The sequence below is a fragment of the Corynebacterium sp. 13CS0277 genome (assembly GCF_002994655.1).
In the GTDB taxonomy this organism is placed as follows: Bacteria; Actinomycetota; Actinomycetes; order Mycobacteriales; family Mycobacteriaceae; genus Corynebacterium.
The window spans coordinates 115,344-173,014 of sequence record NZ_PPDL01000002.1 but is presented as its reverse complement, the minus strand read 5'-3'; the positions used below and the strand labels follow the sequence as shown (position 1 = coordinate 173,014).

46 protein-coding genes (2 of these 46 cut by a window edge) are annotated in these 57,671 nt (G+C 67.7%); 24 read left to right on the top strand and 22 right to left on the bottom strand.

Features of this window, described 5'->3' with window-relative positions:
* The 15 genes from C1Y63_RS01380 to C1Y63_RS01310 all read left to right on the top strand — a co-directional run.
* On the top strand, positions 1-1,274 hold the final stretch of the coding sequence (locus C1Y63_RS01380; protein ID WP_146128826.1) for a hypothetical protein. Its footprint begins 1,399 nt before the window's first position; 1,274 of the gene's 2,673 nt are visible here — the last part of the coding sequence; its start codon lies beyond the left edge, outside the window; it ends in the stop codon at positions 1,272-1,274.
* Positions 1,275-1,397: 123 nt separating this feature from the next.
* On the top strand, positions 1,398-3,233 hold the full coding sequence (gene metG, locus C1Y63_RS01375; protein WP_106014675.1) for a methionine--tRNA ligase: 1,836 nt from the start codon (positions 1,398-1,400) through the stop codon (positions 3,231-3,233).
* Between the two features lie 60 nt (positions 3,234-3,293).
* Positions 3,294-4,130, top strand: a complete 837-nt coding sequence (locus tag C1Y63_RS01370; protein ID WP_106014674.1) for a TatD family hydrolase — start codon at positions 3,294-3,296, stop codon at positions 4,128-4,130.
* Between the two features lie 209 nt (positions 4,131-4,339).
* Positions 4,340-5,476: a resuscitation-promoting factor gene (locus C1Y63_RS01365; protein WP_106014673.1), complete on the top strand. Its 1,137-nt coding sequence runs from the start codon at positions 4,340-4,342 to the stop codon at positions 5,474-5,476.
* 61 nt (positions 5,477-5,537) lie between these two features.
* Entirely contained in the window at positions 5,538-6,416 is an 879-nt protein-coding gene (gene rsmA, locus C1Y63_RS01360) for a 16S rRNA (adenine(1518)-N(6)/adenine(1519)-N(6))-dimethyltransferase RsmA (protein WP_106014672.1), read from the top strand.
* A complete protein-coding gene (locus C1Y63_RS01355) occupies positions 6,406-7,377 on the top strand; it encodes a 4-(cytidine 5'-diphospho)-2-C-methyl-D-erythritol kinase (protein ID WP_106014671.1) in 972 nt (323 codons plus the stop codon). Before rsmA ends, C1Y63_RS01355 begins: the two co-directional genes overlap by 11 nt.
* Before the next feature lie 19 nt (positions 7,378-7,396).
* Positions 7,397-9,199, top strand: a complete 1,803-nt coding sequence (locus C1Y63_RS01350) for an ABC-F family ATP-binding cassette domain-containing protein (protein ID WP_106014670.1) — start codon at positions 7,397-7,399, stop codon at positions 9,197-9,199.
* 21 nt (positions 9,200-9,220) lie between these two features.
* Positions 9,221-10,630, top strand: coding sequence for an L-serine ammonia-lyase (locus C1Y63_RS01345; RefSeq protein ID WP_106014669.1), 1,410 nt, complete (start codon positions 9,221-9,223; stop codon positions 10,628-10,630).
* Positions 10,631-11,043: 413 nt separating this feature from the next.
* On the top strand, positions 11,044-11,478 hold the full coding sequence (locus C1Y63_RS01340) for a hypothetical protein (RefSeq protein WP_106014668.1): 435 nt from the start codon (positions 11,044-11,046) through the stop codon (positions 11,476-11,478).
* An 18-nt stretch (positions 11,479-11,496) separates the two neighbouring features.
* On the top strand, positions 11,497-12,591 hold the full coding sequence (locus C1Y63_RS01335; RefSeq protein ID WP_146128825.1) for a hypothetical protein: 1,095 nt from the start codon (positions 11,497-11,499) through the stop codon (positions 12,589-12,591).
* 52 nt (positions 12,592-12,643) lie between these two features.
* The gene (locus C1Y63_RS01330) at positions 12,644-12,967 is read left to right on the top strand and encodes a putative quinol monooxygenase (RefSeq protein WP_106014666.1); all 324 of its coding nucleotides are present in this window, start codon (positions 12,644-12,646) and stop codon (positions 12,965-12,967) included.
* Positions 12,968-13,091: 124 nt separating this feature from the next.
* Positions 13,092-13,982, top strand: coding sequence for a polyphosphate kinase 2 (gene ppk2, locus C1Y63_RS01325; protein ID WP_106014665.1), 891 nt, complete (start codon positions 13,092-13,094; stop codon positions 13,980-13,982).
* A 71-nt stretch (positions 13,983-14,053) separates the two neighbouring features.
* The gene (locus C1Y63_RS01320; RefSeq protein WP_146128824.1) at positions 14,054-15,424 is read left to right on the top strand and encodes a chloride channel protein; all 1,371 of its coding nucleotides are present in this window, start codon (positions 14,054-14,056) and stop codon (positions 15,422-15,424) included.
* A gap of 347 nt (positions 15,425-15,771) precedes the next feature.
* Positions 15,772-16,809: an enoyl-CoA hydratase/isomerase family protein gene (locus C1Y63_RS01315; RefSeq protein WP_106014663.1), complete on the top strand. Its 1,038-nt coding sequence runs from the start codon at positions 15,772-15,774 to the stop codon at positions 16,807-16,809.
* A 20-nt stretch (positions 16,810-16,829) separates the two neighbouring features.
* Positions 16,830-17,021, top strand: coding sequence for a DUF6767 domain-containing protein (locus C1Y63_RS01310; protein WP_106014662.1), 192 nt, complete (start codon positions 16,830-16,832; stop codon positions 17,019-17,021).
* 23 nt (positions 17,022-17,044) lie between these two features.
* Here the strand turns inward: C1Y63_RS01310 and pnuC are convergent, their stop codons facing one another.
* From pnuC to C1Y63_RS01295, 3 genes are read right to left on the bottom strand one after another with little or no spacing between them, the layout of a single operon-like run.
* Positions 17,045-17,728 (bottom strand): nicotinamide riboside transporter PnuC, encoded by a 684-nt coding sequence (gene pnuC / locus C1Y63_RS01305; protein WP_106014661.1) that lies wholly within the window; start codon positions 17,726-17,728, stop codon positions 17,045-17,047.
* Positions 17,725-19,344 (bottom strand): DUF6882 domain-containing protein, encoded by a 1,620-nt coding sequence (locus tag C1Y63_RS01300; protein WP_106014660.1) that lies wholly within the window; start codon positions 19,342-19,344, stop codon positions 17,725-17,727. The genes pnuC and C1Y63_RS01300 overlap by 4 nt, the downstream gene beginning before the upstream one ends.
* A gap of 12 nt (positions 19,345-19,356) precedes the next feature.
* Positions 19,357-21,015 carry a peptide chain release factor 3 gene (locus C1Y63_RS01295; protein WP_233195512.1) on the bottom strand — a complete coding sequence of 553 codons (1,659 nt, stop codon included), beginning with the start codon at positions 21,013-21,015 and terminating at the stop codon, positions 19,357-19,359.
* Positions 21,016-21,551: 536 nt separating this feature from the next.
* Between C1Y63_RS01295 and C1Y63_RS01290 the strand changes: the two genes are divergently transcribed.
* Positions 21,552-21,914, top strand: a complete 363-nt coding sequence (locus tag C1Y63_RS01290) for a hypothetical protein (protein ID WP_106014659.1) — start codon at positions 21,552-21,554, stop codon at positions 21,912-21,914.
* 77 nt (positions 21,915-21,991) lie between these two features.
* Here the strand turns inward: C1Y63_RS01290 and pth are convergent, their stop codons facing one another.
* The 4 genes from pth to C1Y63_RS01270 are packed head-to-tail and all read right to left on the bottom strand — an operon-like array spanning position 21,992 to position 24,935.
* Positions 21,992-22,633 (bottom strand): aminoacyl-tRNA hydrolase, encoded by a 642-nt coding sequence (pth, locus tag C1Y63_RS01285; protein ID WP_106014658.1) that lies wholly within the window; start codon positions 22,631-22,633, stop codon positions 21,992-21,994.
* 32 nt (positions 22,634-22,665) lie between these two features.
* On the bottom strand, positions 22,666-23,346 hold the full coding sequence (locus C1Y63_RS01280) for a hypothetical protein (RefSeq protein WP_106014657.1): 681 nt from the start codon (positions 23,344-23,346) through the stop codon (positions 22,666-22,668).
* Between the two features lie 38 nt (positions 23,347-23,384).
* Positions 23,385-24,272, bottom strand: coding sequence for a hypothetical protein (locus tag C1Y63_RS01275; protein WP_106014656.1), 888 nt, complete (start codon positions 24,270-24,272; stop codon positions 23,385-23,387).
* Positions 24,273-24,278: 6 nt separating this feature from the next.
* Positions 24,279-24,935 (bottom strand): hypothetical protein, encoded by a 657-nt coding sequence (locus tag C1Y63_RS01270; protein WP_106014655.1) that lies wholly within the window; start codon positions 24,933-24,935, stop codon positions 24,279-24,281.
* 396 nt (positions 24,936-25,331) lie between these two features.
* On the opposite strand from C1Y63_RS01270, the gene C1Y63_RS01265 reads away from it, so the two are divergent.
* From C1Y63_RS01265 to C1Y63_RS01245, 5 genes are all read left to right on the top strand, one after another.
* The gene (locus C1Y63_RS01265; RefSeq protein WP_106014654.1) at positions 25,332-26,765 is read left to right on the top strand and encodes a glyceraldehyde-3-phosphate dehydrogenase; all 1,434 of its coding nucleotides are present in this window, start codon (positions 25,332-25,334) and stop codon (positions 26,763-26,765) included.
* Between the two features lie 11 nt (positions 26,766-26,776).
* Entirely contained in the window at positions 26,777-27,316 is a 540-nt protein-coding gene (locus C1Y63_RS01260) for a hypothetical protein (RefSeq protein ID WP_106014653.1), read from the top strand.
* A gap of 330 nt (positions 27,317-27,646) precedes the next feature.
* On the top strand, positions 27,647-27,982 hold the full coding sequence (locus C1Y63_RS01255; protein ID WP_106014652.1) for a FeoA family protein: 336 nt from the start codon (positions 27,647-27,649) through the stop codon (positions 27,980-27,982).
* A 6-nt stretch (positions 27,983-27,988) separates the two neighbouring features.
* The gene (gene feoB, locus C1Y63_RS01250) at positions 27,989-29,950 is read left to right on the top strand and encodes a ferrous iron transport protein B (protein ID WP_106014651.1); all 1,962 of its coding nucleotides are present in this window, start codon (positions 27,989-27,991) and stop codon (positions 29,948-29,950) included.
* Between the two features lie 15 nt (positions 29,951-29,965).
* A complete protein-coding gene (locus C1Y63_RS01245; protein ID WP_146128823.1) occupies positions 29,966-30,259 on the top strand; it encodes a hypothetical protein in 294 nt (97 codons plus the stop codon).
* On the opposite strand, the gene C1Y63_RS01240 is transcribed toward C1Y63_RS01245, so the two are convergent.
* The 6 genes from C1Y63_RS01240 to C1Y63_RS01210 form a co-directional block, all read right to left on the bottom strand.
* A complete protein-coding gene (locus C1Y63_RS01240; RefSeq protein ID WP_106014649.1) occupies positions 30,240-30,542 on the bottom strand; it encodes a hypothetical protein in 303 nt (100 codons plus the stop codon). The two genes, C1Y63_RS01245 and C1Y63_RS01240, sit on opposite strands and share 20 nt — an antisense overlap.
* A gap of 136 nt (positions 30,543-30,678) precedes the next feature.
* Positions 30,679-31,761 (bottom strand): hypothetical protein, encoded by a 1,083-nt coding sequence (locus tag C1Y63_RS01235; RefSeq protein ID WP_106014648.1) that lies wholly within the window; start codon positions 31,759-31,761, stop codon positions 30,679-30,681.
* Positions 31,762-32,213: 452 nt separating this feature from the next.
* Positions 32,214-33,398, bottom strand: a complete 1,185-nt coding sequence (locus C1Y63_RS01225; RefSeq protein ID WP_106014646.1) for a DUF3322 and DUF2220 domain-containing protein — start codon at positions 33,396-33,398, stop codon at positions 32,214-32,216.
* Complete coding sequence (locus tag C1Y63_RS01220; RefSeq protein ID WP_106014645.1) at positions 33,395-36,829, bottom strand: ATP-binding protein; 3,435 nt, start codon at positions 36,827-36,829, stop codon at positions 33,395-33,397. The genes C1Y63_RS01225 and C1Y63_RS01220 overlap by 4 nt, the downstream gene beginning before the upstream one ends.
* Positions 36,826-37,602: a DUF4194 domain-containing protein gene (locus tag C1Y63_RS01215; RefSeq protein ID WP_106014644.1), complete on the bottom strand. Its 777-nt coding sequence runs from the start codon at positions 37,600-37,602 to the stop codon at positions 36,826-36,828. Before C1Y63_RS01215 ends, C1Y63_RS01220 begins: the two co-directional genes overlap by 4 nt.
* Before the next feature lie 10 nt (positions 37,603-37,612).
* Positions 37,613-39,340 carry a DUF3375 domain-containing protein gene (locus C1Y63_RS01210; protein ID WP_158256052.1) on the bottom strand — a complete coding sequence of 576 codons (1,728 nt, stop codon included), beginning with the start codon at positions 39,338-39,340 and terminating at the stop codon, positions 37,613-37,615.
* A gap of 385 nt (positions 39,341-39,725) precedes the next feature.
* Between C1Y63_RS01210 and C1Y63_RS01205 the strand changes: the two genes are divergently transcribed.
* Positions 39,726-40,937: an ATP-binding protein gene (locus C1Y63_RS01205; protein ID WP_233195516.1), complete on the top strand. Its 1,212-nt coding sequence runs from the start codon at positions 39,726-39,728 to the stop codon at positions 40,935-40,937.
* Between the two features lie 133 nt (positions 40,938-41,070).
* On the opposite strand, the gene C1Y63_RS01200 is transcribed toward C1Y63_RS01205, so the two are convergent.
* The 8 genes from C1Y63_RS01200 to C1Y63_RS01165 form a co-directional block, all read right to left on the bottom strand.
* Positions 41,071-41,715, bottom strand: a complete 645-nt coding sequence (locus C1Y63_RS01200; RefSeq protein ID WP_106014641.1) for a 50S ribosomal protein L25/general stress protein Ctc — start codon at positions 41,713-41,715, stop codon at positions 41,071-41,073.
* A 467-nt stretch (positions 41,716-42,182) separates the two neighbouring features.
* Positions 42,183-43,253: an LLM class flavin-dependent oxidoreductase gene (locus C1Y63_RS01195; protein WP_106014640.1), complete on the bottom strand. Its 1,071-nt coding sequence runs from the start codon at positions 43,251-43,253 to the stop codon at positions 42,183-42,185.
* Between the two features lie 340 nt (positions 43,254-43,593).
* Positions 43,594-45,567, bottom strand: a complete 1,974-nt coding sequence (locus C1Y63_RS01190) for a hypothetical protein (protein ID WP_106014639.1) — start codon at positions 45,565-45,567, stop codon at positions 43,594-43,596.
* A 60-nt stretch (positions 45,568-45,627) separates the two neighbouring features.
* Complete coding sequence (locus C1Y63_RS01185; RefSeq protein WP_106014638.1) at positions 45,628-47,610, bottom strand: hypothetical protein; 1,983 nt, start codon at positions 47,608-47,610, stop codon at positions 45,628-45,630.
* A gap of 56 nt (positions 47,611-47,666) precedes the next feature.
* Positions 47,667-48,263 (bottom strand): hypothetical protein, encoded by a 597-nt coding sequence (locus tag C1Y63_RS01180; RefSeq protein ID WP_146128821.1) that lies wholly within the window; start codon positions 48,261-48,263, stop codon positions 47,667-47,669.
* 428 nt (positions 48,264-48,691) lie between these two features.
* Entirely contained in the window at positions 48,692-51,436 is a 2,745-nt protein-coding gene (locus C1Y63_RS01175; RefSeq protein WP_106014636.1) for a hypothetical protein, read from the bottom strand.
* 431 nt (positions 51,437-51,867) lie between these two features.
* On the bottom strand, positions 51,868-53,643 hold the full coding sequence (locus C1Y63_RS01170) for a hypothetical protein (RefSeq protein WP_106014635.1): 1,776 nt from the start codon (positions 53,641-53,643) through the stop codon (positions 51,868-51,870).
* A 495-nt stretch (positions 53,644-54,138) separates the two neighbouring features.
* Positions 54,139-54,546, bottom strand: coding sequence for a Panacea domain-containing protein (locus C1Y63_RS01165; RefSeq protein WP_106014634.1), 408 nt, complete (start codon positions 54,544-54,546; stop codon positions 54,139-54,141).
* Between the two features lie 460 nt (positions 54,547-55,006).
* Between C1Y63_RS01165 and C1Y63_RS01160 the strand changes: the two genes are divergently transcribed.
* Positions 55,007-55,507: a transposase gene (locus C1Y63_RS01160; RefSeq protein ID WP_106014633.1), complete on the top strand. Its 501-nt coding sequence runs from the start codon at positions 55,007-55,009 to the stop codon at positions 55,505-55,507.
* Positions 55,508-55,636: 129 nt separating this feature from the next.
* Positions 55,637-56,125, top strand: coding sequence for a transposase (locus C1Y63_RS01155; protein WP_106014632.1), 489 nt, complete (start codon positions 55,637-55,639; stop codon positions 56,123-56,125).
* 127 nt (positions 56,126-56,252) lie between these two features.
* Here the strand turns inward: C1Y63_RS01155 and C1Y63_RS01150 are convergent, their stop codons facing one another.
* Positions 56,253-57,671, bottom strand: the 3' portion of a protein-coding gene (locus C1Y63_RS01150) for a 3'-5' exonuclease (protein ID WP_106014631.1). It continues 936 nt past the right edge of the window; 1,419 of the gene's 2,355 nt are visible here — the last part of the coding sequence; its start codon lies off the right edge, out of view; the stop codon is at positions 56,253-56,255.

The window sequence follows — 57,671 nt, the reverse complement described above, 5'->3', positions numbered from 1 at the left end:
CCGTTCGCAGCGTGCTGCTGACCAACCTCTACGGCAACTACACCTACGTGCCCTTCACGGTGCACAAGACCGTTCAGGGCCTCGCAGCCGTCGACACCCCCGCCACCTTCCAGGTCACCGGGACCTGCGACCGCGATTCCCGTGACAAGACCATCGCGGCGAACGTCCCCTTCACTGTCGCTGTCCCCGCCGACGGTGACGCGCTCGTCGGGGAATTCCCCACCGGCACCGTCTGCGCCATCACCGCAGAAGACGGCGCGGATGTCACCGACTACACGGTGACCAAGGATTTGGGTGCGCCGGTCACTGTGGCGGCGGCCGCCACGGCGACCGTGACGAACTCGTATGCGCCCACCACCGAGACAACGCCGCCGATGCCGTTCCGCTTCCCGACGCCGGACCCCTCCGAGGAGAACCCCACCCCGGATCCCTCTACCGAGAAGCCTGCGCCCAAGCCTTCGACGGAAAAGCCGGAGCCGACCCCGTCTACGGAGAAGCCGGAGCCGAAGCCCTCGACTGAGAAGCCAGAGCCGACCCCGTCGACTGAGAAGCCGGAGCCGAAGCCCTCGACTGAGAAGCCAGAGCCGACCCCGTCCACGGAGAAGCCGGCACCGAAACCTGAGCCTTCGACGGAGAAGCCGGAGCCGACCCCGTCCACGGAGAAGCCGGCACCGAAACCTGAGCCTTCGACGGAGAAGCCTGCGCCGAAGCCTGAGCCTTCGACGGAGAAGCCGAAGCCGACCCCGTCCAGCGAGAAGCCTGCGCCGAAGCCGTCGACTGAGAAGCCGAAGCCGACCCCGTCTACGGAGAAGCCTGCGCCGAAGCCCTCGACTGAGAAGCCCACGCCGACCTCGTCGACGGAGAAGCCGACGCCGGTGGTGCCCACCGATCCGAAGGACCCGTCGTCGTCGGAGGTGCCGTGGTGGCCGTTCCTCATTCCACTGGTGCCGTTGCTGGTGGGTGGGTCGTCGAGCCCGGCTCCGGCCGCACCTCCTGCACCTGCTGCGCCGACCCAGGTCGCAGCGGAGCCCGCGCCGACTCCGGCACCTGTGAAGGGTGTTGCGAAGCCGACTGCGGCTCAGCCCGTTGCGGCTCAGCCTGCTGCCGCGAAGTCTGCTGCGTCCCAGCCTGCAGCTGCGAAGCCCGCTGCTGAGTCCCGGGGCTTGGCGAACACGGGTGCCACCGTGTTTGGTGTCCTCTACGCCGCGTTCGCGGCCCTGGTGCTCGGCGGCGCGTGCCTGCTGGCGGCGCGCCGGGTGAAGAGCCAGAACTAGCGCCCCTTGTGAGAAGGCCGGCGCATGGTGAGTGATGAGTGCTCGCCGTGTGCCGGCCTTCGGCATGCCTGGGGGTGGGGGTGTGTTCACGGGGCGGGTGACTGTCGGATACAGTAAGTCACCATGACAAAGTCTGTGCTCACCGCTGTCGCTTGGCCGTACGCGAACGGCCCCCGCCACATCGGCCACGTGGCCGGTTTTGGTGTTCCCTCCGATGTGTTCGCCCGCTACCAGCGCATGGCTGGTGCGGACGTGCTGATGATTTCGGGCACCGATGAGCATGGAACTCCGCTGCTGGTGCAGGCGGAGAAGGAGGGCGTGAGCGTGCAGGAGCTCGCGGACCGCTACAACCGGCAGATCGTGCAGGATTTGGCGGGCCTGGGGTTGAGCTATGACCTGTTTACGCGCACGACGACTCGTAATCACTATGCGGTGGTGCAGGAGCTGTTTAAGGGCCTGTACGACAACGGCTACATGTTGAAGCAGACGACGATGGGTGCGATCAGCCCGTCGACGGGGCGCACCCTGCCGGACCGCTACATTGAGGGCACCTGCCCGATTTGTGGTGCGGAGGGCGCGCGCGGGGACCAGTGCGATAACTGTGGTAATCAGCTGGATCCGGCGGATCTCATTGATCCGGTGTCGAAGATCAACGGGGAGACCCCGAAGTTTGTGGAGACCGAGCATTTCTTGCTCGATTTGCCGAGCCTCGCGGAGGCGCTGCGCACGTGGCTGCAGGGCCGGGAGGATTGGCGCCCGAACGTGCTCAAGTTCTCCCTGAACTTGCTGGATGATTTGCGGCCGCGGGCGATGACCCGTGACATTGACTGGGGTGTGCCGGTGCCGATTGAGGGCTGGCAGGACAACAACGCGAAGAAGTTGTATGTGTGGTTCGATGCGGTGGTGGGCTACCTGTCTGCCTCCATCGAGTGGGCGTACCGCAGTGGGGACCCGGAGGCGTGGAAGCGTTTCTGGACGGCGGAGACCGCCCAGTCCTTCTACTTCATGGGGAAGGACAACATCACGTTCCACTCCCAGATTTGGCCCGCGGAGCTGCTGGGCTACCGGGGCATGGGCGCTTCCGGTGGCCAGTGCGGCGAGCTCGGTGAGCTGCAGCTGCCGACGGAGGTGGTGTCCTCGGAGTACCTGACGATGTCGGGTAGCAAGTTCAGCTCCTCCAAGGGTGTGGTCATCTACGTCAAGGATTTCCTGGCGGACTTTGGTGCGGACCCGTTGCGCTACTTCATTGCGACCGCAGGCCCCGAGAACACCGATACGGACTTCACGTGGGATGAGTTTGTGCGCCGCGTGAACAACGAGTTGGCGAACGGCTGGGGCAACTTGGTGAGCCGCACGGTGGCGATGGCGGCGAAGAACTTTGGTTCCATCCCGGCGCCCGCGCAGCTGACGGACGCCGATCAGGCACTGTTGGACCTGGCGGAGAACGCCTTCGCGGTGGTCGGTGAGCACCTGGAGCACTCCCGTTTCAAGGCGGGCATTACTCACGCGATGCACGTGGTGGGGGAGTGCAACGCCTACTTGGGTGAGCAGGAGCCGTGGCACTTGGCGAAGGACCCTGAGGCGCGGGAGCGTTTGGCGACCGTGCTGTGGGTGGCGCTGCAGGTGATCAGTGACGCGAATACGCTGCTGACGCCGTACTTGCCGGCAACTGCCCAGAAGGTGCATGAGACCTTGGGTCGCGAAGGTGTGTGGGCGGCGATGCCGCAGATCGTGGAGGTCACCGACGACATGCCGGTGGATCCGGTGGGTGTGGGCCTGCCGGAGAAGGGCCGCACCTACCCGGTGATCATGGGTGATTATGCGGCGGCGCAGGCGACGTGGGCGCGCACCCCGCTGGTGGCGGGCACGCCGCTGGCGAAGCCGAAGCCGCTCATTCAGAAGCTGGATGTGGAGCTCGGCGAGACCGGCCCGGAGTGGGCGCCGGTGGTGCGCGGCTAAACCACGCGGGGGCGTGTTGTTTCCGGCTGCGGGTGGGTGCCTCGACTAGCGTCGGGGGCCGTGTCGAAGAAGAAGCCCCGCCCGCAGCCTGTGCCCGCCGACCCGATTGCTGGGTTGGTGGATGCGCATACTCATCTCGCGTCCTGTGGGGTGCGTACCCCGGAGGAGGTGCGCGGCTTCGTGGACGAGTGCGGGGCTGCAGGGGTGGAGTTGATCTGTACCGTCGGCGACGGTCTCGAGGAAGCCGAGGCGGCGTTGGCTGCGGCGCAGGCGGATGAGCGGGTGTTTGCTGCCTGTGCGGTGCACCCCACGCGGGCCGCCGAGCTGGATGCCGCGGCGCGGACCCGTCTGCAGCAGATGGCGGCCGATCCGCGATGCGTGGCGATTGGGGAGACGGGGCTGGATACCTATTGGATCCGCCACTCCGAGACCTGCGCCGATCTGGCCACCCAGGAGGAGGCGCTGCGCTGGCACATTGATCTGGCGGTGGCCAGCGGCAAGGCGTTGATGATTCACAACCGGGAAGCCGACGAGGACTTGTTGCGGGTGTTGGCGGATGCGCCGGCGCCGCGGGCGACGATTTTGCACTGTTTTTCCTCGCCGCTCAGTGTGGCGGAGGAGGCGTTGGCGCGGGGCTACGTGTTGAGCTTCGCGGGCAATGTCACCTTCAAGCGCAATGAGGACCTGCGGGCGGCGGCGCGTATCGCGCCGGCGGGGCAGTATCTCATTGAGACGGATGCGCCGTATATGACCCCGGAGCCGTATCGCGGGGCGAAGAACTCTCCGGCGCTCATTGGGCACACGGCGCTGTGTGTGGCGGCGGCGCGCGGCCAAGAGGTGGAGGAGACTGTGTCGGAGATCAACGCCACCTTCCGGCGTGTGTACGGTCTCACCTAGCATCACTTTTTTCGTGACGCAAGCACACGCCTGAGCATTCCTGAGACTGATGTGACGTTCTCTCAGGTTTCTCCCACCGCGGTTGCAGGAAAAGCCCTCGACAAAGCCGCTTTGTTACCGTATTGTGACAATCGTTGCGTCTACCCCCAATCGTGGGGGTTGCCGGCTCGTGCCGGCCGACCGTGTTCCCCACTTCTTTGGAGAGTAACGTGCCTGAGCACAAGAAGTCCCGCATTACGCGCATTAACTCCACCCACAGCGTTCCGCTGCGGCTGGCCACCGGTGGCATGCTCGCCACCCTGCTGGTCGGTGGTGGGGTGGCGCTGACCACCAAGAAGGACGTTGTCCTCGACGTCAACGGTGAGCAGCGCACCATTGCGACGATGTCGGGCACCGTCGACGGCGCGCTGCGCCAGGCGCACGTCGACCTCGGCGCGGGCGACATGGTCACCCCCGCCCCGGAGACGAGCCTCGCCGACGGCCAGGTCATCACCATCCGCGCGGTGCGCCCCGTGGCGCTCATCATCGATGGCAAGGAGCAGACCGTGGACACCACGGCGCTTACCGTCGATGAGCTCCTCGCCCAGCTGGGCACCGTGGGCTCCTCCGACAAGATTTCCGCTGAGCGCACCACCCGCATCCCCCGCGAGGGACTCACCCTGGATGTGACCACCCCGAAGACTGTCGGCATCAACGACGGTGGGGTGCTGCGGCAGGCATCCGTGGCGGCGAAGACCGTCGGTGACGTGCTCGCCGCCGAGGGGATTGAGCTCGGCGCGGACGATGTGGTGGAGCCCGCCGCCGGTACGCCCGCGGCGACGGGGCAGAACATCACCATCACCCGCATCCGCACCGACGTCATTTCTGAAACCTCCCCCTTCACCGCGGAGGCCGTGACGGTGGAGGACCCGGAGCTCGACGAGGGCACCCAGGTCGTCGAGGTCGAGGGCACCCCTGGCACCCGCAAGACGGTGCGGGAAGTCCGCTACGAAAACGGTGCGGTTGTCTCCGACACTGTCATCGCCACCGAGGAGCTCGTGCCCGCGACCCCCGCCACCATCAAGGTCGGCACCAAGCCGCAGGCGCCCGCCGTGCCGATGGGCACCATCTGGGACACCATCGCCCAGTGTGAATCCACCGGCAACTGGTCGATCAACACCGGCAACGGGTTCTCCGGCGGCCTGCAGTTCACCCCGTCGACGTGGCTGGCGTTCGGCGGCGGCGAATACGCCCCCATGGCGTACATGGCGACCCGCGAACAGCAGATCGCGGTGGCGACCAAGGTGCAGGCCGTGCAGGGCTGGGGCGCCTGGCCCGCCTGCACTGCGAAGCTTGGTATCCGCTAAGCCCACTGAGCCCACGGTCGCCGTGGGCTTTTTTCATCCCCGCGCGGTAGGTTGATATGCGATGTCTGCGCACCATGAACTTACTCCCGCCACCCTGCTGGGGCCGGCCCAGATCCGCGAGCTCGCGGAGGCCGTTGCCATCACCCCGACGAAGAAGTTGGGGCAGAACTTTGTGCACGATCCGAATACGGTGCGCATGATTGTCGACCAGGCGGGCATCACCGACCGCGACCACGTCCTCGAGATCGGCCCCGGCCTGGGGTCGCTGACTTTGGCGCTGCTGGATACCGCAGCCTCGACGACGGTGTGCGAGATCGACCCCCGCCTGGCGGCCCAGTTGCCGGACACGGTGGCCCGTTTCGCCGGCGACCACGCCGAGAAACTCACCGTGATCCAGGCGGACGGGATGACCCTGAGTCGGGAACACTGGCCGGCCGACCACCTCCCGACGGCGCTTGTGGCGAACCTGCCGTACAACGTCAGCGTGCCGCTGCTGCTGCACGTCCTCGAGGAGTTTCCCTCCCTGCGCACGGTGCTCGTCATGGTGCAGCTCGAGGTCGCGGAGCGTCTCGCCGCCACCCCGGGCACCAAAATCTATGGGGTGCCGAGCGTCAAGGCCGCGTTCTACGGTGAGGTGCGCTTGGCGCACACCATCGGCAAGAACGTGTTCTGGCCGGCACCGAACGTGAACTCGGGGCTCGTGCGCATCGACATCACGGACACCTGGCCGCGCGCCCTGCGCGGGGAGGTGTTCCCCCTGGTGGATGCGGCGTTCGCGCAGCGCCGCAAGACGCTGCGGGCAGCCCTGTCCGGCCACTTTGGGTCCGGGGCGCGTGCAGAGGAGGTGCTCCGGGCGGCGGGCATCGACCCCACCCTGCGGGGCGAGAAGCTTGAGGTGGCGGACTTTGTGCGCCTCGCGGAGGTGGCCCGTGAGCACTAGGCCCACCCCGGGCGATCAGGCCCGCCTCCACCCGCGCCCCTTCCACATGGTCGGCCGCGCCCGCGGTGGGGTGACGGAGATTGCCCGCTCCAAGGTCAACCTGCACCTCGGCGTCGGCGATGCCCGCCCGGACGGCTATCACGAACTCGTCACCGTCTTTCAGTCCCTCTCGCTGCACGACCAGGTGACCATCACGCCCACACCCGAGGCGGATGGGCCTGTGTCCGCGCTGTCGGTGCAGGGCCCCTCGAGTCACGTCATCCCGGTGGATGGGAGCAACCTTGCCTGGCAGGCGGTCGAGGTCTTCGCTGGGGCTGCGGGCGTGCCGGTGCCGCCGGTGGCGGTGCATATCACCAAAGGCATCCCGGTCGCCGGCGGCATGGCGGGAGGCTCGGCGGATGCGGCGGCGGTGCTGCGGAGCATGAATACTCTCTGCGGGGCCCCGCTGACCCGCGCCCAGTTGCTGGACTTGGCAGCCCAGTTGGGCTCCGACGTGCCCTTCTGCCTGCTGGAGGGCCACGCCCTGGCGCGGGGCCGGGGCGAGCTGCTCCAGCCGCTGCCCACCCGCCCGCGCCTGCATTTCGCGTTGGCGTTCCACCGGCGGGGCCTGTCGACGCCGAAGGTGTTCGCCCAACTCGATGACATGCGCGCCGCGGGTACCGCCCCGGCCGCCGGCCCCCCGGATGCGCTGCTGGCGGCAGGAAGCCCCGAAGAGGTCGCGCCGCTGATCGCCAACGATCTGCAGGCGCCGGCGCTGGCGCTGGCACCGCACCTCGCCGCCACCCTCGCCGTGGGGGAGGAGGCGGGCGCACTGCGGGGCTTCGTGTCCGGCTCGGGGCCGACGTGCGCGTTCCTCTGCGCCGACGAGGCCGCCGCCCGCCGCGTCGCCCACCGGCTGCACCTGGAGAAGGTCGCCGACGATACGGCCTGCGCCCACACTGTGGGCGCGGCCGAGTTCTAACCCAAAGGAGAACACTGCTGTGGCACAGCCGACGAACCTCATCAACCTGGAGAACGTCTCCAAAACCTACGGGCTGACAACCCTGCTCGATGGTGTGAGCTTGGGCGTGCAGGCCGGCGACCGGATTGGTGTCGTGGGCCTCAACGGCGGCGGCAAGTCCACGCTGCTCAAAGTCCTGTCCGGGGCCGATACCCCGGATGCGGGGCGGGTGTCCCACACCAGTGGCCTGCGGCTGGCGGTGGTCACCCAGGACGCGAACCTCAACCCCGCGGACACGGTGGCGGACGTGGTGCTCGCGCCGCTGGGGGTGGCCACCTACGAGTGGGCGGGAAACGCCCGCATCCGCGATGTGCTGCAGGGCCTCGGCATCGTCGAGTTGGGGCTGGACACCCCCGTGGGGTCGCTGTCCGGTGGGGAGCGGCGCCGCACGAACTTGGCGGCGGCGCTGGTGCGTGAGCTGGACGTGCTCATCCTGGACGAGCCCACCAACCACCTCGATGTGGAAGGCGTGCAATGGTTGGCGACCTACCTGTTGGCGATGAAGTGCGCCCTCGTCGTCGTCACCCACGACCGCTGGTTCCTCGACACGGTGGCCACCACCACCTGGGAAGTCCACGACGGGCACGTCGACGTCTACGAGGGCGGCTACAACGATTGGACGTTCGCCCGCGCGGAACGCGTCCGCCAGGCCGATGCCGCGGAACAGCGCCGCCAAAACCTGGCCCGCAAGGAACTCGCCTGGCTGCGGCGGGGCGCCCCCGCCCGCACCTCGAAGCCGCGCTACCGCATCGAGGCCGCCGAGGCGCTCATTAAGAATGTGCCGCCGCCGCGCGACCAGGTGGAGCTCATGGCGTTCGCGAAGCAGCGCCAGGGCAAAGTCGTCGTCGAGCTGGAGGACGCCACCATCGCCACCCCGGATGGCCGGGTCCTCGTCGAGGACCTCACCTGGCGGCTGGGGCCCGGGGAACGCATCGGCCTCGTCGGCGTCAACGGCTCCGGGAAAACCACCCTGCTGCGGGCACTCGCCGGCGAAAGAGAGCTCAGCCGCGGGCGGCGGAAAGAGGGCAAGACCGTGCGGCTGGGGTGGCTGCGGCAGGAACTCGACGACCTTGACCCCGAGCGGCGGCTGCTCGACGCGGTGGAGGACGTCGCCAGCTACGTCGACTTCGGCAAGAAACAACTGTCCGCCTCCCAGCTGTGCGAGCGGCTCGGCTTCAGCCCCGCCCGGCAGCGCACCCCCATCCGGGACCTCTCCGGCGGGGAACGCCGCCGCCTGCAGCTGACCCGGGTGCTCATGGCGGAACCGAACCTGCTGCTCCTCGACGAGCCGACCAACGACCTCGACATCGACACACTGCAGGAACTGGAATCCCTCCTCGACGGCTGGGCCGGCACCCTCGTCGTCATCTCCCACGACCGTTACCTCATTGAGCGGGTGTGCGACAGCACCTGGGCGCTGTTCGGCGACGGCACGCTGACGAACCTGCCGGGCGGCATCGAGGAGTACCTTTCCCGCCGGCAGGCCACCGCGGCGGCACGCACCGGGGTCGTCAACCTCGGAACCTCCGAACCCGCCCCCGCGCGGGAGGGGATCAGCGCCGCGGAACACCGGCGGGTGACGAAAGAACTCGCCGCCATTGAGCGCAAAACCGCCAAGCTGGAGCAATCCCAGGCGGAGATCGAGGCCACCATGGCTGAGCTCGCCAGCGACCCGCAGGCAACCGGCCGGCTCGCGGAGCTCGGCACCCAGCTCGGCGAGCTGGTGGCCGCCCGGGAAGAACTCGAAATGGAGTGGATGGAGCTCGCCACCCAATTGGAGTAGGGGCCGCTAGGATGAGTGCCCATGACTGTTTCCGCCTTCGACCTGTTCACCATCGGCCTCGGCCCCTCCTCCTCCCACACGGTGGGGCCGATGCGCGCCGGGTTGGAGTTCGCCCGTCTGCTGCACTCCCAGTGGGAGGAGGTGTCGCAGGCGGCGGGCGGCACGGTGGCCGGCGGGGCGGTGACTGCGGGGCCGGGGATCACGGTGATTCTCTACGGTTCCCTCGCGGCGACGGGGGCGGGGCACGGCACCCTGGGGGCGTGCCTGCTCGGCCTCGATGGCGCTGACCCGGAGACCGCCGACCCGGATGCGGTGGCCCGCCGCCTGGCGGAGATCCGCAGCCAGCGCACCATCCACCTGGCGGGTGATCCGGCGCGGGCGGTCGTGTGCGGATTCGAAGACATTATTCTCCGGCCGGCGGTGGTGCGCACCGTGCACACGAACGCGGTGACGTTCGTGTGCGGTCCCCTGCGCCGCACCTACTATTCGATTGGTGGTGGGTTCATCCGCACCCGGGACGACACCCCCGCCCGGGAAGTGCTCAGTGGTGAATTGTGCTATTCCTCCGGGGCGCAGCTCATCACCTTCGCGGAGAATGCTGGCCTGTCGATCAGCGCGGTGCAGCGCGCCTGCGAACGCAGCGTGCGCAGCGACGCGGAGATCGACGCCGGCTTGGATCGGCTGCACGCCGCGATGGAGGGCTGCGCGCGGCGGGGCATTGCCTCCCAGGGGGTGCTTCCCGGCGGGCTGGGGGTGCGCCGCCGCGCCCACGGCTGGTACGAGCAGCTTCTCGCCGACGACCCGCAGCGCACCGCCGAATTCAGCGAAGACTGGGTCAACCTCGTCGCTCTTGCCGTCAATGAGGAAAACGCCGCGGGCGGGCGGGTGGTCACCGCGCCGACCAACGGGGCGGCAGGCATCATTCCTGCGGTGCTGTTCTACGCCCAGCACTTCACCCCCGCCGGCCGGGCGGACCCGGTGGGCACCCACCGCCGTTTCCTTCTCGCGGCCGCAGCCATCGGCTCACTGCTCAAAGAGCGGGCGAGTATCTCCGGGGCGGAAGTCGGCTGCCAAGGGGAGGTGGGGTCCGCTGCCGCGATGGCTGCCGCGGGGCTGGCAGAGATCCTCGGCGGTTCACCCCGCCAGGTGTGCAACGCCGCAGAGATCGCCATGGAGCACTCCCTGGGGCTGACCTGCGACCCCATTGGTGGGCTGGTGCAGATCCCCTGCATTGAACGCAACGCGATCTCTGCTGGGAAAGCGATCAATGCGGCGAAGATGGCGCTCCGCGGCGACGGGACCCACCGGGTCAGCCTCGACGACGTCATTGAGACGATGCGCCAGACGGGGCGCGACATGTCCGAACGCTACAAGGAGACCGCGGGCGGCGGTCTCGCACTGACCGTCGCCGTGAATGTGCCGGAGTGCTAGGTGGTGTAAGTGCCGGGGTGGGGGAGGAAGCGAAAACGAGCGCATCTTCGCACCCCAAGCCCAGGGCGCTCTGCCGGTTTGAGCACCCACATCCACCCCCATATGAGGGTAGCCAAGCATAGGAATTTTTTCCCTACATTGGCGCCCTGAGCTGCGCTTATGTGTTTGCGGTGTCGAACTGGCCCCTCAAAAGTTGGACAAAGTACTGGCGCTGAGGTTGTTCGCGTTGTATCTTTCATAACTAGGCAAGGCGAACCTCGATAAGGGGTGTCGGTGAAGAAGATAGCTTCCAGACTTTGTCGGGGAGCTCTTCGCTACTCCTTGCCTCTGCGGAAATTTCTCGGCGGGATTACTTCTTTGCCGACATGGTGAGTTCCGCAGCTTCTAATGGTTTCCTATTTGAAGGAGTTTTAATGAAGAAGCTTTTTGCTGCTTCCGCTGCCGTGGCGTGCGCCGTCGCGCTTGCCCCGGCCGCTCAGGCCCTCCCGCCTTTCGGCGCTTCTGAGAACACCCCCGGCACCAAGGTGACGATCACGTCTCCCCTGGAGATCCGTGCGGGCGAGAACGTGTCCGTCAAGGTTTCGGGCTTTGCCCCGAACTCTGTCGTGTCCATCAAGGTTGACGACGGTAAGGGCTACAGCAACACTGGCGTTCAGTTCACCGGTGTCGTGGGTAAGGTCACCACCAACTCCCGCGGCGAGGGCACCACCACCTTCGAGATGCCCTGTGAAATCGGCCAGCGTACGAACCACTGGCTGCGTCTGCTGAACAAGACCGACGGCAAGATGTACTCGCACCGCACTGGTGCGGACCTGTACGTCCGCGGTTACGCGTCGCACTGCAGCTAGTGTTCTCACTCTGCCGACATGATGTTCAGAACAAATGGACATCATGTCGGCAGCTCATTTTTGACTGAAAGGTTATCGATGCGTAAGTGGTATTCATCGATCCTCGCGGCTGCACTCGTGATGACCAGCGCTGGGGTGGCTGCGGCGGCGATGCCGGAAGACGACAAGATTGCCGTCGGTAAGGATGACTCGCTCTTTGCTGACAACGGTTTGCCGAAGTATCCGAACCCCGACTCCAAAGATCTACTCTCCGTTGCCTTTGTGAAGAACGATGACGGCCAAGATGTCGTTCGCTTTACTGCGCCGGAGATTGCCCCGGGCACGTGGGTGTCTGTTCGTAATTTCGTCGGTTTTTACGATGTTAAGTACAAGAAGTGCTTTTCTGGCGGATTCGATGGCACGTCTCGTCTGACTGGAGGGGGGAGTTCGTGGGCTCAGTTCCGGCAGATCGGCGACGATCACACGGTTGACTTTTCCCTTTCTCAGGTGGCCTTCGGGCTCGGCCCGATGATTGTGGCGCTGGACGTAATGCCTGAGGACCAGGTGAATAAGGTTCGAAATTCCCCTGGATTTGGTGTGTCGTTCTTTGACACGGTCGCGTGGACTTGGGTGACTTCTAAGCCGGGGCCCGATGCCAAGAAGCCCTGGATCGGCGCTACCGTTGACAACGGGTACGATCCTGCGGCGTTTGCCGAGCCGGCCGATCCTGACAATTCTCGTTTGCCTGACTGTCTTCTTCCCGAGAGCTATGACTTCTCTGATGATGTTCCGCTGAGCCCGCCGCGGAAGAAGCCGGCTGCGGAGCCGAGTGTTCCGGCTGCTCCGAGTACTTCGGCAACCCCGAGTACTCCGGCTGCTCCGTCGGTGGTGCCGAGTACTGCGGAGTCGTCGAGCTCTGCGGCTCCGACGACTCCGCCTGCTGTGGTGCCGTCGACTCAGGTGGAGGTTCCGAAGGAGCCGGTGAAGAAGGATCCTGCGAAGGGGTCGTCGGATGCGTCTGCGCTGAACATTACGTCGGTGGGCGGTGCGGTGATTGCTTTGTTGTTGGCTTTGTCTGGTTTGGGTGCGTTGGTGTCCATGCTGGCGGCTGCGGGCCTGATCCCCAAGCTCTAGGCTGTGCCGTGGATGTTGGCGCTTCGGGCGCGGGTTGGTTAGCGTGGTGAGCATGATTCTGATCAACGTGAAATTCACCCCGCTGCCCGAGAACGTCGACTCCTTCCCGGAGATCGTCGCCGACTTCACCAACGCCACCCGTGCGGAAGACGGCTGCTTGTTCTTCGAGTGGTACCGCTCCGTGGAGCGCCCCGAGGAGTACATTCTCGTCGAGGGCTTCCAGGACGATGCCGCGGAGGCACACGTCAACTCCGATCACTTCCGTGCGGCCTGTGAGCTGTTCCCGACCGTGCTGACGAAGACGCCGGAGATCATCAACACGCTCATTCCGGGCAAGACCCACTGGGATGAGATGGCTGAGTTCAAGGTCGTCTAAGTCTCTGCGTGCACCTGCCCCGCCGATACGTCGGCGGGGCAGGTGTTTTTTGGCGCGTCAGGGGGATTGTGGGGGTGGCGGGCTGCTGGGGTGCGGGGCTGTGGGGGCGATACAGTGGGGAACTATGGCTAAGAAGAACGATGCTGTGCAGGATAAGCGACCGCCGAAGCTGTCGAAGGAGGCCTACGAGGCGGAGCTCAAGCGCCTGCAGGCCGAGCTGGTCGACATGCAGCAGTGGGTGGTGGAAACTGGTGCCCGTGTGGTGGTCATCATGGAGGGGCGTGATGCTGCTGGTAAGGGGTCGGCGATTAAGCGCATCACCCAGTACCTCAACCCTCGCACGTGCCGTATTGAGGCGCTGCCGGCGCCGAGTTCCCGGGAGCAGGGGCAGTGGTATTTCCAGCGCTATGTGGAGAAGCTGCCCACCGCGGGTGAGATCGTCATCTTTGACCGCTCGTGGTACAACCGCGCCGGTGTCGAGCGCGTCATGGGTTTTTGTACCTCCCAGGAGTACCGCCGGTTCCTGCACCAGGCGCCCATTTTTGAGCGTCTCCTCGTGGAGGACGGCATCATGCTGCGCAAGTACTGGTTCTCCGTGTCCGATGAGGAGCAGGTGAAGCGTTTCAAGTCGCGCCGGAATGATCCGCTGCGCCGCTGGAAGTTGTCGCCGATGGACCTGCAGTCCATTACCCGCTGGGAGGATTACTCGCGGGCGAAGGATGAGATGTTCGTGCACACGGATATTCCCTCCGCGCCGTGGTACACGGTGGAGAGTGAAGATAAGAAGCGGTCCCGCATCAACGTGATCTCTCACCTGTTGTCGACGATCCCGTACGAGAAGATTGATCGCCCGCTGCCGGAGATTCCGGAGCGCCCCGAGTCGACCAACGACTATGAGCGTCCCCCGCGGGAGGATTTTCGCTACGTGCCGGATGTGGCCGCCAACCTGGAGCGCGGCCGCGTCGACGCCGAGGAGAAGAAGGCGAAGAAGAAGGCGAAGAAGAAAGGCCGGTAGCCCACGCCCGTCGGGGGTGTAGGTTGGGTGTCTGTGTGGAGACCCCAACGCGTGGGAGGCGAAAAAAGATAGTGTCACGGTGGTCCGTCGCCGAGGTTGTCCGTTTCCGGCGGGGTGGGCTGTATCTCATGGCTGCGGCCGTGGGTGTGCTCGCCGGGGTGGGGGCGGTCGCTTTCCGCTGGGCGATCGGCGGGTGGCAGCAGCTGCTCACCGGGCATGCCGATCTCACGGAGGACCCCGGCCTGCCGCTCGGGGGCCTTGTGGGCGCTCTCGGCGGCGGCAACCATGCGGCGCTGATCCTCGCGCCGGTGCTCTCCGCCTGCCTGTACGCGCCGCTCATGGCCCGGTTCGGGGCGTGGGAGTGCGGCCGGGGAGTTGCGGGCGTCATGCTGGCCGCCCGCGCCCATGGTGGGGCGGTGCCGTTGCGGCCCGCAGTGGCGACGACGGCGTCGTCCGCACTGACGATTGGCGGTGGCGGCAACGCCGGCCCGGAGGGGCCGATCTGTGAACTCGGTGGTGCGCTGGGGCATCTCATTGCCCGGCGGTGCCGGGTGCCTAGGGCAACGGGCCGGCTGCTCACGGCGGCAGGTGTGGCCGCCGGGGTGTCGGCGGCGTTCAACGCCCCGCTCGCGGGCGCCTTTTTTGCCATGGAGGTCATCCTGCTGGACTTCACCTCCGACACCTTCGTGTGCGTCGTCATCGCCTGTGTGGCGGCCACCGTGACCAATAAGCAATTCGTGGGCGATGGGTTGTCGTTTACGCTGCACCAGGATTTGTCGCTCGCGCACGACACCGACTTAGGCCTCGTGCTGGTGCTCGGGCTTGTCGGTGGGGTGGTGGGCGTGGTGTTCACGAAACTGCGCTACCGCCTCGACGACGCTGTCAGCCGCGTGTGGCGGGGGCCGGTGTGGCTGCGGCCCATCGTCGGCGGGGTGGTTCTCGGCGGGTTGCTGTGGGCGCTGCCCAGCGCCTACGGGGAGGGCGACGGGGTCCTCAACAACGCGCTGCGCGGGGAGGTGGCGGTGGGCCTGGTGCTGCTGTTGTGCGGGGCGAAGATCGTGGGCTGCGCCCTGACGATGGCCATCGGCGGGGTGGGCGGCACGTTCGCCCCGAGCTTGTTCATCGGCGGCATGCTGGGCGCGGCTTTTGGTGCCGTGGTGGAACCCAGCAACGCCTACGCCATGGCGATTTTCGGGATGCTGGGCATGGGCGCGGTGTTCACCGGTGCCGCCCGCGCCCCGATGACGGGGGTGCTGCTCATCATGGAGCTCACCGGGCAGTTTCGGCTGCTGGTGCCCCTCATGCTGGTTGTGGTGGTGGCGACCGGCATGAGCCGGGTGCTGTCGCGCACCACCATCTACACGGAGGCGCTTGCCCGGATGGGGCAGGATCCCACCCCGCCACCACCGGTGGCGTACCGGGCGCACACAGAGCCGCGCTAGCCGCGCTGGATGACCAGCGGCCCGCCGTCGGGGTGGCCTGCGGCGACGAGGCGAGAACGAGCGCTCATGGGGTAGCAAGCCGCAAGGGGCGCACATCGCCCCCAGGCAGGCAGCGCAGGTTGGGGCTTGCCGGCCTCCTGGCTTGGGCCCCAGGCGCGCAGGGTGCGCGCGGCGGCTGAGGCTGACAGTGGCGAGCTCCGCTTTCGGATGTGCACCGGAATTCCCGTGCACAAGCGTTCGCTGTGCTGCAGGAATTATCCTCATGGCACCCGACTGACGTCCATCAGCGGAAAATGATGGGAGGATCCGCCTGCGCAGATGCTTGTGATGTGGAACACTAGGTGGGTATGAGTACTACGCACCCTGTCCTTGTGTCCGTCCGCAACTCCACCGGAGTCCTCGAACTCAACCGGCCGAAGGCCCTGAACTCCCTCAACCACGAGATGATCACCCTCATCTCTGACGCGCTCGACGCCTGGGAGAACGACGACTCCATCCACCGGGTGGTGCTGCTGTCCACCACGGAGCGCGCTTTCTGCGCCGGCGGCGACGTGCGCGCCGTCCGCGACGCCGGAGTCGCCGGCGACTACGCCTCCGGGGATCGCTTCTTCGTCGACGAGTACGACATGAACGACCATCTCGCGCGCTTCCCGAAGCCCATCGTCGCCGTCATCAACGGTGTCGCCATGGGCGGCGGCCTGGGGGTCAGCTGCCACGGCTCCCACCGGGTGGTGACGGAGCGGGCGTTTGCCGCGATGCCGGAGATGGCCATCGGCTTCATCCCGGATGTGGGCATGACGCACATGATGATGCACATGGTGGGCACCCGGGGTGCCCCCTCGGCAGCGTTGGCGAAGTTCCTCGGGGTCACCGGCTGGCGGCTCAACCCCGCGGAGATGATCGCCTCCGGCATGGCCACGCACTTCGTGCCCGCGGCCGACGTGGAGGATTTCACCCAGATGCTGGTGGAAGAGTCCATCGACTCCGCCCTCGAGCGCTACGCCACCGAACCTGCGGGGGAGGATCGGCTCGCGCCGCTCATGGGGCAGATCGAGGAGGTGTTCTCTGGTGGCACCTGGCAGGAGATTGCGGCCGCCCTCGCTGAGCGCGCCACGCCCGACTTCGCGCAGCTCGTCGAGGAGCACCTCGCCGGCGCCTGCCCCACCTCCGTGGTGGCCGCCATTGAGCTGTTCACCGCGAACGCGACGGTGTCGCTGCGGCACGCCCTCGACAACGAGCTCAGCCTCGGCAGCCTCATGCGCCGCCGCGACGACTTCGCAGAAGGAGTACGTGCCGTCCTCATCGACAAGGACCGCAACCCCCACTTCCAGCCCGCGGACATCGAGGCGGTGGATCCCGCGCCCCTGCGTGCAGTCCTGCACTGAGCAGGCGTAGCCTCACACATGTGACCCGCCACCGCAGCCCGAAGTGCCCCATCCGTTACGGCGAACCCTGCACCGCCTGCCAGCCGGGCACCTCAGGCCCGAATGACTGCCAACTCGTCGTCCTGGTCCGCGAGGACCCGGAGCTCAAAGCGATGATGCGGGAGATGATTGCCCGCCACCGTGCGGAGGATACACACAACCCCCAGGCCTGACGCATGCCCGGGGGTTGTGGTTTCTAAGGGGTGCTGCGCTGGGTGCGCACCCAGGTGACGAAGCCCCACAGCACGAAACCGGCGTAGAAAATGTACAGCGCCGCCGAGGGGTAGTAGCCGGCCGCCAATAGCAGCGGCACGCCGACGATGTCGACGCCGATCCAGATGAGCCAAAACTCCGTCCAGCCGCGCGCCATCCCAAAGGTTGCCAGCATGGAGCCGACGAAGATCCACGCGTCCGCCCACGGGCCCCAGGAGCCCAGGGCCTGGAAAATGAGGGCGCACACCACGGTGCCGACCACCGCGGTGGCGAGCATGCCGAGCCGCTCTGCGCGGGTCGCCCAGCGGGGCTGCACGGCAGCAGGCTCGGAGACAATGGACCGCGAGGGGTCAAGGTCCTCACATTCGCGGATGCCGGCGCGCTTGGCCTGCGCCCACTGGTACCAGCCGTAGATACTGACCAGGAGGAACATGACCTGCCGGCCGGCCTGCCCGTAGAGATCCAAGTCCTGCGGGGTGTGGAACACCCCGCCGAGAAACACGGTGAACAGCAGCACGTTGCCGACGATGCCGACCGGCCACGCCCACACCACCCGCTTCATGCCCCCGTACGCGGAGGCCAGGCCGAAGAGGTTGCCGACGATTTCCCTCACGAGGATCGGCACCCCACCAATCGTCAGCGTGGCGCCGAGGAGAGTGTCGATCACAGGTCGTCCATCCGCAGCCGCGCCGGCGTGCCGTCGGCCTGCAGGGCCACCCGGTGGGGGCCCAGCACCAATTCGAGGGCGTCGCCGGTGTCCGTGAAGGGCACGTGGTGGCGGGTCAAGAACACCCGCATGGCTTCTTTCGCGGCCAGCCCCGCGGGCGCGGGGTGGGCGGTGTGGATGACATCCCACAGGGTGGCGGCATCGATGGGGCCGGGGGCGAGATCCGGGTGGGTGATGAGCGCGATGGCCTCCACCTGGGGTGCCACCGGCACCCGGATGCTGGCCGGGCGGCCGAGCAGCGCCTTCGCTGCCGTCACCGCCGCGTACACGTCCGCCTCCTCAGCGGGGGCGCCCAGCAGTCGGGGCTCCTGGTGCTCCTCACCGAAGGCGCGGATAGGGGCAGCGGCCTGCTGTGCCGGGGCCGGCAGGTTCGGGTCCTGCCACGCCCACAGCCAGCCCGCCGGGCCAATGGTGGCGATGGGCAGAGCACCAACGATGACGGTGCCCTGGGGGGTGGTGATGTGTGCCTGCCCGCGCCCCAGGTCGAGGGTGACGGTGCCGGCCGGCCAGCGGCGGCTGAGCAGCACCTGCCCGAGGCTGGCGTCGTAGAGGTTGTCGAGCACCAACTGATCGAACGCCGTCACCTCCTCGCCGCTGGCGGGGGTGGTGTCGACTGCGGGCGCCGGTGTCTCCTCGGGGGTGGACTCGACTGCGGGCGCCGGTGTCTCCTCGGGCGCGGCAGGAGCGGTCTCGGCTGCGGGCGAAGGTGTCTCCTCGGGCGCGGCAGGAGCGGTCTCGACTGCGGGCGCCGGTGTCTCCTCGGGTACAGCCACTGCGGCGGCCGGGGCGGTCAGGGGGGTTTCGATGGAGACCGTCAGCGCGATCGGGGGAATCTCCCGCGGGGCTGCGGGCTGCGTTGCGGTGGCCGGCTGCGCTGCGGTGGTCGGCTGGGCGACGTCGTGGGCTGCGGCGAGTGCGGTCGTGAAGGCCACTTCGCTGCCGTCAGTGAAGGCGAGGCCGCCGGGGATGTCTTTGACGCCGAGGGAGTGGAAGGCGGCGTAGCCGAGCAGCGCGCGACGCTCATCAAGTCCGCCGAGTTCCGCGGCTGCGAAGGCCTCGGCGGCGCTCACCCCCTCGATGGCGGGCAGGTCAACGTAGACGGCGTCGGCGGTGGCGACCATGGGCTCCGGCAGGCGCAGCGGGTCCTCGTGGGCGGCGAACAGCAGCAGGCCGTTGCCGTAGAGGGTGCGGACGGCACCCGTGAAGGCCGTGGTGAGTTCGGTGCTGCCGGCCAGGGCCTGGCGGGCATCCTCGTCGAGGTTGAGGGCGGCGGGAACCTCCGGGGTGACCGCCCAGGTGAAGGTGTCGCCGACGACGGTGCCGATGACCTCCCCCCGCAGCGTGAGGGTCTCGTCGTGGCCGGACAGCCGCACGTCGAGGCGGCGCACCAGCGGCGCGGCGAGCGGGTCGGCCGCCTCCCCGGTGGGTTCGCCGTAGTCGATGTGGGGGTCGATGCCGCGGTCGACGCCGAGGCGGCGGTAGAGGTCCGCTGCGCGGAGCGCCTGGTCGAGGGCGCCGTCGGCGGCGATGTCGCTGAGGCTCACAGTGGTGCTCATGGGGGTGCTTTCTTAGTCGGCGACGAGGGGGTAGAGCTCGAACTCGGGGTGTTCTTTCTCAATGAACTGCAGGCGCCACTTGTCGCCGAACAGGGCGACGAGTTCCCCGTCGGTGCGGGTGAACACTTCGCAGCCGCGCTGCTTGGCCAACTCGGCGGCGGTGGCGGGGGTGGTGCGCCGCGCCACCTGGTAGGGGATCGGTTCGGCGACGGTCTCCACGTTGTACTCGTTGTCCATGCGGGCCATCATCACTTCGAACTGCATGGGGCCGACGGCCGCCATGACGGGGGCGGCGTCGCCGCGGGCGTCGTTTTTGAGGATCTGCACCACGCCTTCGGCGGCGAGCTGGTCGAGGGCCTTGCGGAACTGCTTGTACTTGCCCAGGCTCTTGGCGCGCAGGGTGCGGAAGTGCTCCGGGGCGAATTGCGGCATCGGCGGGTACTGGACTTTCCGGCCGGCGTAGATGGTGTCGCCGGGGGCCAGGGAGCCGGCGTTGACGAGGCCGACGATGTCGCCCGGGTAGGCGGCGTCGACGGTATTCCGGTTGCGCCCGAACACGGTCAGCGCATACTTCGTGGAGAAGCTGCGGCCCGACTGGGCGTGGGTGACCTGCATGCCGCGGGTGAATTCGCCGGACACGATCCGCATGAACGCCAGCGAGTCGCGGTGGTTTTTATCCATGCCGGCCTGCACCTTGAACACCACACCGGAGAAACTGTCGGCAATGTTGCGGGTGCTGTCAATCGCACTCGTCGCCGCGGCGACGGCGTCCTCCCCGGAATCCCGGGAGGCGGGCGCGGGTGCCAGCGCGCAGAGCGTGTCGAGGATCTGGTGCACACCAAAGTTGAGCATCGCGGAGGCGAAAATCACCGGCGAGGTCGTGCAGTCGAGGAACAGGTCCTGGTCGTGCACCGCCCCGTCCATCGTCATCAGCTCGACTTCCTCGGCGGCGGTCTCCCAGGCCGCGCCTTCTCGCCCTGCCGCATCGGCGGGGGAGTAGTGCTCCTCCGGGGCGATGGTGGAGCCACCGGCGGTGCGGATGAAGTGGATGTACTCCACCGGCTCCCCGTCGTCGGACACGCGCGCCAGGCCGCGGAAATCACCGGCCTCACCGACCGGCCAGAACAGCGGGGTGGGCTGCAGGCCGATCTCGGTGACGATGTCATCCATGAGCTCCAGGGGCGCCATGCCGGGGCGGTCCCACTTGTTAATCACCGTCACGATCGGCAACCCGCGGGCCTTGCACACCTTGAACAGCTTCAACGTCTGCGGCTCCAGGCCCTTGGCACCGTCGATGAGCATGACCGCCGCATCCACCGCGGTGAGCACCCGGTAGGTGTCCTCGGAGAAATCCGCGTGGCCGGGCGTATCCACCAGGTTGATCATGTACGGCTCCCCCTCGTGACCTTCCGGGGCGTACTCGAACTGCAGGGCGGAGGACGCGATCGAAATACCGCGATCCTTCTCCATCTCCATCCAGTCCGACACCGTCGACTTACGGCCGGCTTTGCCGTGCACGGCACCGGCCTCGGAAATCACGTGCGCGTGCAACGCCAGCGCCTCCGTCAACGTCGACTTACCGGCGTCGGGGTGGGCGATGACGGCGAAGGTGCGGCGGCGGGCCGCCTGCTGGGTGATGTGGGCGGGGGTGGAAGCGGTGGTTTCAGACACGCCCCGTTACTCTACCGCCAGCGCCCAGGCCCGCGCCCAGCGACAGGGCAGCCACCGGAAAAACCCGCCCACGCCACACCGCAAATAAGCCCAACTGCAGACGGCTGCACATCTGCCATGTAACAGTTCGGCTGTCACCGGCGACCATAATGAATGTGCAAGGGCACAGCCCACCGACAACCACCGCCACCACCTGCACGTGCCGATGATCGTGCCGCGGCCGAAATCTGTGGCGACGGGCGTGATGAAGAGTCACTGTCGCCACTGTTTCGGATGCGAGCGCGGCGCGACCCGCGCACGGAAGAGAAAAGGTGCTGTTGCATGTGGGCCGTGGCTGGCATCTAGGATGTCCCCTTGAACTACCCGCCCCGCCACTGTCCGGTGGCCAGGTGCGTATCCTTACCTGCGAACCGGGCCCGTTGTTTGCAACAGCACCGCATCCGGGCCCGAAGGATGCCACCCCACTGGATCTTGCAGTGGCGGGGCGGGTCCACCGAAAAAACTCAGCACGCTCGTCCTTGAAGGAGACACCCCTTATGCGCCGCATTGCCGCCGCCGTGACCATTGCCCTTGCGATGGGTTGTATGCCCGTTGCTCACGCCGAAGAGCCTGCCCCGGACACCACCATCACCACCCCGGGCGAGCGCACCGACGACGCCGCCACCGGCGGCGAGAACACCACCACCGGTGGCGAGAACACCGAGCAGCAGGGTGATCGGAAGCCGACCACCGGCGAGCTGTCCTCCTGGGCGACCGGTTCCGTGCAGACCCCCGCCGGCCTGCTGTTCTTCACCGGCGCTGCGGTGCTGATCGTCGTCGCTGAGCTGTACCTCATCGCCGCCGAGCTGCTGCACCTGCCGACCCCCTTCGAGATCAAGCCGCCGGCTATCCAGCGCTAAGCCTGCGTGCACGCGGATAAAAACCACCAGCGATGACGCTGGTGGTTTTTTCTCTGCCTACCCCGAGGCCGGGGCGGTTATTTTTCGGCGTGGATGGTGTTCTGCGCCTGCGGCAGGCCGGACGTGACGAGGAGGCGGGCGGCGCGGGCGGCGCGCTCGCAGGCGGCGGCCGCATCGAAGTCGATGGCACCCAGCACATGGTCGGTGACGGTGGCGCCTGCCGCCGGGCGGCCGATGCCGATCCGCACCCGCAGGTAGTCGCGGGTGCCCAGCTGCTCGGAGAGGGACTTGAGACCGTTGTGGCCGTTTTCGCTGCCGCCCAGTTTGAGCCGGACGGTGCCGCGCGGCAGATCGAGTTCGTCGTGGAGGGCGATGACGTGGTCGGGGGCGATACCCCAGCGGGCAGCCAGCGGGGCGACGGCCTCCCCGGAGAGGTTCATATACGTCGTGGAGCGCACCAGGGCGACGGGGGTGCCGTCGACGTCGAGGTGCTGCACGAGGGCTTGGTTTCCGCGCTGCGGGGAGTAGCCGGTGGCGGGGGCGAGTTCATCGGCCGCCATGTAGCCAATGTTGTGGGCGGTCACGGCGTATTCGGCACCCGGGTTCCCCAGGCCGATGATGAGCCACTGCGGCACCGCCCCCTCCTCCACATCCGGGGCGGAGGTTTCCGGGTGGTCAGCGCGGCGGAGAAAGCGGGTGAGGCGGGCGAGAAGTGACATAGGGCTTCATCCTAGGCGGCAGCAGCCCGGGGTTAGTACATGAGGGTCACGTGGGCGCCAGTGCCGCCCGTGCAGTCCAGTCGGCCGGTGCCCTGGGGCACGCAGTCGAGGGAGTAGTCCTGACCGGTCACAGGGGAGTGGACGGTGATGGTGCCGCCCGTGGTCTTCATCGCGGCGGCCCTCTTCGCCGTGTTGATGGCGAAGGGGCAACTGGTGGCCTCCGTGGTGGCGTAGGCGGTGGCCCCGCCGCCCGTCCCGCAGCGCGTGGCACCAGCAGGTGCCGCGGCCCGGGGCTGCGTGCTCGGCGTCGGCTTCGTAGAGGACGTCGTGGCCGGCGTGCTCGTCGGCTTCGCGCTGGGTGTCGTGCTCGTGGGCTTCGCCGACGTGGGCTGCGACGTCGTGGGCGCAGTGCTGCTCGTGGGCCGCGGCCCGGCGCTACTCGTCGGGCGGGTAGAGCTCGCCGTCGGCGCGGCCGAGGTCGTCGTCCGCGGCGCGGGGGCGATGGTGGGCGTGGTGGTGGCCGGCGCGCTTATGCCCGCGGGCGGCGGCGGGTCGCCGCCGTCGATGAGTCCCGTGAACCAGGCAATGCCGCCCAGGGAGATCAGGATCGTCGCCAGCAGCACGCCCACGAGGACGACAGTGCCGCCGCGGGACGAGTGCGGGGACTCGGTGACCACGGGGATGATCTGGGTGTCGTCGTCGGGGGCGTGCATCGCGGACTCCTTCTCGCGGGCTCTAGGGGCCACCCACCCTACGCGGGTGCGTGGCAGTCCCGTGCCGCCGGCACCGGCGTGGCCGCGAGTGCCTGCTGCAGGGCGCTCGCCGTGGTGCTCAGCGTCTGGGTGCCCTCAGCGAAGCTGCCGCGGGTGGCGATCGCTACCCCCAGCACCCCGCCCGCGGTGGGCAGCGTGCCGAACTGGCGCACGAGATAGGTGCCGTCCGGGTCGGGGCCCCAGCCGCCTTTGAAATGCGCGCCGGGAATCAGCCCCAGCCCCCAGGACTGGGAGGGGTCAATCTGCCCCATGAGGTCGTAGACCACCCCGCCCCGGCAGGGCAGGGTGGTGGCGAAATCGGCTTGCTGTTCCAGCGGCCACTGGGTTTGCCCGAAGGGGGAGAACTCGGGTCGGAGGCGCTCAGCGGGGACGCCCACCTCGGCGATAGCGCCCACGGCGCTGGCGGCAACAGGGCCCGCCCCGAGGGCCTCCCACAGCTGCATCGCGGCATCGTTGTCGGACAGGGTGATGGCCTGCCGGAGGGCGGCATTGTCCGCGCCGATGACGCCCGCGTCGAGGGCCGCCATCGCGAGCGGCACCTTGATCGTCGACCAGGCGGGGCCTTGCTGGGTGGTGGGGGTGCTGGCGTGGTGCACCCCGTCGGAGAGTACAACCTGCACGCCGGCGGGCACCTCGAGGGCGGCGAGGAGGTCCTCGAGGCTGGTCTCCGCGGCGGGGGCCGGGTCGGGCGCCGGAGTCGGGGCGGGCTGCCCGCGGGTTACCGTCACCACCGTCGTCGAGGGTGCGGGGCGCTCCCAGCCGGCACCGCAGCCGGCGAGGCTGCCTGCCAGGGCCGCGGCCCCCAGCAGCGCGCCGCCGGCGCGCAGCACCCGGTGCGTGCGGGCAACGCTGGCACACGTTGTCACGGCGGTTTACTCCGGGATGATCTGCACGACGGCGTTGTTGCCGCCGGTGCAGGTGTACCAGCCGCCATTGTTCACGCAGCGCATGGCGTAGTTCTGGCCGGTCACCGGGGAGTAGACGGTGACGGTGCGGGTGCCGAAGCTGCCGCCCAGCGAGTTGTATACGTTGAGCGCAAACGGGCAGGACGTCACCGAAGAGCCGGCGTACACGGCCCAGCCGGCGCTGCCCCCGCAGCGCGACCAGCCGGCCTGCGGCTGGATGGCGGCGGGTGCCTGCACGGCGGGCGCCTGATTGTTCGGCAGGGCGTCGTCGACGACGACGGTGGAGGTCACCACATCGGAGGAGCCGGTGAGTTTCGTGCGCAGGCCGAAGGCGTCACCGAAGTAGACGATCGCGCCCACGAGCGCCAGCACCGCCACGGTGACGAGGACCCCGATGAGCGCGCCGTTGCTCTTCTTCGGCGGCTGCGGCGGCATCATGCCGGGCATCATCTGCGGGTAGCCCTGGGCGGGGTACCCCTGGGTGGGGTAGCCGCCCTGCATGGGGGCCTGGGGTGGCATCGCGCCCTGGGGTGCTGCGGCACCCTGGGCGTAGTCCGGGTAGGAGTCGACGGTGGGGAAGACCGTGGTGTCGGCGTTCGGGTGGGTGGGGTCGTTGTCGGCCATGGGTACCTCGAAAAAACTGCTGGGAAGACGCTGTGAATAGGCGTAAAACAAGAGTATGCCAGGGCCTTGGTTTGGGCACCTAATCTGTCCGGCGGGGTGCCGCCAGTGCGGACCCACGTCTGGGAGTGTGTGGCCTGTGGGGTGCCGTGGGCGGGTGTGCGTGGCGGCTGTGCGGCACACGAGCTGATGCCGCCCGCCGGGCGGGGCGTGGCCCGCGTTACGCGGGCGGGTGCCCTGTGGGCACCGACACCCCCACCTGGGGGAGGAAACTGGGCCCGAAACACAGATTTCTTCGTTAGGGTTGTTGTGCACCCCGCCCGCGCGCCCGGCCCACCCCGTCTTGAGGCGTGGAGGCGGGTCCCCTGTTGACACACTCCACCGTGGAAGGCTCACCCCATGCCCACTTATGATTTCACGAAGCGCCTCGAACTCGCGGAGCAGATGATCCCCCTGCTGGGTCGGCTGCGTCGCAACAACAACGTTGTGACCTCCATTTATGGCTCCCTGCTGGATAACGCCACCGCGATCGACATTGTGAAGTCGCACCGTTTCGCCCGCCGCGTGGCCGGCCAGGAATTGGATGTGGCCAAGACGCTGCCCATCGTGGAGATCCTCACCGAGCTCAACCTCGGGACTTCCTCCATTGACCTGGGCGAGCTGGCCGCCCGTTTCGATGCCAGCGGCAGCGAGGACCTGCGGGCCTTCCTGGAGGAGGAACTCGCCGAGGTCATTGGTGCGGAGACGGCTGCCGAGCCGGTGGACGTGGTGCTCTACGGCTTCGGCCGTATCGGCCGCCTGCTGGCCCGCATCCTGCTGGCGAAGCAGTCCTACCGGGGTGTGCGCCTGCGCGCCATCGTGGTGCGCAAGAACGGCGAGGGTGATCTGCTCAAGCGCGCCTCGCTGCTGCGCCGCGACTCCGTCCACGGCGCCTTCGATGGCACCATCACCGTCGACGAGGACGCCAATGTCATCTGGGCGAACGGCACCCCGATCCAGGTCATCTACTCCAATGACCCGGCGAGCGTGGACTACACCGCCTACGGCATCGACAACGCCATCGTGGTGGACAACACCGGCCGCTGGCGCGATCGGGAGGGCCTGTCCCAGCACCTCGCGGCGAAGGGTGTGGCCAAGGTGCTGCTCACCGCCCCGGGCAAGGGCGACCTGAAGAACATCGTCTACGGCATCAACCACGACGACATTGTCGAGGGTGACCAGATCCTGTCGGCCGCCTCCTGCACCACCAACGCCATTACCCCGGTGCTCAAGGCCGTCAACGAGCGCTTCGGTGTGGAGTTCGGCCACGTGGAGACCGTGCACTCCTTCACCAACGACCAGAACCTCATCGACAACTTCCACAAGGGGGAGCGCCGCGGTCGCGCCGCCACCTTGAACATGGTGCTCACCGAGACTGGTGCCGCCAAGGCCGTGTCGAAGGCCCTGCCCGAGTTCGAGGGCAAGCTCACCGGTAACGCGATCCGCGTGCCCACCCCGGACGTGTCCATGGCGGTCCTCAACCTCACCATGTCCCAGGACGTGGATCGGGACACCGTCAACGAGTACCTCAAGCAGGTGTCGCTGAAGTCGCAGCTGCGCCAGCAGGTGGGCTACATCCACTCCCCGGAGGTGGTCAGCACCGACTTCGTCGGCACCACCCAGGCCGGCATCGTCGACGGCCTGGCGACGATCGCCTCCGGCAAGCACTTGGTGCTCTACGTCTGGTACGACAACGAGTTCGGCTACTCCAACCAGGTGATCCGCATCGTGGAGGACATGGCCGGCTCCCGGCCGAACGTGTTCCCGCGCCGCAAGGGCCTGGACGACATCTAAACTGATCGTTCATGCCAGCACTCGGGCCCGCCCTCAGCAAACTCCTCCTCGGCATCGCGGTCGTGGTGGCGGTGCTGTGGGGCGGGCTCGCGCTGTTAGCCTCCGGCAAGCAGGCGCCGCAGGATCCGCCGGCGCCGCGCTGCCTCGTGGAGCCGGCCGCCACAGCGCCCGCAGCCTCACTGCCCGCGGATCCGCTCTTCCTCTATGGGCTGGTGGCGACGAACCTGCCGGCCCAGGTGCCGGGCCTTAAGCCTGAGGGGCCGGTGCGGCCCCACCTCGCGCAGCGCTGCAGTTGCGCCCGCGGCGGGGAGAACCGCACCGCCTCTCACAGCTACGTCATTGATCCTGCGGCGGGTTCGGATGCTGCGCCCGGGCAGTGGGTGGCCTGGCTGGATGAGGCGATGGCCTTGGAGAGCGGCTGGGAGCTGCTGCCGGGGAGTGCTGCTGGGGTGCGCGAGTATGCGCGCCCGGCGACGGGTGGGTCGCTGCGCGTGGAGGTCACGCCCACGTCCGCCCGCGTCGAGGGGGTCAGTGGCTGCGTCCTCCGCTAGGTGGATGTCCGCGCGAGGTCGTTGCTCAGGGGGTGTGTGCGCCGGGGTGGGGCGCGGGTGTTTCGGAGTGGGGCCCGTGCCGTCGTAGGCACGCGGGTAGCAGATATGCAGCACGTGTGCTGGGTGCGGGGGATTCCGCGCGGATTGGGGGTGCGATGGGGACTCCAGTGCTTGGGCTGGCAACCCAGTGCAAGGTGTGGGTGATAACAGTGATAATGGCCACTGACCTGCGGGAAACCTGGGCGGGCTCGGCGTTGTGAGCCTATGATGAGCGTGTCCGAATGACTGCGGCTACGCTGTCCTACCGTTTTCTCAAGGAGCGTGTTCTCCATGGCTCAGCAGACCCCCGATGCGGTGGTCGACCCCCGCCACCCAGAGACGTCCGCGCACCCCGTCGCGTGCGAACAACCCCACGGCTGGGAGGAGGAATTCTCACTCGCGACCGTGCCGCTGGGCAGGCGCTGCGAAATCCTCGGCGTCAGTGTCCTGGAAGATGCGCTGCGCCGCCGGCTCGCCGAGTTGGGCATCCGGCCCGGCATGGCGGTGAGCGTCACCCAACGCACCTCCGGGGGTGGGCGAGTCATCAAGGTGGGCGATACCCGCTACGCGCTCGACAAGCTGACCGCGCGGGCGCTGCGCGTCCGGCCGGCACGGGAGGGGCGGTAGGGAACCATGGCACGCAAAACACTGCCGGCGGCCAGCTGCCACTGCGAATCCCACGGGGCGCGCATCGCCCCCGACCACGCGCCGATCATCGCACTGGTGGGCACCCCGAACGCGGGCAAGTCGACCCTGTTTAACGGGCTCACGGGCGCGAAGGCCCGCATGGGCAACTGGCCCGGCACCACGGTGGAAGTCTCCCGCGGCGCCTGGCACGCGGGCGAGAACGTGTACGACGTCATTGATTTCCCCGGCGCGTATTCGCTGGATCCGATGAGCCCGGATGAGGAACTCACCCGCGACCTCATCATCGACTGCGCCGCTTCGGAGCGCCCCGACCTCGTCATGGTCGCCGTCGACGCGGCCAGCCTGGGCCGCTCGTTGTACATGGTGGCCCAGCTGGCGGAGGAAGAATTCCGCCTCGTCGTGGTCGTCACCAAGGCGGATGTGGCCGCCGCCCACGGCATGCACGTCGACGGGGAACAGCTGAGTCGGGCGCTCGGGGTGCCTGTCGTGGTGGTGGATCCCCGCCGCAGGAGTGGTTTGAGCCTCGTCGCCGACACCGTGGCCGCCCAGATGCAGCAGCCGCCCACCGTGCGCCGGGAACGAGCCGCCGGCGACGAGTTCGCCGTCGCCAACGACCGCTTCGCCTGGGTGGAACGCGCACTCGCGGCCGCCACCACCCGTGAGGATACGGAGACCGCCACCTGGACGGAACGCATCGATAAAGTCGCCCTGCACCCGGTGGCGGGCCCGCTGCTGTTCCTCGCCACCATGTGGGTGGTCTTCCAGATCACCACCACCGTCGCCGCACCCCTGCAGGACGGGCTGGAGTCCCTGTTCTCCGGGCCGGTGAGTGACTGGGTGACCAGTGCCTTGGGTGTCCTGCACCTTGACCACCCACTGGTCACGGGCCTCGTCGTCGACGGGCTCATCGGCGGCGTGGGCATGGTGCTCACCTTCGCCCCGCTCATGGCGCTGATGTTCCTGTGCCTGGCGGTGCTGGAGGACTCCGGCTACATGGCGCGCGCCGCGGTCGTCACCGACCGGCTCATGAAGCGCATCGGCCTGCCCGGTAAGGCCTTCATCCCGCTCATCGTTGGCTTTGGGTGCAACGTGCCCGCCATCAGCGCGACCCGCGTGCTGGCGAAGCCCTCGCAGCGGCTGCTCACCGCGCTGCTCATCCCGTTCACGTCCTGCTCCGCGCGGCTGACGGTGTACGTCATGCTCGCCGCCACCTTCTTCCCGCACAGCGCCGGCACGGTCGTGTTCCTCATGTACGTCATCTCCATCGCCCTGGTGGTGCTGGCCGGCCTGCTCATGCGCCACACCCTGTGGCGCCGCGTCGGCGACGAACCGCTCGTCATCGACCTGCCGGTCTACCAGCTGCCCGGGGCACGGCTCGCACTGAGTGTCATGTGGCTGCGCCTCAAAGGCTTCCTGCAGACCGCCGGCGGCATCATCGTCGCCACCGTCGCCGTCGTCTTCCTGTTGCAATCCACCCCCGCCGTCGGCGGCTACAGCTTCGGCGACGAGGACCTGCCCCCGCAGGACTCCGTCTACGGCACCGTCGCCAGCACCGTGGCCCCTGTGTTCACCCCGGCCGGCTTCGGCTCCTGGTCCATCACCGGCACCCTGCTCACCGGCTTCGTCGCGAAGGAAGCCGTCATCGCCTCCTGGGCGCAAACCTACGCCCTCGAGGACGTCACCGACGACACCCCCGACGAGCAGGCCTCCAGCCCCCTGGCGACCGCCATCCGCGCCGACTTCGATGAGGCCTCCGGCGGACACCCGCTCGCCGCCGTGTGGGCGTTCATGATCTTCCTGCTCAGCTACACCCCGTGTGTGGCCACACTGGCGGCACAGCGCCGCGAAATCGGGCTCAAGTGGACACTCGCCGGCGTCGGCATCCAGCTGGTGCTCGCGTGGGTGCTCGCCGTCGCCTGCTTCCACCTGCTCAGCATCTGGCTCTAGGACGTGGCGCAGCCGATGAATCCCACCCCACAGCACCCACGCGATACTGCGACACCACCGCTTGATGCGGTGCTCGGCGCCGTGCGCGCCGGGCACAGCACCCGCGCCGACATTGTGGCCGTGACGGGCCTGGCCCCCAGCACCGTCGACGCGATCCTGTTTCACCTGCAGCGCACCGGCCACATGGTGGCCCACACCGAGGCCATCTGCGGCGGCCGCTGCAGTGCCTGCGCCACCGGCTGCAGTACGGGCTGCGGGCCGGCCAGTGGGCTGCGCACCCTGACGCTGTCTAGGCCTGCGCGCCGCTAAGCATCGCCCGCAGCAGGGTGCGGGTCTGGCCGTCGAGCTGATCCCGCCCCCAGGCGTCGAGGAACGCCCGCTGAAACAGCCGGGTCACCAACTCCTCCGAGATGGGGTAGCGGCGCTGCTTGGTGTAGAACACCCCGATGAGCATCGCCAGGGACACGTTGCCGACGCAGCCCATGACGTGTGCCATGAGATCCCCAAGCATGGGGTCGATGCGGGTGACGAAGTCGACGAAGTCGCACTCGTCGGGGTAGACCTCCCGCAGGTCCGGGTGGATGTGATCCATGGGGCAACCGCCTCCTTGCGTGGGGCGGCATGGTCCCGCGCCCCCGCGCGGGATCCCCCGACCGCCAAGAAAAAATGTTTCCTGCCACGCTAGCAGCCCCCACCCCAGGCCACTAGATGATGTGCATCACACCGCGCTAGGGGAGGAGTCCGGGCGGCAGCATCCCCGGGGGAAGGGTGCGCAGCACGCTGATGACGGTGCTGATGAGCACCCCCACCACGAGCATGAGGCCGAGGACATCCCGGGACGCCTGCTCAGCGGAGGCCTCGCCCGCATAATCGGGCTTGTCCGAGGGAGTCTGCACGCGCGAGGGCTGCGCCGGAGTCGGCTTCGCCGCGGTCGGCTTGGCCGTGGACGGCTTCGCCGGGGTGGGCTTCGTCGACGGCGTGTTCGTGGTGGGCTTACCCGAGGTGTTCGTCCGCGTATTCATCAGCTGCTCCAGCTGCCGGCGCTGCGAGGCCGTGAATTTCCCAGACAGGCTGTGAATCCACTTCTTGTTGCGGTTGATCTTGTCGATCTCGAGCAGGCACGACTCGTAGGCGTCGGCCCACACCGTCGGTCCCCGCTCCGCGAGCAGAGTGTCCGCGGTGGTGATGCGCTCATCGAGGCCCTGAGCATGGGCGGCAAAGATGTCGCTCACGTTGAGCCAGATGTTGCCGAAGGGGTACTTCACCCATTCCCGGGCCTCGTCCTCCGTCTCGCGCCACGAGGCCACGTTCTCGCGGCCGGTGGTCAGCGGAGTCGCCCCAAGGCCGTAGCGGCCGGTGTTGACGTAGTAGTCGATGGACTCCCACACCTCCTCGAGGAACGAGCTGCCGAACGTGAGCACGTTGTCGATCTCGAAGTCCTCGGCGCCGGCGTCGATGAGGGCCTGCTCGAGTTCCTCCGCGCGGGCGTCGAGGTCCTTCTTTTCCTCCGCGGAGAATTCCCGTGTGCGGGACTCCTCCAGCAACCCGATGTAGCTCAACCCCATCTCGGACAAGGTGGGGTGGGCTTTCAGCCCTTCCCTGATGACCTGCTGGTCGATCTCCTTGAGCTCGGTGAGGTAGGCGACCGCTGCCTGCTTTGCCGCCTCGTCGGTGTTGAGGGTGCAGTTGGGCAACGTGTCGAACGCGGGGTTGTACTCGAGCGTGCAGGACACACCGGCGTGGGCGGGTGCCGCCACCACGCCGACGACGAGGCTCGCGGCGAGGGTACCCGCGGTAAGAAGAGTGCGCATGAGGGGAGTGCTTTCTCGTCAGTGCGGCAGGAACGACGCACGGGAAGAAACATGGGGGTCACAGTCACGCGGTGCGGTGCTACCCGGTGGCGCAGCCACAGCAGCTCAGCGTGCGGGCGTGATGCGCACCACGTCCGCCGATTCTGACAATCGGACTCACCGCGTGTCAAGGGATGCGCATTGTCCTCCCCCGTGCGGGGGTAGTAGCACAGCTGCGGAGCAGACGAATTGAGGCTAAGCTTGTGTACTTGTGAAGGTGGAGAAGCTTCGGAAACGGGTCGAAAAAGGCTCGAAGAAAAAGAAGTGCTGTAAGAGCAAACCCCGGTGCCGGTGCTGCCCGGTGGTGATCCACCGTCTGCGGAAGCAGGGGGCCTGTTCCTTGGACGATAAGGCGCTGAAGAAGGCTGTGAAGAAGGCCCGCCAGTGGTAGACCCCGCACGATCGCGCGAGCGTTAGTCGGCGGGCGCGCCCGCCGCAAAGCGCCGCGTGAGTGCAGTGCGGGCGATGTGCTGGGGGATGCGTTCCTGCTCAATGCGGGCCTGTCCCCACGCCCCGAGCTGGGTGAACAGTGCCCGCATGTCGGCGTCGAGACTCTCCGCCGGGGTGCCGGCAGGGGAGTCTTCCACGACGGCGACCCCGAGGCAGGCCGTCGCGGTGGCGTGGTCCATGAGGATCGCCTCCGCGTGGGGCTGTCGGGTGCGCAGCCGCCCGAAGATGTTGAGCCCGTGGGTGTCGATGTCACCCCAGTACACGCAGTCCACCTCCCGCATCCACGGCGCATCACTCCCGGGCAGTTGGAAGCCCTGGCCGAAGATCGCGAGCACTCCCTCCAGGGGTGGTAGTGCGAGGAAGCTGGCGCGGTTTTCCACCCACAGCACCGCGCGCAGGGGGTGCTCGCCTGCCCAGCGGGTGGGGAAGTCGCCTGCGCGGAAGGTGTCCTCCGGTACGGCGAGGTGTCGAAAGCCGCCGATGTGGCAGCCGCTGTCGAGCACACTGATCTCGACGAGGACGACCGGCGGGGCGAAGTCGTGTGCCCCGGTGAGTGCCTGGATGAGGCGGCGGTGGGTGTCGTAGAACTTACTGTCCGCGCCGGCGACGGGGATCGCCCGCGGGCTCATGGCGGTGGCCTCCGCGGAGTGGGCTCTCACCCAGTCCGCCACGGCCCGGAGCACCTCCAACTGGCCGCCCCGGTGCAGCTCCGCGAGGGCACGGAGGTGCCGGCGCAGCGCCTGCCGGTCGGCCTGCGGGTAGCGTGGCAGCAGGTCCGCGAGCGCGGCCGCCAGCCGCACACTCTGCGCAGGGGCGACCGGGAGTTGTCGGGCCTCCTCCGGGGTCAGGCCGCGCTCCGCCCACCGGGCGAGCTCGCCCAGAGTGCGCAGGCTGGCGCGCTGCGGCAGCCGCGTCGGCCCGAACGCGCCCAGCCGTTTGACTGTCCACTCCACCTCGCAGTCGGCGTCCTCCCAGGCGGTGATGAACTCGCGGACAGCTTGAGCGTCTGCGGCCGCGGCCGCCGCCGTCGGCGGCTGCAGCGCCAGCTGCACGAGCGGACCCTCCTCAGGAGCTTCGAGGAGCAGGCGGCGCAGGTGGGTGGTGTAGAACCGCGCGGCCCGCCGGGCGAGGTCGGCGGGATGCCTCATGGGGTGTCCTCGACGGTGTAGTCGATGAGCGTGATGTCGGAGTGTTTGCGGTCGGGGCAGCGGATGATCGCCACCCCGGTGATGTAGTCCTCGAGGGTTTGCAGCATTTTCTCCGGGGTGGCGAGCACCATGTGGAACCCGAAGGTGGTGAACACGTCGAGCACGTAGCGGGTGAAGCTGGTATCGGACAGGGCGAACGCCTCGTCGAGGACGACGGTGCCGAAGGCGGGGTAGGTGACCTCACCGACGGTGAGCCGGCCGCGCCGGGCCCGCGCCGTGGTGAGCCCTTGGCCGGTGAGCTGGTAGCGCAGCGCCGCCGCCAGGCAGAAGAACACGAGCTTTTGTGCCTGCCCGCCGGACAGGCCGGCACTGCTGTCGTAGACCGCACCTTCGCGGCCCTCCTCGTCGATTTCGACGCCGAGGAAGCTGACGTGGAGGCGGGTATCCAGGCGCTGCCGGACCAGCGACTGGGGGTTGCGGTCGCTGACCGTGAGCGAGTCGATGACCTCCCGCAGCGCGAGGAAGCGGGCTTCGGCGTCGTGGACATCGTCGCTGGCGAGCAGGCCCGCGACGACCCCTTTGAGCTCCTCGATGAAGCGCCGGGCTTCCTGCGGCAGGGTTTCCTTCACCTGGATCTGCAGCCGGTAGCCCCGGTCGAAGGACACGCTGGCCAGGGCCGCGTTGATCGGCCCGATGGAGCGGCGCACGTCGCTCGGGGCGGAGCGGATCTGGGTGAGCAGCCGGTTGATGTTGTCCTGGGTTTGGGTGCGCAGCAGCCGCACAAAGTCCGCCTCGCACTTGGGCAGGTCGTCGGCCTCCAGGCGGGCGAGCAGCGCCAGGAAATCGCCGCGGTGGGCGTGGTCGGCGCGCACGTCCCCGGAGCGTTCCGGCCATAGGGCCACGAACTGGGCCATCGCCGTCGCGGCCTGCTGCTCGTAGCGGGTGACCTGCCCGCGTGCGGCGCGCGCGTCGCGGGCAATGTCGGCGGCGATCTGGGGCCGCAGCGCATCAATGTTGGTCGCCGTCGCCCGCCGGGAGCGGGCCGCGACCCGCGCCCGCAGGGCGTGGGCCACCTCCTCCTCGGGCGCGGGGAGCTCGTCGATGCGGGCCCGCGCCTGGGCGAGCGCCTGGCGGGCGTCTTCCCCGCGGGCGTGGGCTTGGCCGATGCGGCGTTCCACGCCCGAGCGCTCCTCATCGAGGTCCCGCGCCCGGGCGGTGAGCTCTTCGGCCCGGCGCCGCAGCGCCTGGCTGTCCTGGCTGTCCGCCAGCAGCTCGTCGAGGGCGTCCTGGCAGTGCGCCACCCGCGCGGCGGCCGCCTGGGTGTCGATGTCGACGAAGCTGCGCATCTCCAGCAGCCGCAGGGTGCTCGTGCGCTGCGTGCGCAGCACCTCGAGCTGCTCCGCGATGGCCGCCAGATCCGCGGCGAGTTTGCCCTCGGTGGCGCCCAGCTCCCGCAGCCTGCCCGTCAGCGCATCGATGGTGCTATCGGTGCCCTCGTCGAGCATCCAGCCCGACCGGTCGTCCGCCCGCCGGCGGTCGTCTTTCTCGCCCCGGGTGGCCGAGTGCTTGACCTGGCCGGCGCGGGTCAGCGCCTTGTCGGCGCGGAGGAACTCCTCCATGGAGTCCACGCAGGCGTAATCGAAGCGGCGCTGCAGCTCCGCCTGCAGGAAGTCGTGGTAACGGCCGGGTGCGACCTGAATGTAGGTCGCCAGGGTGCCGGGCTGGAACGCCTGCGGCCGCCGGTGCTCCAGGGCGCGGGTCACCCGCCGGTAGGTCAGCCGGGCGCTCAAGTGCAGCTCGTCGATGGCGCGGGCGGCCGCCGCGTAGTGCTCCTCCGGGATGAGCAGGGTGCGGGCGAAGCCCGCCATGACGCGTTCCGCGGCGGGCTGCCACTCGCGGTACTCGGGGTCGATGTGGATGAGGTCCGCGACAAAGGGCAGCTGGGTGGCCGGGATGTCGAGGCGCTGCCGCAGCCGCTCCCGGGCCTGCTGCAGGCGGCCATCGACGGTGGAGTGGGAGGACCGGATCGTCGCCAGGCGGCCGCGGATGTCCTCCATGTCGCGGCGCAGGAGCGTGAGCTCCACGTGGGCGCGCTGCTGGTGGTCGTGGGTGTCCTCCAACTGGGCGTCCAGGGTGTGCAGGTTGTCCTGCAGCTGGGCGGTGACTTCCGTGAAGTGGTCGGCCGTCTCCGGGCAGGTAGCGCCCAAGGTGTCGAACAGGCGCTGCGCGGTCGCCCGCGCCGCCTCCACGCGGGCAAGTGTCTCCCGCGCCCGGTCGAGTTCCGCCCGGGCGGCGACTTCGGCGGCACCTGTCATGCCGGCCAATTGTCGTTGGGTGGCGGCCAAGTCCTCCGCGGTGGCGTTCACCGCGGCCCGCACCGCATCCAGCTGCGCCTCGAGGGTGCGGGTGCGGGCGGCCGCGTCCTCCACGTCCTGCGCCAGGGCGTCCGCGTGGAGTTCCTCCACGAAGCGCTCCAGGGCGGACTCTTGCTTCTCCAGGGCCTCGAGCTGCGCGTGCAGCTGGGTGAGTTCCTCGTCGGCCTGCCGGATGGGGCGCAGTTCCGCGATCTGCTTCCGGGCGGTGGTCACCGACTGGTAGGCGGCGTGCAGCTCCCCGAACTGTTCCACTGCCTCCCGGGCGGTGGCCAGGGTGGGCGGCTCCGGCAGCATGAACGTGCGCATGAGCTCGTTCAAGTCTTTCAGCCGCTTCGCCGCCTGCGTGTAGTGCAGCAACTGCACCGCGGAGGCGTCCGGGATGCCGACCGCCGGGCAGAAGCTCTTCAAAAAGGCCTGGTGGGTGCCGCCGATGTGCACCGCTTGCGGCAGCAGTTTCTTCGCCTGGGCGGCGCGCTCCCGCGCCGCCGCCAAGGGAGCGAGCGCATGGATGTCGATCGGCTGCCGGGCGACAATGTAGAGGTTGGTGACCTCAGAGGGGCGCACGCAGGAGGCGGTGAGGAACATCATCCGCACGGCCGTGACGACGCCACCCTGGCCGTCCGTGTAGGTCAGCGCGATCGCGCTGTAGGTCGGCCCGGGCCGCAGCACGTTCTGGGTGACCTCGTCGACGTCCGCGGAGTGCACCCGCTGCCACGCGCCCCGGCAGTAGGACACGAGGTTGCGGCCCGCGTTGTCGCCGCCGCCGGCAGCGTTGAGCTTCAGCTTGCCCGGCGGGGTGAGCACCGTCGCGAGCGCGTCAATGATGGTGGATTTGCCGGAGCCCGACGCCCCGGAGATCAAAAACCCTTCCCGGGACACCGGGATGCGGTGCACCCCGCTGAACGTGCCCCAGTTAATCAGCTCGATGCGCGCCAGCCGGAACTGCCCCGGCAGGATCGTACTGCGCGCGGTGAGTGCGGCAACAACATCTGCCGGTGGCGTGGGATCGCCAAGCTTGCTCCCCTTCCCGCGGGTAGGGGGAGTGGTGGTGCTCATGCCTGGGGTCCTTCCTGCGGGGTCGGGTGTGCGGAGTCGGGCCTGCGGGATAAGCCAGCAGTGCGTGCTTCTGACTCGGTGCCTGCACCGGATGCTGTGTCTTCCGCCCCGCCAGCTGCCGGTGCGGCATCGTCCTCTTCGTCCGGCAGGCCCAGGTAGTCCCGGTAGGCGCGGGTGATGGCACGAACTTCGTCGGCGGAGAAAATCAGCCGCAGCACAGGGGACACCTCAAAGCGGCCCGGGGTCGGCGTGGTCGACACCAGCGACCAGTCGAGGAGTTTCTGCCACGCCGCCTGGAAGCGTTTCTCCCGGGCGGCTTTATCGGTGCCCAGCGAGGTCATGACGTCCGCCACCGCTTCCGCCACGTGTTCTTTATCCACGATGGTGCGTTCCGCAGGGGAGGTCACCACCAGTTGGTGCCGCAGGTGCAGCAGGATCGCCGACTGCAGGAAGGTCAGTGACTGCGCCCGGTACAGCTGGCGGGAGTCCTCCACGTCTTCCTCCCACGCGGTGGCGTAGGCGATGCCGCTGGCGTCGTCGACGACGAGGGTGAGGAAGAGATTGTCGAGTTGGCTGGCGAGGACTTCCCGGTGGGCGGCGATGGTGCGGAACATCTCCGGCTGCTTGTCGGCCCGCACATAGGGCCCGCGCAGCAGGGCGCCGAAGGCGCGGCGTTGGGCGGCATCCAGGGTGCCGGTGTCCCGGGGTGTGAGCGCAACAGGGGACCCCGCAGTAGAAGCAGGGGCGTCGGTGGTGGTGGGGTGCTCGGGCATGGCGGGAACCTCAGAACAGCGTGTCGGGGGCGGAGGGCGTGGTGTCGGCGGCGGGCGGCGAGCTTGGTGTCTCGCCGGGGGTGGTCTCACCGGGGTCGGCGTCAGTGTGGGCGGCGTCAGCGTAGTCGGCAACCTCGGTGCCCGGGTCGGGGTGTGCGCGCCGGAACCCGTAGCGCGGCAGCGTCGCCGTCGCAGTCCCCCGGCGGGTCGACCAGGAGATCGTCTCGGTGCCCTCGAAGCGGGTGCCCTCCTCGAAGGAGATGCGCAGCAGGCCGACGATGCTCGCGAGTCCCTGGGTGGCGGGGTGCTCGGCGAGCACCTCGCCCACGGTGGCGGTGGCCTGCCGGGTGAGCACGTCGTCGACGGCGCGGTGCAGCTCGGCGAAGTCTATTTCGGATTCCCGCACACGGGCAATGAGCTCTTCCAGGGTGGCGGTGCCGGGGGCGGCTTCGTCGACCTCTGGGGAGATGTAGCTGTCTTTCGGGTCGTACAGCCGCAACCGGGAGATCGGTTGGAAGCTGCGGGCGGACAGCTCGATGTCGACGCCGATGCTGGTGGCGGGTTTCATGGTGCGGCCCACCTCAATGGCGAGCGCCTGGGCCTGCTGGATGCTGGCCAGGAGTGCCTGCTGGCTTTCGGCCTCGCGGGATTGGACGAAGCGCCGCAAACTGCGGGCCAGCGTCGTCATCGAGGTGTGCACGTCCGTGGAGGCGGTTTCCAGGTTTTTCACCATCCACGCCAATTCTTCGGCCGCCTCGCTGTCGAGCCGGGAGATGAAGGGCCGGGAGAGCACGGCAGTGAGCGCGGCGTCGAGCCCGGCGGAGGACTCGGGGTCGAAGAGCAGGTCGTAGAAGCCGTGGAAGGAGCGCCCCGCATCGGAGTCGTTGATGAGGTCCACGCCCCGGAACACCCCGTCGAGGATCTCCGCCGCGCCGACGGAGCGGTTGAGGATCTCCGCGCGCAAGCTGACCGCAATGTTTTCTACCTCGGAGCGGACGCGGGCGAAATCGGCTGGCAGGTCGCGCACGAGGGTGAGGATGTTGTGGACGCGCTCCAGGGCGTCGTCGTCGGCGATCATGTCGACCCCGTGGGTGCGGATCGCCTCGATGCGGGCGTCGATGGCGGCCCGTTCGCCCTCCAGGCGGGCGATGACGGCCGCCGCGTTGGGGTCGGTGTGGTTGGCGAGATCGTGCAGCGCCTGCGCCATCGTCGCCAGCCGGGAGCGCGTCGCCGTCGTCTTCGGGGTCGCGAGCGTCGCGATGAAGTCCAGGGCGCTCAACGCCTCCGTGGACAGCTCGTAGGTTTCCTCCGTCGTGCCGGTGGGGCTGCGGCGGATGAGGTAGCCGCTGGACACCCACTCGTTGATATAGGCCACCGCCGCCCGCGGCAGGTCGAAGTGCTCCCGCAGGTCCTCGAGGGCATCAGTGACTTCGGCGAGGAGTTCGGAGCCGACCACCACCCGCCGGGTGGTGTGGAACACCTGGCTCAAGATGGCGGCGACGACGGGGCCATTAGCGGCCCGCAGCAGACCCCAGGCAGGGGAGGAGGAGCGGGTGCGCTCGTAGGCGATGGCTGAGGCCACGATGCTGCGGGTCGCCGCGGTGCTGCCCGAGGCGAGGAGGCCGCCGGTGAAACTCGAGCCCGCCCCGGCCGTGGGTGCAGGCGGCGGCGTCGGCGGCGTCGACGGCGTCGACGGTGTCGACGAGGGCGCAGGGGTCGAAGTAGTGGAAGAAGTCATGGTGTCTGACACACACATTAGGCGATTGTTCTCCCCCGGGGCGATGAGCGCACCCAGCACGCCGACACCACCCCACCGCACAAGCCCCCACACACCCCGCCCACGCGCAGGCTCCGCCCCGAAAGCTGCCGTGCACCGGGCAGGGATCGGACAAACGGGATGATTCCTGACGGAAAAATGGGATGATTCTCGGCGGAAAAATGGGATGATTCTCGGCGGAAAAATGGGATGATTCGCGCGTTGTCCGTGGTAGGATGCGTGTCGTACACACGACAATGCCGCGAAGGATCAGTGCTTACTCGCGCCCAGCGGGAGCCGGAGAGGATGGATGGCTGTGGAGAAGACGTACCTCCCACGCGCCATTGAGGGCGTGCTCGATCGCTGGATGACAGGTGCGGCAGCTGTCGCGCTCGACGGAGTCAAAGGCGTTGGCAAAACAGAGACTGCGCTGCGTCGCGCGACGCACACATGGTTCCTGGATGATCCCCAGGATCGCAGTCTTGCGAAAGCGGACCAGGACTTTGCTCTTGTTCCGGACGGGACGCTCCTCATCGACGAGTGGCAGAACATGCCTGTCGTGTGGGATCAGGTGCGCAGGGCCGTGGATCGAGGAGCAACTCCGGGACGCTTCCTCCTCACGGGGTCGGCGACCCCGCCAAGGGACGCAGATGCACACTCAGGTGCAGGGCGGATTCTGTCGCTGCGGATGCGCCCTATGGCCCTGTTCGAACGCGGTCATGTCGAGCCAACAGTCAGCTTGGAGGCGCTGTGTGACGGGGGTGGTGCAGCAGAGATCTCAGGCAGGACCACCTGGACCGTCGCAGACTATGTCACTGCCATCTGCGAAAGTGGTTTTCCAGGCATTTTGAGGGTTCCAGATGAGGAGATCCGGGAGGAGTTCCTGCGCTCCTACATCTACCGGGTTATTGATCGGGACCTGCCACACAATGGGTATCGCGCACGCCATCCGGAGGTGCTGCGCCGGTGGCTTGCCGCCTACGCGGCAGCATCGTCGTTGACGACGAGCTACTCACGCATTCTCGACGCCACGACCGGCGGTGATGGTGAACAGCCGTCGAAGCAAACAACACAGGTGTATCGGGAACACCTGACGGCCCTGTGGCTGCTGGACCCGGTGCCCGGCTTCGTGGCGCGATCACACGAGTTCGGGCGGTTGACTGTCGCACCAAAGCATCAGCTGGCTGACCCGGCGCTTGCAGCCATACTGTTGGATAAGAATGCGGCCACGCTTGCGCAGGCGAAAAACGCTGGCCTGCTGGGCCAGTTGTTTGAGTCACTGACGACACTGAGTGTGCGGGTGGCGGCTGACGCGATCCGGGCGCGCACGTCCCATTTGCGGGAATCCAAAGGTGCACACGAGATTGACCTCATTGTGGAGGACCGCAGGGGCCGGGTTGTGGCGATTGAAGTGAAACTTGCCTCTTACGTCGAAGACAAGGACGTGCGGCACCTGCTGTGGTTGAAGTCGATCATGGGGGAGGAACTGGCCGATATGGTGGTGGTCACGACCGGACAGGTTGCCTACCGTCGCCCCGATGGGGTGGCAGTCGTCCCTTTGGCGCTGCTGGGTGTGTAACGCAGTCACGGTGGGGTAGCACGGTGTGCCCCGCCGTGGGAACCGCGGGCGAAAAAAGGGGATGCTCCCCGACAGTGATGTGTCGGGGAGCATCCCACAAGAAAAAGAGTGCGCGGTGCGCGGGTGACGATTTTTACTCGTCGGCGGCGGAGGTCTCCTCCACGGCGGCGGCATCGTCTTCGGTGCCGTCTTCGCCTTCGCCCTCTTCGCCCTCTTCCGGAACGTCGGCAACCTCAGGCACGACGACGTTGATGATGAGCAGCTCCGGATCGTCGACCAGGGTGACGCCCTCCGGCAGGGTGACGTCGCCGGCGGTGATGGTGGAGCCGATCTCCATGCCCTCGACGGAGAGAACGATCTCTTCGGGGATGTTCATGACGTCGGCCTCGACCTTGATGACCTCAGCGTCCTGCATGAGCATCGCGCCGGCGGCGATCTCGCCTTCGTGGATGACCGGAACCTCAACCTCAACCTTCTCGCCGCGCTTGATGGCGAGGAGGTCAGCGTGGTCGATGTTGAAGGTCAGGACGTTCTGATCGACGGTCTTGATCATGGCGAGCTGCTTGTCGCCCTCAACGTCGACCTCGACGACGGCGTTGGTGCCGTGGTTGCGGACGATGGCGGTCAGCTCGAGGCGGTCGACCAGGATGTGGGCCGGGTCCATGCCGTGGCCGTAGATGACGACCGGGACCTGGCCGGCGCGGCGGGCGCGGCGGGCGGCACCCTTACCGAACTCGGTACGGGCAGCAGCGTTCAGGGCAATAGCCTTGTTCGACATGCGGGACTCCTTGAAAAATCAGGGGTGGGAAAAATTGGTGGCGGCGTCTGCCGCATCCTGCAGCCCACATCTCACGCTACTGCCCACATCAACGGGGTCGGCGCATAAGAAAAGGGCCGCGAGGTGCTCGTCGAGTACTTCGCAGCCCACAGAATCTGCCAACCCTTGGGTGTTTCACACACAAGGTGTCGGGCGCATCTGAGTGCGCAAATCGCGTCGATAACGGTCGCGGTCGTACCTTGAGTGCTGTCGCGGAACAGCTAGTGCTCAGGTCTCACGCGGCCCTCGCCGAGACTCGCACAACCATACCCTGCGACTGCGGCCTGCGCAAACACGCCACCGGGGGATGTTCGCCACCCGGAGGCGTTGGGGGATGTTGCTGTGCAGTGCTCGCGCCGCCACCGCGGGGTGCCCCAGGGGAAGCAGAAGTATCATGCGTTCCCCCGGGGCCTCGGGCGTTCGGGTGTTTAGTCCACGGGGTAGCCGGTGGGCAGGCCCTTGGTGTTGGGCCGCCACCCGAGGGCGGGGGCGACGTGGGTGGCGAAGTTCTCCAGAATCTTCAGGTTGAGGTCCACGCCGTAGTTGCTCGGGATGGTGAGCATGAGGGTGTCGGCGTTCATGACGGCCTCGTCGTCGAGGAGCTGCTCGATGAGCACGTCCGGTTCCGCCGCGTAGGTTTTACCGAAGGTGGAGTGCAGCCCGTCGATGATGCCGATGGAGTCGTGGGCCTCCCCGGCGCGGCCGAAGAGCTTCGCATCGGCGGCGTCGACGATGGGGAAGATGCTGCGGGAGACGCTGACGCGCGGGGTGAAGTCGTGGCCGGCTTCCTTCCAGGTGCGGCGGTAGAGCTCGATTTGCTCGTTTTGCAGCTGGGAGAAGTTCTTGCCGTCCTCGGTCTCGGTGAGCAGGGTGGAACTCATGAGGTTGACGCCCTGCTGGGCGGCCCAGATGGCGGTCTGCCGGGAGCCCGCTCCCCACCAGATGCGCTTCTCGACGCCGGGGGAGTGGGGTTCGATGCGCAGTCGGGGTCCGCTCGGCGGGGTGCCGAGGATGTAGCCGCTCGCGTCGAGGTCGGCCTGCCCTTCGCCCTTGATGGCGGAAAGGAACTGGTCGAAGTGGGAGTAGGCGATATCGGCGCCGCGGGGGTCGGTGGAGCCGGTGTAGCCGAAGGCTTCCCAGCCGCGCTTGGCGGGCTCGGGGGATCCGCGGGAGACACCGATGGCGATGCGCTGGTCGAGCAAAAGGTCCAGGGTGGCGATGTCTTCGGCGAGCATGAGCGGGTTTTCGTAGCGCATGTCGATGACGCCGGTGCCGACTTCGATGTTCTTGGTGCGTGCGCCCGCGGCTGCGAGCATCGCGATGGGGGAGGCGGCTTGGCGGGCGAAGTGGTGGACGCGCCAGTAGGCGCCGTTGACGCCGAGTTCGTCGGCGCCGATGGTGATGTCGAGGGCGTCCTGGAGGGAGGTTTTTGCATCCGGGTCGCCGATGCCGGTGCCGTGGCCGTAGTGGCCGAAACTCAAAAATCCGAAGGCTTTCATGTCCACTTCAATTAGTTGATGAGTCAACTTATTCCCGCCCGTGTCCACCCCCACCCCACACATTCTCACACGGCCGTCACCCCACACGCTCCCACCCAGGTATACCCGTGGCCCCGCCCCGCCGCAGAAAAGCCCTCCCACCAGGGGTAGAGCGCCGGAATGAAGCGCCAGCGACGACGCGCAGGCCCCACCCCGCACACGCCCGGCGAGACATCCATCACACAGCGGCGACGCAAGCGCCTACGGTGCTTCGGCGCGCTCTCACGCATCTGGGGCAGGTGCCCGTGAGACACCCCGCACTGCCTGCGGGCGCCACGCACCCCTCGTGTCGGCGGTGGGGCTAGTGCCCCGGTGGGCGGCGGCGCTGCCGCAGGAGGCTCACCACGGGCACGACGCTGAGCATGGCCGCCAGCAGGAGCAGCAGGGCCGGGCCTGCCGGCGCGATGCCCGTCGGCATCCAGGCGGTCAGCCCGGTCGTGTGCGGGGCCGCCAGGGCGACACCACACCACACGGCGGCGACGAGGACCACGCCCCACGGGGTGCTGCCCGGACGTGGTGCAGGGGTGGTCTCGGCCTGCGGGGCGGCGACTCCATGGGCGCGGGCGGCGGGGGCCGGGGTGGCAGTGGCCGTGGCACGTGCGGGACGCGGGGGCGCGGTGACGGCCCGCAGGCGACGCGTGAGCCACAGCCCCACGCAGTCGACCACGACGAAGCTCGCGCACCCGACCGCCACGATCTGCAGGTCGCTCCACCACCACGGCGGGGTCGGCAGGTACGGCGGGTGATAGTGCGGCACCACGCGCGCGGGGACGAGGTGCGCGGTGGCCGCAACGACGACGGCGCTGAGGACACTCGTGCATGCGAGCCCGCTGTGGATGCGGCTGCGGTGCCGCGTCGTGCCCACCAGCGCCCAGCCCACCAGCCAGGCGGGCAGCGCGGCGAGCACGAACCACCACACCCCACCGATGGTGACCATCCAGTGCACCCAGCCGTGGGCGATGTCCGGTACTGCGCCACCGTGCGCCACCGCGTCGCTGTCCGCCGGTACCTCCCGCAGGCTGGCCAGGGGACTCAGCCGCGCGAAACCATTGGTGGCGTTGTCCTTGAGGTACGGCAGCAGCGCCACCACGGACGGCCACGCACCCCGGTCGTTTTGGCTGCCCACCACCGCAAGCAGTGCTGCTGCCACGAGGAGGATGCCGCGGCGCCACCACGACAGGTGCAACCGCCCGGAGACATCCGCGGTGGGCAGGAACCACAGCAGACTGCTCAGCAGCGCCACCCCCAGCCCCCAGGCAAGTACCCCGCCACTGATCCCGAGCGCGACAAACCATGCCGCCGCAGCCTGAGGGGAGTGCGAGGCCTGGGTGCCGCCGGGTGCCTGTGCCAGGGTGAGCACTGCCAGCACCGCACCTATGCCGACGACCACCCACCCCGGCCCGAACCAACTACGGGGCAGATACTCGTGGCCGGTGTCCGGGGGCGCATCAACCGCCGGCGGCATGGGCGGCATCCCTGGGGGCAGCCCCGGGATCGGCGCCTGTCGCGCCGGGGAGCTGTGCGCCGCGGAGCCCTGCGGTGACGGCGGTGTCGCCGCCAGGGGGTGGATCCTGCGGCGCCACCGCAGCCACACCCCCGCGAGCACGCATAGGATCGTCAGGGTCCAGGAGAACGCACACCACTGCAGCGCGCCCGCAGGGACGGCTGCACCTGCGGCCCTACCGGCCGGCATGCTGGTCTGCGCCAGCGGAACAACACCCAGCGGCACGAGCACCTCGCCGATGGCCGTGGCGGTACTGCGGCCCGTCTCCCGGGCGCGGGCACCGACCAACCGCCCCATCACGGGCGCCACGGCGAGGGCGATACTCACCCCGGCCAGGGCCCGCGCCCACACCCCCGGGGTGGCCTGCGCGGCGAGCGCCAGGGCCGTCGCGAGGACACCGCACGCCCACGTCCACAGAGACAACGGCGTCATCTTCTCCGCGATCTTGCCTTGACGCGCGGGGGCGCCCGCAGCGCGCCGGGCGTGGGTCGCGCAGGGGGCCAGCGACGACAGGCGGGCCCCCACCATGCTCACCGCGAGGCCGCCCAGCAGGGTGGCGACCAGGCCCGCTGGGGTGACGACGACCCCCACCGCCCACAGCGGCTGGCGCAGTAGATCCCGGGGGCCCGGAAGAACAGTCACATCGGCGGGGTTGAGCCACCACCACACCCAGGACGCAGCGGCGGCCACCACCACGGCAGCGCATAGCACCGCGGCGCGCGCCCGCGCCCGGGTGGGGGCAATGCCAGTGGTGTGGTGTGGGGCAGTCATGGGGCAGCCTCCCTGGAAGTATGTGCGGACGGCTGGGTGGGCAGTGATCTCCTCGCCCGGTCAGGCGGGCAGCTGGGGTGAGCGTCTGTGGCCGAGGAGCACCACGAGGCTGAGTACCCCGCTGAGCACCACCACACCCCACGGCCCCGGCGGGGCCGTGACAGCCGAAGGACCCTCGCCCAACTGCCACGTGTAGGCCACCCCGGCAGCCAGCGGCCACCACGCTGCAGCCAGCAGCGCCGGAGTCATCCGGTGCGGTGTCGGCGGCACCGTGGCAGCGGCAGCAGTCTCGCAGGCGGTTGCGGGGATTGACGCCGGCTGCAGCGGCGGGCGGACAGCAGTCGTGCCAGTGGGCTGTGCGCCCGGCGCACCCGGTGCCCCGCGTTCTGCTGGGGCGGCTGCCGGCCACCACGGCGATGTCCCGCTGACAGCGCGCGGGGCAGTGGTGCGCTGCAGGTCAGGCAACGCCGCAGCCAACCACCGGGCACTGAGAGTCGACCACGCCGACATGAGCAGGAAACCGAAGCACACCGTGGCGAGCGTGAACGCCGCCAACCACTGCTGGGTGGTGGTCACCAGCACACCGAAGGCACTGCTGTTGTTGGAGGAGGCGACGGCGCTGATGATCTGCGGGTGCGTCACCATCCACACGGTGGCGCCCGCGCCCACGGCGAAGACACACCACGCCCAGATTGCGTCACGCCGGCGTACCTCGCCATCGCAGCGGGGCGGGAAGAACACCCACAGGAGCATCCACACGCCGAGCGACGCGCCGATGACGAAGGTGACCTGCTGTGCGCTCATGCTGAGCAGCAGGCTCCCGGCGGGCAGTGGTCGCGCCGTGGCACCGACAGTGGAGCCTGGGGGTGTCACGGCGTGGAGGGCCGCATCCTCGCTCCACAGGGGCAGACCAGCGTCGTTGCCAAACGCGGGGAGACCGAAACTCACAGGTGTGGTACGCAGGAAAGTGTTCGTGAACCACCACCACGCTAGCCCGGGCACTCCGAGGAACCCGCCGCGGGCTACCAGGCGCACCCAGCTCGGCTGTAGCGCGCCGGGGCTGCGCGCTGTGCGGCGGGTGAGCCAGCACATCGTGGCAGGCACCACGCCCACCGCGCCGAGTAGAGCCAGCCCTGTGAGTGCACCGACCGGCGCAGTGGTGGCGAGGAGCTGCAGCCACTGCAGCCCCGCAGCCCAGGAGCCCGGTGCCTGTGGGTGCTGGGCGGGCTGGATGTCGTCCCCCTGGACCATCAGCAGGACCGACCCCGCCGAGACAAGGACGCCGAGGCCCAGGTAGGGGGCGCACAACGCCACCGCGGCGGCGACCACCCAGGAACCGGCATGATCCATCGGACGCGGTAACTGGCCCCTGGCAGCCCGCAGCCGCGCGCCCCGCAGCATCCGGGCAACAGCCCAACAGCCACAGGCGACAGCCCCGCACGTCCACGCCCACACGGTGGGGGCCTGTACAAACACGACGGGGGATACGCCGCGCACCCGCGCGAGCGGAATCCACGCCACCGTCTGCGCCAAGGGAGCAAGCCCCAGCGCCGCCGCCCACGCCACAATCCACCACAGGCCGGGCTGCTGGCGGCCCCGCAGGAAAACCCCCACGCGGGCGACAAGCGGGGACCACGCGCCGACCAGGCCCAGGGCTGCGATGCGTGGTGCCCACACCTGGGCGCACGCGACGTCACACAGCAGGGCACAGCACACGGCGAGGGCCACGAGCGCCCCGCCTGCGAGACCACACACCGCGGTGGCGCGCCCCACCCGCCACCGAGAACTCAGCCGGGCACCGACCACGGCACCCGCCAGCAGCCCCAGCACATCCGCACTGGACAGGCGGATTACGACGACAACCTGCTCAAAGAACACCTGCGGCGCATCCGACATCCACACCCCGCCCCACCACTGCAGCGGGCCGAGCAGCAGCCACAGCACACACCACACGGCAGCACCGGCCGTCACAGCCTGCGCGGCACCGCGCCCCCAGACAGGCGGCGACACCGTGCGACGGGGGTGTGCGAGCGAGCTACACATCAGACACTGAACCTTCAGGACAACACGAGACAACGACCATGGCGGGCTCTCCCTCGTCACGATTCTTCCGCGTCTTCCGCGGGGGTACTCGCAACGCGGGCCGGCGCGGCAGCATCACTGCCGGCAGCACGACGCCGGAGGACAAGCACTCCCAGCGTGAGCACCGTGATCGCGGTTGCGATCACCACCAGCATGGAAGGACCAGTCGGGGCGACCGCCAACGGTACCCCTGCGGCAGAGGGAAAAGTCCAGGGCGCGGCCATCGCGACGCACCACCACACGGCAGCCACCACGGCACCCCCACCGCACACGCGCGCCCAAGGAACTGGCAGCACCATCGCACACAGCGCGCAGATGCTGGCGAGGACGAGCACGATCCACGCTCTTCTGCCGTGCACCCAGTGCCGCAGCGCGACCGCGGCAGTAAGCCCGCAGGAAACAGTGGCCAGCAATCCACTCGGGCTGAGGATCCAGAGCGCCTCATCGCGGTCGGCGTGCGCGGCCAGCAGCGGGGAGACGGGGGCGCGCCACCACCACAGGGCTGCAAGGACGGACACACTCACCATCAGCAGCATCCCGCCCCACGGCACGCCGGTGCGGGCAGGACGTGGGCCGCCGGCAGCACGGTCGGGGAGGAATGTGGCAGTGCGCATGGGAAACAACGAATTTCACATAAGGGGCGGGCGGTGGTGGCAGGTATCGGACAGGCCCCGACACCCGCGGGCAGGGGCAGTCCACGGTTCTACGGCGGCCGCAGACCGCGGTCGTCATATGTTTCCTACGGTAACCACATGGGGGAGTGGATGCCTCCACAGACCCCTCATCCGGGGGTAGCTGGGTGGGCGGAAAAACCCCGACTGCATCTCCCGCCCGCGCCCGGTGGGGCACCCCCGCTGCGCCGGGTATGGCCCCCGCCTGCGCCGCGAGTGAGCAGGGGTCCGGTGGGGCGCAGTGGGGGCGCAGTGGGGGCACAGTGGGGGCACAGGGGGAGTGGCCTCAGTTTTTTGGGCCCGGTTTTTCGGCCCCGAGCTGGCCGTGCTGCTTCAGGCGGCTGGGCCGCCCCCGGGGTGCCGTGCCGGCCCTACTGCTCCGGGGAGTCCGGTGCGCCGTCCTGCGGTGTGGTGCGGCGGCGGAAATCAATGATGTCGCCCGCCCCCGCCGACGGCTCGCCAGAGGCTGGGGTGTCGGACGCTGCCGAATCCGCCCCCGGGGTCGAGGAGTCTGTCCCGGAACCCTCCGGGCCGGACCCACCACCCGTGGGGGAGGAGTCCACATCCGGGCTCGTATCCTGGGGCAGGGACGCCCCGGGGGCAGCCTTGTCGCCATCGGTGGTGGAGCGCTCCCGCCCGGGGCCGGGGATAAGCATCAACCCATTCCACGACTGCACCCCCACCGCCTGCATGATGGTGGCGAAGTACAGGTGCTGCACATGATCCGGGTACGGGGCCGTGAGTACACCTATGGTGTGCAGCGCCCACTGAAACGCCACCGGCATATCCACCTGCGGGTGGGGGAACGCTACCCGGATCGCCTCCATCTGCTCGGGGAACTGAGAAAACAGCATCCCCTCCTCCCGGCGGGTGCACAGGGCATCAAGGTTGTGCAGGAACTGCTCCACCGTCGGCGCGCCAACAATCTGCGGGATGTAGCGCCCCGCCGCCGACAGCGGATCGGTGAAGGAGTCGTACTCGGCGGCAGTGGGCCGCATACCCGCCAGGGCGTAGCCCACCACGTCACACATTTGGGCGGGGGTGACGATCGGCAGGGTGTTCTTCAACGCTGCACGCACGCGCGCCACCTCATCTGCTGTGAGCGCAGGAAGCCCGAACATGCGGGTCATCTCCACGGCGGTGGCGACACCGAAGTCGAGGAACACTTCCTCGCAGTAGCTGAGGAACTCCTCCACGCTCAAGGGGATGGAGGTGTTGTATTCGCGCCGCGCCCACCCCACAGGAACTGTGCGAGCTGCGTCCGCGGCTGCCGCCGTGGCCCGGGAGGGGGTGGGCTGCGCGGGGGCCTGCGGGGAGGAAGGCTGGGTGCCGGGGGTGTGGTGTGCGGCTTGCTGCTGGGCGCGGGCGAGGCGGCGCACCGCCTCCCGGGAGGGCAGATCCTCCTGGTTGCACAGGCGGGCATCGCCCACCGTGATGGTCGCGACCCGGCCGCCCGTGAGGTCCCGCAGCTGCTGCCCTGCGAGCAGCCGCCCGTAGAGCAAGTTGTAGTCATCCATGGCCACCGGCCCGGTGATCATCATTTCGAAACCCCGGGGCACAATCGGGTCGGCGTCGTGGGCCGGCCACACCAGCCGCCACGGCACCCGCGGCACCGTGGGGCGCACCAAACCCGCCCGCTTCAACACATCCACGGTGCGCGGCGTGTGCGGGCCGACGTACTCGTCGAAGGCGGGCGCAAACGCCGGCAGGCGGGGCGGCATCGCCTGGGCGGCAGCCTTCCCGCCGGGGGTGATGTGCTGCTGCCAGTCCACCCCGCGCGCCGCGGCGGCGCGCGCCATGGCGGACCCGCCGCCGGGCTTCAAAGCCTCGTCGAGGAGGGCGTACACCTCCGCGTCGCTCATGTCATCCATGTCCCCGCAGGTGCAGTCCGGGCCGTGCCCACGAAGAGCCTCCTCGCCGAAGGCTTCTTCGTCGAAATCCTCGTCCTCGAAGTCCTCGTCGTCCCAGTCCTCATCCTCGTCGTCCATGGCGTCCCACAGCTCATCGAAGCGGGAGGCCACCGCCGCAGCGAACTCCGGATCGGAAGCATCCACGGCAGCGCCACTGCCCGTGGGGTCGCTGTCTGCGCTGTCGGTACTGTCCGCGCTGCCGGCGGCAGCGGCGGCATCCTGCGGGGTGTGCTGGCCGACATAGTTAAAGCGCGGCAACTCGGTGGCAAACAGCGAATCCTCCGCCATCTGCTCCGCATGATCCACCACGTGGACAACCGCCGGATCATTGGCCATCGTGTGCGCGGCCGCGATGGCGCGCATCGGGGCGGCCGCCCACAGGGACTCCCACGCTACGGGGGTAAACGTCTCCGCCAGGCGGGCCGCCGCATCCACCTGAACTTCCGGATCCATGGTCGGCAACCCCGGGGTACCGATCTGGGAGGGAGTAAACGACTCGTCCCGCACCCCCAACGGAATCTCCGAGATCTCCTCCCACTCCGCCAGGCCCCGCGCCACCACATCCGCGGCGCGATCCAGCAGCTGCGCCCCATCCTTGCGGCACCGCAGGCATTTGACCCGCGGGGTTTTCGCCACCACGGGGAAACGCTCCAGCATCTCCCGCTCCACGGCGGCGGCCTTATCATCACTCATGCCGGGCCGGGTGTGCTCATCGAAGAACTCCAGCCGCTGCATCTCCACATCCTCAAAGGCAGCAAACCGCATCCGCTGCGCGGAGGCCAGATACTTCTCCAGCATCGCCCGATCCACCAACACCAGCGGGCCGCCACACTCGGAACACTCCGCCCCCTCCAGGGTGGCGGTCACCGTCCCCAACGCCACCAGGCGCGGGGACTCCACAAACACCGGCGACGCAATGAGCTCCGGCGGCGGGAACTCCGGGTGCAGCTGTGCCGCCCACTGAATTTCGTGCGCCATCGTATCGGCGAACTCCGACCATTGGCCCGGGTGGTTGAGCATCTCCAGCAGGGCCGCATTGGGGATCTGCCGGTCCTGCATCCCGGAGTCCTCCGGGAAGCTCACCTCCACCTGGGCGATCTCCCAGTACAGCAACCCGTGGAGCTGCGCCACGATCGGCACATCCGGGTTGGGGGTTACGACGAGCCGCAGCTGCGGGGACAGCGGGTAGGTGTAGCGGTGCAGCACGGGGCAGACGTCCTCACGGGGTCGGTGGGAAAGAGGGGCAGGAAAGAAGACGAAAGAAGAGGAAGAGAAAGAAAAAGAGGAAAAGCAGCGAAGCAGCGAAGAGCAGGGCGCAAAGCGCGCGGAAGCTCAAGGAGGAGAAGAGAGGAAGAGGAAGAAGGAGAGGGGGAGTAGAAGGAGAAGAAGATAACGGGAGGAAGAGAGGAAGAAGACGGGGGAGAGGAGGAGAAGAAGAGCAAGGGGAGTCAGCGCGCGATCACCGAAGGTGGAGCGCGCGACGGAAACGACAACGACCGGCCCTCGACTCCCTCACCTCGTGGAGCGTGGGGCAGCGGTACCGGTCATGGTGCGAAAAGTATATCCCCCGCACACCGGGGCAACCAACATCACCCGTGGTGATCATCAGTGTCTCCCGGCGGCGGGGGAGGGGGTGTCTAATCCTCGTCGTCGAAGTTGAGTTGATCGAACAGCCGCATGACGTCCTCCGGGCTGCCGCCCTCAAGCGGAATCGGGCCGTTGGCGAACAGCTGCTGCAGCCCACCAAAGTTGCCCTCGCCCTGGGCGCCTGCCAGCAGGCCCAAGAAATCAGCCATGCTCTTCGGATCCATGTCACCGCTGGCAGCATTGGCGACAATGTCCGAGTTCTCCATCGCCCGCTGCAGGAAAGCCTCCTCCTCCAGCAGTTCTGCATGATCGCGCAGGCACTCATTCCACGTGCGGTGCTTCCCGTGGAAGTAGTAGAGGCGGAAGCGATCCCGCTCCTCCTCATCGGTGGCACCGACGTGGGCGTCGATTTCCTTCAAGCGGCGTTCCACATCGGCGAGCGTGAACCACGGGTAGTTCAACTCCAACATCACGCCGGCAACGGAAACTGCGCCGGGGAAGTACTCATCGGGGCGCACAGGCAGATCCGGGCCCTCCGTGTCGTGCAGGGCGGCCTTGATCTCCTCCTTGAAAATTGCGATGAATTTTGCGGTCGCCTGCGGGCCGGGGTGGAAACTGTCGGAGAAGGCCCGCCCATGCGGCACCTGCAGTTCACCCAAACCAAGGTCGTCGTAGTCGCGCCGGAAGCTTTGCTCAATGGTCTCCGCGAGGGCCGCGCAGTCCAGCTTGCCGGCCGCGGAGCGCAGAGTATTCTCCACCAGCTGCATCTGGTGGGAGCTCAACGGAGGAATCATGTGCTCGATCAACTCCGCGCTGATGGCCTCCACGCCCTCGGCCACGAAGGATTCGCGCAGCATCAGCCGGTAGTCCTTCGGCTTCAACCGCTTCACCCCGACGGCCTCCAGCCGCTGGGAGAGGAACAAACGCAACAGCGCCAGGTTCAACGCGGGCTTCTCGCAGGGGCCCGCAAGGGTCAGCCGGTAGCTCTTCGCAGACCTTTCCGTCACCACCCGGAATGGGGAGTAGGGGTGCCACCGCAGGGAGCTCGCCTTCGGCAAAATCGTCCGGTACACCAAGCCTGTCGAGTACAGCACCCGGAAGAAGCCGTCATACTCGGTAAACATCAAGTCCGACACCGTCAGCCACGAGTTGGTCGGCGGAATCCGGTTGATGAGATCGAGGGCAGAATCCAGGGTTTTCGGGGTGAACCCCTCGGAGACTGCCTGCCACACGCTCGGCAACAGTGCCGGCGGCACCGCATCGATCAGCGCCTCAAGATCGCTGTAGGCATCCTGCCGGGAGGCAACCGACTGGGAGATGAGCTGCTGCCGCATCTCTTTGACCTCTGGGGAGTCGATGTGCAGCCCCACCTGCAGGCCAGACGCGAAGGGGAACGACGACAGAAGGTCTTCCTCCACAGCGGCGTACTCCTTGGCGGCGCGCCGCAACGTCTGCGCCGTCGTCTTCGCCTGGTCTTCCTTCACCCCATCGCAGGCACGGCACTTAGCTTTGCCCTTCGAGGCGAACTTCTCCAAGGCCTGACGGTTCTTCAACGTCAACGGCCCACCACAGGAGTCGCACTCCGCGCCCTCGATCGACGCGATCGACGCGGCGGTCGCGATCTTCAGCCCGCCACGCACCCCGAACACCGTGGGGATCGCCGTCGCCTCTCTTGTCGTAAACGTCAAAGGATCATCCAGCGTCCCGGCATAGACGAACTCCCAGTACGCGTACGCGACAGCGTAGGCCTGAATGGGGATGTTCTCTGTGGGCTCCAGGCGGAAGACGTAGCCGTTGTTGAGGATGCGGCGGAAAACCAGATTCACAAGCACAAACCTTCAGGTGTCGGGGATGAAAAGAAAAAATTACTTCGGGAGAGAACCCCACAGCGCAAAACAAAGATCACGAAGCGAACTGAAGCAACACCCCGTGGAAACCGGGGCTGATGCGCATATGTCCGCCAGCGCACAGCGCCGCCGTGGAGACACTGGGGACGATTGTCCCACATCTGGCGTGGCCGCGTGGGTCTTCGCCGGGGAACGCCACCGTATCCAAGCCCGGTGGAGGCCAAGCGCTGGGCGACACAAAAGACTGCACACCCAGCGACACCAAAGACTGCACACTCAGCGTCACGAGAAAGTGCGCACCACGGCAGACAGAGCGACCTCGGCCGATGGCTCGGGCCTGCGTGGCAGGAGCAGCTCGCCCCGGTATCGTGCGCCGGGCCGTGCACGGGCCCTGACTGGCTTACACCTCTCGGCCGCAGTGCTGACGTGCCGCGCGGGTGCGGAGGAAGTAGGTGCGGATCTCCTCCGTCGGGATCAGCGCATCCCGGTCGTCAGGAGAAAAGTGCTCCAACCAGGGGTTTCGCGCCGGGTCTGCTCGCGAAGTGCCCATGCGCTGTAGGAACCGTAGAGGTAGTCCACGTCCAGCAGGGTGGGCTCGACGTCCTTGTAGTGGTCCCAGTTGAAGCCGGCACGGACTTCACGCATGGGGTCAATGGGAGCACGGCCGTACTCGGCGAACGCATGGAAGACTTCTGGCAGCACGGGTCCCTGAGACCAGGCGTAGATGTCCTCGGAGAACAGGGGCGAACCAGTCGTGGCGAGGTGAAGCCCCTGGGCGTAGTAGAGGAGCTTGTTCAGCTTGAGGTTGCTGAGGTCGTCGTCGCGTTCCTCGGCCCAGGCAAGGAACCATTCAGCGACAAAGCGTGCGGTGTGGGGTGCCATGTGGACCTACCTTCCTCTCCCCGTGTCGAGCGCCCATCCGTGCGCGGATACGCAACCGGTGATGATGATCGCCCGTTAACGCGTGGCAGGGCACAAGGATAGATCCTGGGGCGGATATCGCCGTGAAGTGGGACTGCTGTCGGGGTGGTTTTCGACCAGTGCTTATCACCGTAGACTGTGAACTCTGCGGCAGCGATGCCGAGTCTATTCCGGTACATAAGGCGCGTGAGCGGTTCTTTTCGCACAGTCTCGATTGACCGTGTATCGGCCCAGTTCGTAGTGGAATCTACGGGAATCGCGCGCTGCCCTCAGGAAAGCCCGGGCGACGTCAGGGTTGAGGGATGCGGTTCCACGGCGATGACGCAGGGAATCGCCCCACAGGCGTACTGGAGTGCCCCGGTGAGGCTCTGAACGCACAACACTCAGATGACACAGAACCTGAACACATAGAGAGGCAGCCATGGGCGGAAAGAGAAAGTACAGCGACGACACCGTTGCCGCGGCCGTTCGCCGCGTTGAAAGCGGCGACCCCGTCACACAGGTCGCAGCTGACGTTGGCTGCTCCGTCGATACTGTTCGCGGCTGGGTACAGGACCATCGGCACCAGCTGTTGATCGCCGCTACCGACGATGAACTCCTCGAGATTCCGGAGGTGCGGTGGCAGCAGCTCACGCCAATGGAACAAAACTTCTGGGTGCGCGCGATTGTCAGACGCGGGCTGAACCTGCACGATTTCCCACTGGTTGCGACACTCAAGCGCCCGGCAGGGCCCACGTCAGCCCCCTGGTTCTTTGCCGAGTGGGCCATCCTCATGGTGAACTTTGGTGGCAAAACCAAGGCAGAAATGGCCCGCCAGCTCGGCATCCACCCGTCCACGCTATCGGCGTGGATGAAAGAACACGACGAGTACGGTCAGTTGCTCCACCCCGAGAACTACATCAGGCGTTCAACGCGGAACTAAAGCGTTGCCGACCAGGAGCGCTTCGGGTGGCTTCGGTAAGGGAGCTGCCGCCCCAGCCCGTCGCCCCACGTCAGCGAAGCAGCATCCTCCCTCATCCGGTCATCGCGTTTTACGAACCGAAGGAATCCCATGTCAGCAGTGAAGAAATTCAGCGACGAAGCCAAAGCCGAAGCGATCCGCCTCGTAGAGGAAGGCGTTCCGCGCAAAGAAGCAGCCGCGCGCATCGGCTGCTCTGACATCACGCTCCGAGATTGGCTGACGTCACACCGCTTGGACATGGCCAGGAGTGTGAGTGACGAGGAGCTCCTGGCTCTGCCTGCGGCGCAGTGGAAGATGTTCACTCCCTGGGAGCAGATCAAATGGATCTACGAGGTCATCGAGCGCGGGCTTGACCTTCACGATTTTCCTCTGGTGGCGACACTGAAGCGCCAGCAAGTCGGCTCTTCGGATCCGTGGTTCCATGCCGAGTGGGCAATCTTGCTCGTGAACTTCGGTGGGAAGACGAGGAAGGAGATGGCCCAGCGACTGGGGATTCATCCGTCGACGCTGTCGGCGTGGATGAAGGAACGCAACCAGTACGGAAAGCTGCTCCACCCGGAGCAGTACCACTATTGGTGAGCGGGACGCGCGTGGGCAGGGGCCTTCAGCGGCTTTCCTTCCCGTGCTCCGGAAGAATCCCAATTCGACTGGGAGTGCTTCGCGAAGAAAACGGGTAGCTCGTCGCGTTCCTGCGCAGGAGCTTCGTCTAAGCAGTCAAAGCCACGAGGACATCGCGCGCGCGGGACGATGCGACGTACAACAGCGACTTCTCGCGTCGGACGGCTTCCTTCTGTGCACCTTCGTCCATGCGGTTAAAGCCGTAGACATGCGGCGTGCCCTCGGGATCGATGCCGGCGAGGATGACGTGGGTGAACTCCAGGCCCTTCGCGCCATGCATGGTCATCACAGCGACAGTATCGGACTTCTTCGTGCTGGGACCTTTCCTGTACTCCGCGTTGATGCCGCGGTTGTTCAGGAGTGTGACGAACTTGTTGGCGGAGTTCGTTTGACGCATGAGGATGCCGATGCTGACTGCGCGGCCGGGGCCTGCCTCCGACTGCCATTGGTTGATGTACTCGGCGGCAGTATCTGCCTGCTTGGAGCTGGTGGGGCAGTTGATGATGATCGGCTCCGGGCCGTTGCGAAGTGAACGGTAGTAGAGGGTGTTGTCGAGTTCGCCTTCGGAGTTGACGAATTCGTCGCCGGTGAGAATTTCGTTGGCGTAGTCGAGGTTTTCCTCGGTGGTGCGGTAGTTGATCTTCAGCCCACGGCTGCGGCCACGTGTGTGGATATCGAAGTGGGAGAGGACGACCGGCCGGCCGTAGATGCGCTGGTGGCCGTCTTCAGAGATGAAGATGTCGTTAGGGCCTTGGGGGACGAGCGCACGGACGAGGAGCCAGTGTCCGGCGTGGAAGTCTTGTGCTTCGTCGATGATGATGTGGTCGGCGACGCGTCGCTCGGTGATGGGGCTGGTGGGGTTGTCGGCGGCCACGTCGATGAGTGTGGCGGCGAGTGCTGCCATGGTGGCGTAGCCGAATTTGCGGCTGCTGGAGCATTCACGGCGGAAGGCTTCGAGAACGTTCCAGACTGCGACGCGTTCTTTGCGGTTGAGTGCTACGCCGCGGCCGACGCGCTTGGTGCGCAGGTAGTCGGCGCGGTTGGTGGCTTTGTTGGCGATGACGACGTCGACCCATTCGGCCAAGAGGAAAGAGGGCTCTGCCTTTGCCCCTTCGAGGATGCCGCCATCCATGGCGAGACAGCGCTCGAGGATGGTGAGCTCTTCGTTTTCGTTGAGGTATCCGGGGGCGGCATACATCTTTGTGCCGAAGAGGATTTCGGATGCGGTGTTGCGGTCGGCAGCAGTGGAGGCGTTGATGATGGTGTGCGCCAGGGCATCGATACCGCTGACGTAGAGGCCTTCTTCCCCGATTTTCTCGGTGAGGTGGGTGTGCATCTTGGGATCGAGGGAGACCACCATGTCTTTGAGCGCGGAGGCGAGGCCGCGGGTGTAGGTGGTGAGGATGATGCGGCTACCGGTGGGCTTATCGCTGCTGAGCAACCCGAGGGCGATATTGCGGGCGCGATGGACGGCGACGACCGTCTTTCCGGTGCCTGCACCACCGAA

Excerpts from the sequence above, each read along its gene's own strand:
- metG (WP_106014675.1), top strand. The coding sequence starts at position 1,398 with ATGACAAAGTCTGTGCTCACCGCTGTCGCTTGGCCGTACGCGAACGGC.
- rsmA (WP_106014672.1), top strand. The coding sequence starts at position 5,538 with ATGTCTGCGCACCATGAACTTACTCCCGCCACCCTGCTGGGGCCGGCC.
- C1Y63_RS01345 (WP_106014669.1), top strand. The coding sequence starts at position 9,221 with ATGACTGTTTCCGCCTTCGACCTGTTCACCATCGGCCTCGGCCCCTCC.
- C1Y63_RS01340 (WP_106014668.1), top strand. The coding sequence starts at position 11,044 with ATGAAGAAGCTTTTTGCTGCTTCCGCTGCCGTGGCGTGCGCCGTCGCG.
- C1Y63_RS01335 (WP_146128825.1), top strand. The coding sequence starts at position 11,497 with ATGATGTTCAGAACAAATGGACATCATGTCGGCAGCTCATTTTTGACT.
- C1Y63_RS01330 (WP_106014666.1), top strand. The coding sequence starts at position 12,644 with ATGATTCTGATCAACGTGAAATTCACCCCGCTGCCCGAGAACGTCGAC.
- ppk2 (WP_106014665.1), top strand. The coding sequence starts at position 13,092 with ATGGCTAAGAAGAACGATGCTGTGCAGGATAAGCGACCGCCGAAGCTG.
- C1Y63_RS01315 (WP_106014663.1), top strand. The coding sequence starts at position 15,772 with ATGAGTACTACGCACCCTGTCCTTGTGTCCGTCCGCAACTCCACCGGA.
- C1Y63_RS01300 (WP_106014660.1), bottom strand. The coding sequence starts at position 19,344 with ATGAGCACCACTGTGAGCCTCAGCGACATCGCCGCCGACGGCGCCCTC.
- C1Y63_RS01290 (WP_106014659.1), top strand. The coding sequence starts at position 21,552 with ATGCGCCGCATTGCCGCCGCCGTGACCATTGCCCTTGCGATGGGTTGT.
- pth (WP_106014658.1), bottom strand. The coding sequence starts at position 22,633 with ATGTCACTTCTCGCCCGCCTCACCCGCTTTCTCCGCCGCGCTGACCAC.
- C1Y63_RS01280 (WP_106014657.1), bottom strand. The coding sequence starts at position 23,346 with ATGCACGCCCCCGACGACGACACCCAGATCATCCCCGTGGTCACCGAG.
- C1Y63_RS01270 (WP_106014655.1), bottom strand. The coding sequence starts at position 24,935 with ATGGCCGACAACGACCCCACCCACCCGAACGCCGACACCACGGTCTTC.
- C1Y63_RS01265 (WP_106014654.1), top strand. The coding sequence starts at position 25,332 with ATGCCCACTTATGATTTCACGAAGCGCCTCGAACTCGCGGAGCAGATG.
- C1Y63_RS01260 (WP_106014653.1), top strand. The coding sequence starts at position 26,777 with ATGCCAGCACTCGGGCCCGCCCTCAGCAAACTCCTCCTCGGCATCGCG.
- C1Y63_RS01255 (WP_106014652.1), top strand. The coding sequence starts at position 27,647 with ATGGCTCAGCAGACCCCCGATGCGGTGGTCGACCCCCGCCACCCAGAG.
- feoB (WP_106014651.1), top strand. The coding sequence starts at position 27,989 with ATGGCACGCAAAACACTGCCGGCGGCCAGCTGCCACTGCGAATCCCAC.
- C1Y63_RS01245 (WP_146128823.1), top strand. The coding sequence starts at position 29,966 with ATGAATCCCACCCCACAGCACCCACGCGATACTGCGACACCACCGCTT.
- C1Y63_RS01240 (WP_106014649.1), bottom strand. The coding sequence starts at position 30,542 with ATGGATCACATCCACCCGGACCTGCGGGAGGTCTACCCCGACGAGTGC.
- C1Y63_RS01235 (WP_106014648.1), bottom strand. The coding sequence starts at position 31,761 with ATGCGCACTCTTCTTACCGCGGGTACCCTCGCCGCGAGCCTCGTCGTC.
- C1Y63_RS01225 (WP_106014646.1), bottom strand. The coding sequence starts at position 33,398 with ATGAGGCATCCCGCCGACCTCGCCCGGCGGGCCGCGCGGTTCTACACC.
- C1Y63_RS01220 (WP_106014645.1), bottom strand. The coding sequence starts at position 36,829 with ATGAGCACCACCACTCCCCCTACCCGCGGGAAGGGGAGCAAGCTTGGC.
- C1Y63_RS01215 (WP_106014644.1), bottom strand. The coding sequence starts at position 37,602 with ATGCCCGAGCACCCCACCACCACCGACGCCCCTGCTTCTACTGCGGGG.
- C1Y63_RS01210 (WP_158256052.1), bottom strand. The coding sequence starts at position 39,340 with ATGACTTCTTCCACTACTTCGACCCCTGCGCCCTCGTCGACACCGTCG.
- C1Y63_RS01205 (WP_233195516.1), top strand. The coding sequence starts at position 39,726 with ATGACAGGTGCGGCAGCTGTCGCGCTCGACGGAGTCAAAGGCGTTGGC.
- C1Y63_RS01200 (WP_106014641.1), bottom strand. The coding sequence starts at position 41,715 with ATGTCGAACAAGGCTATTGCCCTGAACGCTGCTGCCCGTACCGAGTTC.
- C1Y63_RS01195 (WP_106014640.1), bottom strand. The coding sequence starts at position 43,253 with ATGAAAGCCTTCGGATTTTTGAGTTTCGGCCACTACGGCCACGGCACC.
- C1Y63_RS01190 (WP_106014639.1), bottom strand. The coding sequence starts at position 45,567 with ATGACTGCCCCACACCACACCACTGGCATTGCCCCCACCCGGGCGCGG.
- C1Y63_RS01185 (WP_106014638.1), bottom strand. The coding sequence starts at position 47,610 with ATGTGTAGCTCGCTCGCACACCCCCGTCGCACGGTGTCGCCGCCTGTC.
- C1Y63_RS01180 (WP_146128821.1), bottom strand. The coding sequence starts at position 48,263 with ATGCGCACTGCCACATTCCTCCCCGACCGTGCTGCCGGCGGCCCACGT.
- C1Y63_RS01165 (WP_106014634.1), bottom strand. The coding sequence starts at position 54,546 with ATGGCACCCCACACCGCACGCTTTGTCGCTGAATGGTTCCTTGCCTGG.
- C1Y63_RS01160 (WP_106014633.1), top strand. The coding sequence starts at position 55,007 with ATGGGCGGAAAGAGAAAGTACAGCGACGACACCGTTGCCGCGGCCGTT.
- C1Y63_RS01155 (WP_106014632.1), top strand. The coding sequence starts at position 55,637 with ATGTCAGCAGTGAAGAAATTCAGCGACGAAGCCAAAGCCGAAGCGATC.